Genomic DNA, 43,366 nt, shown 5'->3' with positions numbered 1-43,366 from the left:
CGCCATCCCTGGGTGGTGGCCTTCGGCTTCGGTCTGCTGCACGGCTTCGGCTTCGCCAGCGGACTGTCCACGGTGGGCATGCCCCGCGCCGAGATCCCCCTGGCGCTCCTGATGTTCAATGTTGGCGTGGAACTGGGGCAGCTGGCGTTCGTGGCGCTGATCCTGCTGTGCCACCGGGCCGCCCGCACGCTGGAATTCCGCTGGCCGCGGCCGGCGGAACTGGCACCGGCGTATCTGATCGGCACGCTGGGCGCCTACTGGGCCATTCAGCGCACGGTGATGATGCTGTGATACTGCACGTTCCTGTCGGCAAAGACGGATATCCTGCGCCTCTTAATCGGCTGCCGCCGCGTCACAGCAGCGCCACGGCCTTGATCTGAATCCAGACCTGTTGCCCGGGCGCCAGGCCCAGCTGATCCGCTGAGCGGCGGGTGACACGGGCAATCACCGGGCTGCCGTCCACGGCGAGCTGCACGAGGGACAAGGCCGGGTGGGCGTCGTCGCCGAGGGAGATCACCTCGGCGGGCAGGGTGTTCAGAATGCTGGTGCCCGCCTTCGGCTCGTGGGCAATGCTCACGTCCCGGGCGAGGATGCGGACGCGGGCATGGTCGCCGAGGCTGGCACCGGTGTCGCGCACCCAGAGGCTGGTGTCGCCGCAGGCCACCCGCAGCAGATGCCAGCGCGCGTCACGCTCGGCGACGTGGCCATCCAGCACCACGCCGGCGTCCTCGCCCAGGCGGATGGGCAGATCGAGGCGCGCCAGGGTGTCGTTGAGCGGACCGCTCGCCAGCACGCGGCCCGCCTCCATCACCACCAGATGGTCCGCCAGGCGCGCCACCTCGTCCGGGGCATGGCTGACGTAGAGCACCGGGATCTGCAGTTCGTTGTGCAGGCGCTCCAGGTAGGGCAGGATCTCCTGCTTGCGCGCCAGGTCCAGCGCCGCCAGCGGCTCGTCCATCAGCAGCAGCTTCGGGCTCACCGCCAGCGCCCGGGCCATGCCGACGCGCTGGCGCTCGCCGCCGGAGAGGGCCGCGGGGCGGCGCTTCAGCAGGTGGCCGATGCCCAGCAGGTCGATGGCCTGCTCCAGGTCGAACTGGACGGCGCGGCGATCGGCGTTGCGGCTGCGTTTTTGTCCGTAGCGCAGGTTGCCGAGCACCGTCAGATGCGCAAACAGGCTCGGCTCCTGGAAGACGTAACCGATGGGCCGACGATGCGTCGGCACCCAGCGGCTCGCATCCTGCCAGACATCGCCGTTGACGCTGAGCCGCCCGGTGGCCGCCTGCTCCAGCCCGGCGATGCAGCGCAGCAGCGTGGTCTTGCCGGAGCCCGAATGGCCGAATAGTGCCGTGACGCCGCGGGCGGGGATCTGCTCGTCCACGTCCAGCGAAAAGCCCGGCCATTGGAGGCGCAAGCTGACGCAAATCACCGGTTCAGCCCCTCTTGCCATCGGGCCGCCCGGCGTAGAGCGCCAACAGCACCACAAAGGAAAACACCAGCAGCACCGCGGACAGCCGGTGGGCGTCGGCGTACTCCAGCGCCTCCACATAGTCGTAGATCTGCACCGAGGCGACGCGGGTCTCGCCGGGGATGTTGCCGCCGATCATCAGCACCACGCCGAACTCCCCCACGGTGTGCGCGAAGCTCAGGATACCGGCGGTGACAAAGCCCGGCAGGGCCAGCGGCAGCGCCACCGTGAAGAAACGGTCCAGCGGCGAGGCGCGCAGTGTGGCGGCGGCTTCCAGCGGGCGCTCGCCGATGGCCTCGAAGGCGTTTTGCACCGGCTGCACCATAAACGGCAGGGAGTAGAGCACCGAGCCCACCACCAGCCCCCAGAAGGTGAAGGGCAGGAGCCCGATGCCCAGCGTCTGCGTGAGCCAGCCCACGGGGCCGTTCGGGCCCATGGTCACCAGCAGATAGAAGCCCAGCACCGACGGCGGCAGCACCAGCGGCAGCGCCACCACGGCGCGCACCGGTCCCTTCCAGCGTGAGCGCGTGCGCGCCAGCCACCACGCGATGGGCGTGCCGACGAGAAACAGGATGACCGTCGTCACCGCCGCCAGGCGTAGGGTCAGGGCGATGGCCTCGAGATCGGTGGGAGAGAGCAGGGGCATGGATCGGTGTCACGCTCAAGGGTTGGCTGTGGGAGTGGCATCCCCGCCTCGATCACGGGCGCCTGATGCGGGGTGTTTGCGGGGTGTTCGGTGCGGGATATTCGGTGCGGGGGTGCGTGATCGCGAAGCGCTGTCTGCGCGCGTCCCACGATACGCTGCACACCGAGCACGTCGGCCTCAGTCCGTCGCATAGCCAAAGCTCCGGATCACCCCCTGCGCCTGGTCCCCTCTCAGATAGTCGAACAACGCCGTCACCGCCGGATCGTCCTTACCGCGCGTGAGGATCACGGCGTCCTGGCGGATGGGCTCGTGCAGCTCGCCGGGCACGATCCAGCCGGAGCCCTTGGTGATCTCGCCGCCTGCCATGACCTGCGACAGGGCCACGAAGCCGATGTCGGCATTGCCGGTGTCTACGAATTGATAGGTTTGTGCGATGTTCTCACCCATCACGAGCTTGGGCGTGATGGCGGCCGTCAGATCGAGTGCCTCGAGGGTCTGCATCGATGCCTCGCCATAGGGCGCCAGCTTGGGGTTGGCGATGGAGAGCTTGTTGAAGGTGCCGGAGGCGAGCAGCGCCGGGCCGTCCTGCACCGTATCGGCCTGCGCCGACCAGAGCACCAGGGCGCCGATGGCGTAGGTGAAGCGTGAGCCGTCTACGGCGGCGCCGTCTTCCTCCAACAGCTCGGGTCGCCGCTGGTCCGCGGCCAGCAGCGCCTCGAAGGGCGCGCCGTTCGTGATCTGGGCATAGAGCTTGCCGGTGGAGCCGTAAGAGGCCTTCACGGTATGCCCGGTGTCGGCTTCGAACAGGTCGATGATGGCCTTCATGGGGGCGGCGAAGTTGGCGGCGACGGCGATTTGTGCCTCGCCGGCGGCGGCACTGCCCACGCCGCCGGTGGCGAGGATGCCGGCGGTGAGGATGAGCGGGCGGATGTTTGACATGGCGGGCTCCGAACTGAGGCTTGCGAAGAAGACGGCGACTGCGCGCACCGTCACCCGTCAGGCGCGCATGATCGGGCGACGGATATCACGCAGTCCACGCTGCCCCGGGGTATGCAGGCCGCATGCCGGATCGGCGTGGCGCCGCCCGGGTCCGCCGCGAAACACTTTGCGTCTTCGCAGGGCCGATTCTGCCCGGCGCCCCGACCTCGGCACGGCCCTTCAAACTTGACGCCGCAGGCGGCAAACTGCAGCCCATGCGCACCACCGCTCTTTTCTTCGCTTATCTATTCTGCTGCCTGGTGCTGGCGGCGGCCACGGCTCCGCCGCTGATGGAGACGGGCCTCATCGACGAGCCGCCGCGACGGGTGATGGGGCGCCTCGCCCAACTGTACATCCTCCTGGGGCTCTGGCCGTTTCTGAAGCTGCTGCGACTGGACAACAGGGCGGCGCTGGGTTTTGGTATCCCGCGCCGGCGCTTCCTGCGGGACGTGGCGCTCGGCTGGATGCTGGGCGTGGCGATCCTGGCGCTGCTGGTGTGGGCGCTGCTGGCCCTGCGGGTGCGCGTGCCGGATGTGCCAGCCGACGGCCTGCTCTGGTACATGATCGAGAAGGCCATCGCGGCGCTGATCGGCGGGCTGCTCATCGGGCTGCTGGAAGAGCTGTTCTTCCGCGGCGCCCTGTATGGCGCCATCCGCAGGCGCGGCGGTATCCGCGCCGCGGTGGTGTGGTCAGCGCTGCTCTATGCGCTGCTGCATTTCATGAAGCCCCACGATCTGCCCGCGGGGGTCGCCTTCGACTGGGCCGGCAGCTGGGCCATGTTCGCAGGTGTATTCACCGGTCTCGCCGATTGGCGCCACCTCGACTCCATGCTGGCGCTTTTTCTGGTCGGCGTGTTCCTTGCCCTGGTGCGCGAGCGCAGCGGCCATATCGCCTGGGGGATCGGTCTGCATGCGGGCTGGGTGTTCGTGATCCAGCTCTCGCGCCGGCTCAGCGACGGTAACGAGGCCGCCGCCTTCGCTTATCTCACCGGCGACTACGACGGCGTCATCGGCCTGCTGGCGGCGGCCTGGATCGGCGTACTGGCGCTCGCCTTCTGGGGGATCACCGGTCTCTGGCGGCGCCGGGCTGTGCCGACGGCCTGGACGGGCGCCGCGGCGAGGGGCCGCCGGTCCACAAGCCGGGCCTGAGTGGCAGCCCACCGTTGGGGCATCATCGCGGCGACGGCGAGTCCGCGGAGCGGCTGGCAGCGTCACCTTGCGCGGCGCCGGAACGCAGGATGTGAGCCGCGGGCCGGGCAGCCAGGGCCGGACGACGGGCCCGCCGGGGGCCGGGAGTACGCGCCGCGGGCTGTGAAAGTGCCAGGTGGCCCAGTGCGCGCCGATGCCCCGCGTCACTGCTCGGGCAAGGATCTCCGTGGGGTGTCACCTGGATGCCTATTCGATGACGCCGAAGCGGCGCAGTAGCTGCGCCATGATGGGGTCGTCGATGTCGTCGGCGGTGGGCACCCGGGGCCTGGGGGCGTCTTCATCGGGCGCACCCGCGGGGCCCAGCGGCGCGCCACGCTCCAATAACAGTTTGGCGATGTTGACGTTGCCGTTCTGCACCGCCAGCGCCAACGGCGTCTGTCCGTCCGCGCCGACGCCGTCGAGCGCCACGCCCCGCGCCAACAGCAGGTCCAGGGTGTCACGGTCCAGGGCCCCGCGTTGGACGAGTGGGTACAGCAGGGGCTGGAGGTCGTCCTTGGCGCCGCGCTGCAACAACAGCTCGGCTGCCTGGACCCGGCCGTGTGCGAGCGCCGTCATCAGGGCGGTGTCGCCGTCCGGCCCCGTGGCCATGGGATCGGCGCCGTGCTTGAGCAGTTCTTTGGCGATGGCGACCTTGCCGTCGCGCACAGCAATGTTGAGCGGCGGCTGGCCGCCGGGGCCGCGCTGGTTGGGGTCGGTGCCCCAGTATAAGTGGCGCTTCACCTGCACCAGGTCGGCGCTCTGCACGGCGTGGTGGAAGTTGCCGCTCGGCTTTGGTGGTGCGTCGCAGCCTTGCAGCAGTAGCAGGCAGCCGAGTAAGGTGCCAAGACGCAGTAGGCTTTGCATGACAGACGGAAACACTCCTGACAGATTTGCAGCGTCGGCGGCCGCGGCGGGTGCTCACAAGGCGTCACCGCGGTGGTCGCTGGCACCGTAGCGCCCGGCGTCGGCGCCGGCAAGTCGCTCCGGCGGGTGCCGGCGGCCAGCGGTGGGGTGTTGCGGCCGATGCGTCCAGCCACCGGCCCCTGTGCCCGCGAATGACGTCGGCCGACGTCGACGACCCCCCAGGCTCTGACACACCTCCATGCTCGGGAAGTTCCTCCTCACCGCCGCCATCATCGTGCTGGCCTTCTATGCCATCCGTCAGCGCGCCGGCTCCACGGCGCAGCGGCGCGATGACGCCCATGCCGCAGGCGCGGCGGTGAGCGGCGGTCAGACCGGCCTATTCTCGCGCCGGAACCTGATCCAAACGGCCGCCGGCGTGGTGGTGGTGACCATGATCGCCGGCAGTGCCCTGGCGTTGCTGCAGGGCTGGGAGCGCGCCCGAGACGTGGTGACGGTGGAGGTGTCGAACCCCATCACAGGTGCGGTGGAACGCTTTGAGGCCAAACGCTCGGATGTGGGGGATCGGAGCATCCGCACCCTCGATGGTCGGCGCATCCGCGTCTCAGAGGTCGAGCGCATCATTATCCACGAGGACCGCTGAGGGCATCGGCCGGCGCCTGTTGCCGGCGCGTTGTGCCCGCGGTTGCGCCGCGACCGGGGCGCGGCTTGTGTCGTGGGCTCCGGAGGCGAGCCGATCGCTCGGGCCTCGTTCTGATGGGTCCGCGCTGCGTTGTGCGCCGCCCGTGTCTTCGGGCGGGTCTGCTGCGTCAGTCCGCGGCCGGGCCCAGGTTGCAGGCCACTGACAAGCGCAGCCCGCAGCCGCGGTGCGGCTCCACCCAGTGCACTAGGCTCGGCGGGAAGAGCAGCAGCAGCCCGGGTGCGGGTGTCACGCGGATCCGGAAGGGGCCGTCGGCGAAACAGATGTCGCCGCTGTCGGCGGGGGCCGCGACATAGTAGACGCCGGAGAGGTGCTCATCGTTCTCGGCATGATCATGGCGGCTGGTGCTGCTGCCGGGGCCCATGGCGTTGAGCCAGAAGCCGCAGCGAAGCCGCGGGCAGTCAGGGCCGAGCCGGGTGCGGGCGGCGGCGGTGGCGAAGTCGAGCACCGCGTCCAGTCCCGGCAGTCGCGTGCGCGCCAGGTATAAGTTCTCGAAGCGCCCGTTGATGAAATGACTACGGTGGGCGAAGTCCTGCTCGCTCAGGGTTTCGAAGGCCGCCGCCAGCGGGCCGTTGACGGCGTGCGCATGCCCGTACCAGTGCGCCGAGATGGGCGCGATCTGCCGGGCGGCCTGCGCCGCGCCCGCCGGCGGCGCGGCGGTTTCGTCAAGGGTCATCGCGGCTCGGGTGACGCCGCTGTCGCAGGCGTGTATGACGTGGTCTCCGGCAGGGCGCCGAAGCGGCGCTCGTGCTCGCTGCGGCTGCGGGTGACGCAATCCTCGATGGAGACGCCCAGGAACCAGTTGCCGGTCAGGCCAAGGCGCCCGCCCGCCAGCGCCCGATCCAGCGCCGTTACTTGGTCGCCATGACCCTTGCGCAGCGCCGGCAGCCGGTTGCGCACGCAGGCCGCTGCGCGCACGCGCTCGGGCTGCGCGTCCAGCGCCCGGCAGGCGGCGGCGATGCGGGCCTGCTCGTCGAGCCGGTCGCCGGGGAAGTGGAAGGCGAAGCCGCGCAGCTGCGGGTGCGTCAGGAAGTCACGCGACACGGCTGACAGGAACTCGCCGTCGACGCTGATGAAGCCGGCGAGGGCATCCACGCCGAGATCGGCCTTGTCGAGCACCAGCAGCTGGCTGTCGATCTCCGCCATGCCGATGCCGGCGACGATGGCCGCCGCTTCGGCCGCGGCATCGGTCAGCAGGGTGGCCGCCACGTCCGGCGCCACCGCCAGCGTCAGCCAATCCGCGCGATGGCGGGTGCCATCGGCGCAGGTCACCGCATAGCCATCGGCATCGCGCTCGATGGCCGTTGCAATGGCGTTGGTGGTGAGCTGTACCCCCGGCGTTTCGGCGATGGCCCGTGGGATCTCGCCCAGCCCCTCGGGCATGGTGAAGCTGCGCAGCACGTCTTTGCGCCGCGGCTTTTTGCGGAACAGGGCCTCGGCCGGAAAGTCGTCCGGCGGCTGGCAGATGACGGAGCGAAAGGCGGGGCCGAAGAGGTCGCGATAGTTCTTTGCGCCGAGCCCCGTGCCGTAGTACTCGCGCACGCTGGCGCCGGTCTTGTCCGCACCGAACAGCTTCGGCAGCGAGCGCAGCAGCTCGAAGGGATGCAGGGCGGAGACGATGGATTTGCGCCGACCACCCCGCCAGAGCTTGTAGCTCTGCTTGGCCTTGGCGGTGGCGCGCTCCAGGATGCCGAGTTGCTCCATGATGCCGAGCAGATTGCCGTAGCTGTTGAAGCAGCTGTGGCTGCCGGCCTCCACCCAGTAACCACCCAGCGCCGGGAAGCTGTGCGTGTGCATGCAGCCGCCGGGGCGGGCATCGGCTTCGAGCACATGCACGGTCTGGCCGCCGCGGGCGGCGTAGTGGGCGGCGCTGAGACCGCTGATACCGGCACCGATGACGATGTGGCTGGGTTGCTGGCTCATGGATGCATTCGAGACGGCGTGGGAATCATGGGGGCCGGGGCCCCGGATTGGGGCCCGGATTGGGAGGCTGCCCACCCGCCGGACCGCGGGGGCGGGCGGGCAGTGCGGCTTACAGCGGCTTCGACAACGTGAAGGCGCCGCGGATATCACCCACCGAGTAGCCGCGCGCCTGGTCTTCGGGATAGGCCTTGTCCAGCGCTGCGGCCAAGTCCGGCGGCAGGTCCTTGCCATGACAGGCGAGGCAGACCTGCTGTGTCGGAATGGCCTGCATGTAGCGGTACACTTTGCCCCCGTCGGTCTCGACCACCGAAGCGTAGCTCATGCCTTTGGGGGACTCGCCATTCGCCTTGCGGGACTCGAACTGCTCCAGCACGGTCTGTTCCCACGCATCCGGTGTATTCAACGCTGCATTGCGGGTTTTGAGGCTGGTGCGGCCCACGTCCCAACCCGTCTGCTCCGACAGTTGGGCGGCGATGGCGGGTGCCTTCTCTTCGCACACCCACACGGCATTGACCGGGCCACCGGACTTGATCGCCCCCTTGAGCTCGCCCTGCAGGGTGGTGGCGAACGTCTTGATGATCCCTCGGGCCTGATCGGCATCGTCCTGGGTCGTAGCCATGGCATACATGGACGTGGCGCCGGCGGCGGCGAGTGCCAGCGCGGAACCGGCGAGCAGGGACTTGGTCATGGTGCAAATCTCCGTAAGGTTAGCTCAGGACTGGGGATGCGTCGGCTGAGGCAGCGGGCTCGCGCCGGCCACAGTCGCAGGCAAAGTATTGTCCCGCGCGAGGCGGTTGCAACCGCACATGGCCCCGGACTCTGCCCGCTGGAGGTGGTCTCGGCCATGGCAAACCGCAACCGGCATCGAGTGCCCACGCCTGCGCATTGTGCGGCCGCCGGCCGCCGCTGTATTTGATCTATGCCCGTCGCATCCGGGTTTTCGGTTTGTGCGCATCGGTGGCCGCTGTGTCCGTGCGCGCTTCGCCCGCAGTGTTCCGGGTGCTATGGTTGGGTGCCTCCCGGAAGCGAGCGTACGGCGCTCCACCGATTCGCCGTGTCCGTGCCGGCATCAATACCGAGGCCCCATCGCCATGCCCGTCATCACCCACATTGCTGATCTCAAGCGCCTCTACCGCCGGCGCGTGCCGCGGATGTTCTATGACTACGCCGAGTCCGGTAGCTGGACCGAGCAGACCTTCCGCGACAACACCAGCGATTTCGCCGACATGCGCCTGCACCAGCGCGTCGCCGTGGATATCGACGAGCGCAGCACGGCTACGCACATGGTGGGTCAGCCGGTGGCCATGCCCGTGGCGCTGGCGCCGGTGGGGCTCACGGGCATGCAGCACGCCGACGGCGAGATTCTGGCGGCGCGGGCCGCCGAGCAATTCGGTGTGCCCTTTACCCTGTCCACCATGTCCATCTGCTCCATCGAGGATGTGGCGGCGGCGGTGAGCGCGCCCTTCTGGTTTCAGCTCTACGTCATGCGCGACGAGGCCTTCATGGAGCGCCTCATCGCGCGCGCCGCCGCCGCCCGCTGCTCCGCCCTGGTCCTGACCCTGGACCTGCAGGTCATCGGCCAGCGCCATAAGGACCTGAAAAATGGCCTCTCGGCGCCGCCGAAGCTCACCCTGCCGGTGCTGGCGGATCTGGCGCTGCGCTGGCGTTGGGGCCTCGGCATGCTGCGCACGCCGCGACGGGGCTTCGGCAACATCGTCGGCCATGTGGAGGGCGTCAGCGACGTGTCGAACCTGATGGCCTGGGTGGGCGAGCAATTCGACCCCACCCTGGACTGGGCCAAAGTCCGGCGCATCCGCGAGCTCTGGTCAGGACCGTTGATCCTGAAGGGGATCATGGCTCCGGAAGACGCCAGGCTCGCCCGCGATGCGGGGGCGGATGCCATCGTCGTCTCCAACCACGGCGGTCGCCAGCTCGATGGCGCCCTGAGTGCGATCCGCATGCTGCCGGCCATTCTCGACGCCGTGGGCGATACGCTGGAGGTGCACCTCGATAGCGGCATACGCTCCGGGCAGGATGTGCTCAAGGCCCTCGCCCTGGGCGCCGCCGGCACCTACATCGGCCGTGCCTACATCTACGGCCTGGGCGCCCTGGGGCAGGCCGGTGTCTCCCGGGCGCTCGAGATCATCCACAAGGAGCTGGACGTCACCATGGGCTTCTGCGGCGAGCGCGACGTCGCCGGTCTCGGCCGGCACAATCTGCTATTGCCCGCCGACTTCGCCTCCCGTTGGGCGTGATGCCGGGCCAGCCCGGCGGCGCTCGAGTGGCGTGCCGCCGCGTTGGGCCCCGGCGCGGGCGGCTACGCTAGGCTCCTGGCCATGGCGGGCGGTGCGGTGCATGGGTCCGGGGGTGACTGGGCCGCCACCGCAGCGCGCTCAGTCCGGCCAGACCCGTCCCGGGCTGCGGTAGGGGTCAGCGTCCGTTCGCTCGCCCGGATAGGCGGCGGGCTGCGGGCGTCGGGTGGTGAACGGGGTAGGGGGTGCGGCGGTGGTCGCACCGCGTCCTGCCCGACCGGATGCCGCTGTCACTTTGCGCCGGGCCGGCGGCTTTCTCCCAGGCGTCCTGTCGGCTGCTGCGCGTTGCTTCGGTGCCGTTTTGGCCGTCGCCTTGGGTGCCGTGGTCTTGCGAGCGGGTGCAGCGGCCGCCGTCGGCGTCGCGGCGGGCGCTGGGACAGGCGCCGGCGACCGCCGGGCTGACGCGCCGACGGACTTTGGGCGAGACTCGGGGGCGGGCGCCGGCGTATCCCCGGTGGTCTCGTCGCCGGCCTTCGCCTTGCGGATGGAGTCGAGCAGGCGCTGGCCCGTGCGGTTGCTGTCAGCCATGGTCGAGGAGCTCCGTCAGCAGTTGTCGTATTTCGTCGGCGGCCTCGCGGCCGCGCTTGCCGGCCTGGAAGACGCTGCGGCCCTCCAGTGCGCAATGGCGGTGAATGGAGCGCCGGCGGATGCCGACGGCGGCCACCGGCAGATCCAGCTCACGGGCCGCGTCCGGCATGAGCCGCGAGAGCATGGTGCGGGGCTCGAGCTGGCTCATGACGATCAGCGCCCTGAGCCCCGGGTTTGCCGGGCGCAGCTGCTCGATGACCTTTGCGATATGGGTGGTGGCCCAGAGATCCATGGGCGAGGGCTGCACGGGCACCAGCGCGTGCCGGGCCAGGCGCAGGGCCTGCTCCGCCTGGGGTGCCTTGATGGACGGCGGGCAATCGATGACGACGTAATCGTTGCTTTCGCGCAGTGCCTGCACGGTCTTCGCCAGCCCCATGGCGGCGGCCACCACGCCGGGGAGGCCATTGTCCTCGGCACCGGTGAGCCGCCATTGATAGGCGGATTGCTGCGGGTCGGCGTCGACCATGATCACCGTCTCGCCGCGCTGGGCAAGCCCGGCGGCCAGGTTCAGTGCCAGTGTGGTCTTGCCGGTGCCGCCCTTGTTGCCGACGACGGCGATGACGCTCATGACACCGGCGCTGGCGCTGGTTGCTGGATGGGCATGGAACCTGTGCGCTCCCGCATCGAAGCCTGACAGGGAGGATACGCCCGGGCGCCGTGGGGTCAAGCGGCTTCGCAGCGCTCCCGGTCGCCCGGCCGCCGCGTGCCGGCGGTAGCCACCGCCTCCAGCCGGATCAGGCCGGCGGTGATGGCGACGCCGAGTGGGGTCGAGCGGGTTGGGGCGGACAGGGCGCGGGAGGCCAGCCGGACGCGGGGCCAGAGATGGCGCCTGCGCTCAGGCGGGCAGGTCGGGCCCGAGGAAGGGCCGCAGGCGCTGCAGCATGGCCTTGTGCACCTTGAGGCCGCCGGCGACCACGTTGCAGGTCTCGAAATGGCGCTCGCCGCCGGCGAGGTCGGTCACCATGCCGCCGGCCTCGGTCACCAGCAGGGCGCCGGCGGCGAAGTCCCAGGGCTTGAGGCCAAGCTCCCAGAAGCCGTCGAGGCGGCCCGCGGCCACGTAGGCGAAATCCAGCGCCGCCGAGCCCGGCCGGCGCACGCCGGCGCTGTCCTCGATGATGGCCTCCAGCATGGGCAGATAGGTGCGCAGCCAGGCCTGGTCGCCGAAGGGGATGCCGGTGCCGATGAGGGCCCCCTCCATGCTGCGGCGCTGGGAGACGCGGATCTTGCGGTCGTTGAGCAGGGCGCCGCTGCCGCGCTCGGCGGTGAACAGCTCTTCGTGCAGCGGGTCGTACACCACACCGAGTTGCATGCGCCCGCGCTGCCTGAGCCCGATGGAGATGGCCCACTGCGGGAAGCCGTGGAGGTAGTTGGTGGTGCCGTCCAGGGGGTCGATGACCCATTGGAATTCTTCGCCGGTGGCGCGTCCTTTGCCGGCGGCGTGGCTGCCGCTCTCTTCGGCGAGGATGGCGTGGTCGGGGAACTTCTCCCGCAGCACCTCGATGATGGCCGCCTCCGCGGCGCGGTCCACGTCGGACACGAAGTCGTTGCGGCCCTTGCTTTGGATCTTGAGGGCATCCGCGCGCTCGTAGAAGCGCATGGTGATGCGGGCGGCGGCGCGTGCGGCGCGCACGGCGATGTTGAGCATGGGTGACATACCGCCACCATAGCGCAAGCGGCGGCTCGATTAGAAGCTGCTGATGCACTTTCCCCTGCGCCGGGTCAGGCAACCGGAACCGGTGCAGCGCTGCTGCCGTGGTAGCTGCAACCGATGAGCGGATCGCAGCGCGGACCGCCTTGCCCTAAGCTGTCGGTTTTCTGATGGTTGACGAAGGAGACGGGATTGGTCAGCGACGAATCAGCGGACACTGCGGCGGCGGCCGCCCGGCACGCCCAACGTCTGGCCCGCATCCGCTTCGTGCTGGTGGAGACCAGCCTTTCGGGCAACATCGGCGCCACGGCGCGGGCCATGAAGAACATGGGCCTTGCGCGCCTGGCCCTGGTGCGGCCAAAGCTCGGCGCCCGCTTCGCCGATGCCGATGCGCTGGCCCGCGCCTCCGGCGCCGATGATCTGCTGGCGGCGGCGAGCGTGCACAGCGACCTGGCGGATGCCCTCGCCGGCTGCCGGCTGGTGCTGGGCTCCAGCGCGCGGGCGCGGGCGCTGGCGTGGCCGGAGCTGGATGCCGCCGGCTGTGGCGCGCGGTTGGTGGCGGAGGCGGCCCACGGCGACGTGGCGCTGGTGCTCGGGCGCGAGAGCACGGGCCTGAGCAACGATGAGCTGGCGTGCTGTCACTATTTGGTGCGCATCCCCACCAACCCGGACTTCAGCTCGCTGAATATCGCCGCCGCGGCGCAGGTGTTCGCCTATGAGATCCGCCGCCATCTGCTCGCGGCGGCGTCCGTCGACGCCGCGGCATGCGCGGCAACACCGGTACCAACGCCGACGCCGACGCCGATGCTGGCGGATGAGCGCCCGGATCTCGCCACCGCGGAGGCGATGGAAGGCTTCCACGAGCACCTGCTGCAGACCCTGATCGCCATCGGCTATGCCGACGCGGATCAGTGCCGCACCCTCTCGCGACGCCTGCGCCGGCTCTTCCACCGCGCGCGCCCGGACCGCACCGAGCTCAATATCCTGCGGGGGGTGTTGGCGAAGATGGCCGGGCGGCCTGGTGGGGCCCAAGGTCGGGGCCGACGCACGAGCATCGACTGAGCGCCCGCAAACGCCAACAACGACGGCCGATGCCGCGCAGCCGCTGGCGTCTTCCGGCGGGACTTCCGGCGTCGCCGCCGACCGGCCTCTCCCTGGTGGCGGTCGGTCGTCAGGCGAAGGTGATGTGCCGGTTCAGCGGATACTCGCGGATGCGCTCGCCGGTGGCGGCGAAGATGGCGTTGGCCAGCGCCGGCTTGGACGGCGGCGTGCCCGGCTCACCGACGCCGGTGGGGGCGTCGCCGCTTTGCAGGATGCGCACCCGAATGTCCGGCATCCGGGCCAGCCGCAGGGCGTCGTAGTCGTGGAAGTTGGACTGCTGGACGCGGCCGTCCTTGAAGGTGATCGCCTCCATGATGGCGGCGGACAGGCCGTAGACGATGCCCGACTGCAGCTGCGCTTCGATGATGGCGGGGTCCAGCGCCAGGCCCACGTCGGCGACGCAGTGCACCCGCTCGACGCGGATGCCGTCGTCGCCGTCGCTGACCTCCACCACCTGCGCCACGGTGCTGCCGAAGGCGTGGGTCATGGCGAGCCCGCGCCCGCGGCGGCGGCCGTCGGCGGTCGGCAGCGGCGTGTCCCAGCCGCAGAGCGCCCGCAGGGCCTCGAGCACCGCCTGCGCAAAGGGATAGTCCCGGGTCAGCGCGAGCCGCATGTCCATTGGGTCCACGCCGCCGGCGGCCGCGAGCTCATCGAGGAAGCACTCGTGGAAGAATCCGTTGTAGGACGCGCCGACGCTGCGCCAGTAGCCAAGCGGCACCGGCGAGTCCGGCGCATAGCCCACCACGCGGTAGTTGGGGATGCGGTAGGGCTGCATGGCCGCACCCTCGGTGATGAGCTTGTCCGGCCCCATGGCCGGCAGGCCGGCCCGCGCCGAGAAGGAGCGGATCACCGACGGCGAGGCGATTTGCAACAACGCCGTCTCCGGCAGGCCGTCGCGGCCCGGCACCCCGATGCAGCGGGCCACCGCCGCGGGCCGGTAGACGTCGTGGCGGATGTCCGCCTCGCGGGTCCAGGTGAGCTTCACCGGCGTGCCGGGCAGGGCCGCCGCCACCGCCGCGGCCTGCAGGGCGAAGTCCACCTCCGCCCGCCGGCCGAAGCCGCCGCCGAGGTATTGCACCCGCACGTCCACCTGCGCCGGCGCCAGGCCCGCCTGTTCGGCGGCGAGGTCCCGCAGCAGGGTCGGCGCCTGGTGGCCGCACCAGAGCGTGAGCCGATCCGTCTCCCGCAGCGCCACCGCCGCCGGCGGCTCGAGTGTGGTGTGGGCCAGGAAGGGGGCGCGGTATTCGGCTTCGATCACCGTTCTGGCCTCGGCGCGGGCGATGCGCAGTGCGCGCTCCACATCGCCATCGTCCCGGGGTGTGGCATCCGCCGCCAGGGTGTCGATGGCATCTGCCATGGCGTCCAGCATCGCCGCGCTGTCGCCGAGGACGTCCGGCGCCGGCCGCCAATCGATGTCCAGCGCCGCGGCGGCCCGGAAGGCCCGCCAGCTGTTGTCGGCCACCACGGCCAGCGCATCCCCGTGCGCCGGCCCGAGATCCACCACCCGCACCACGCCGCGCATGCGCTCGGCCCGGCGGGCGTCGAAGCCGGCGCGGTGCCCGCCGAGGTAGGGGTTGGCGACGACCGTGGCATAACGCATGCCCGGCAGTTGTACATCGATGCCGAAGCGGGCGCTGCCGGTGCACTTGGCCGCCATGTCCACCCGCGGCAGGCTGTGCCCGAGCAGCCGCCACTGTGCGCGTGGCTTGAGCGGCGGATCGGCGGGTGGCTCGAGGGCGGCGGCGTCGACGGCGAGGGCGGTGTAGGGCAGGCGTTCGCCGCTGGCCGGGTCGAGGACGGCGCCCTGGTGGGCCTGCAGCGCGGCGGCATCCCGTCCCCAGCGCGCCGCCGCGGCCGCGATGAGCACCAGCCGCGCCGCCGCGCCCGCTTTGCGCATTTTCACGAAGGCGTCCGCGGTGCTGGTGGAGCCGCCGGTGATCTGGAGGCCGAGCAGCTTGCCGGCGGTGCCGGCGACGCCGCGCAGGCCTGCGGCGAGCCAGCCGTGGTCCCAGCTGGGGTAGGGCACCGCCGCCGCCAGCACGGCGGCGTTGAAATAGGCGGCCGCCGCCGGGCCATGCAGCGTGCGCACGGCCTCCCAGGGCAGTTCCAGCTCTTCCGCCACCAGCGCGGCGAGGGTGGTCTGCACGCCCTGGCCCATCTCCGCCCGCGGCGTGACGATGGCGACACCGTCGGCGTCGATGACCAGGTAGGGGTTCAAGGTCACCGCGGGCCCGGCGTCGCCCTGGGCAACCGCATCGCGGAGTGGATTCGGATGCGGCTTGCGCACCTGATAGACCCCAAAGGCGACACCGCCGGCGATGGCCACCGAGCCGATCATGAAGGCCCGGCGCGTGAGTGTGCCCGCCTGACCTGTGCGCGGACCGCTCATGTCCGGTCACCCGTTGCGGCGCCCAGGGCCGCGGCGGCGCGGGCGATGGCGATGCGCACCCGTGCATAGGTGCCGCAGCGGCAGAGATTGGTCATGGCGGCGTCGATCTGCGCCGGTGTGGGCGCAGGATGCTCTGCCAGCAGGCAAACGGCGGCGATGATCTGCCCCGACTGGCAGTAGCCGCACTGGGCGACCTGGGTGTCGATCCAGGCCTGCTGCACCGGGTGTGGCGCGGCTGCGGTGCCGAGCCCCTCGATGGTGGTGACGGCGCCTGTCACGGCACTCACCGGCAGGGTGCAGCTGCGCACCGGGGCGCCCGCCATGCGCACGGTGCAGGCGCCGCATTGACCAATACCGCAGCCATACTTGGTGCCGGTGAGGCCGAGCTCATCGCGCAGCACCCAGAGCAGCGGCATGTCCGGCTCCAGTGGCAGGCTGTGGCGCTGGCCGTTGACGGTGAGCGCGATCCGGGCTGGTTGCATCTGGCCGATCCTCCGGGTGGGGGTTTGTAGCGTGACCGCCGCCGGTGCTTACCTGATTGGCACGCCAAAAGGTCGACGGTGGAATAGCGATGTGCGCCGACCGGCATCGACGCGATGGGGTTGATGGCGCGCATGGCCGCAACGGATCGGCGTCCACGGCGGGCGGCGGTAATTGACAGGTACCGGGTATCATGAAACCGTCCGCCGAACAACGTTTCCCGACCAATCGCCGCTTTCGGTCACGGATGACCATGAGAAGTCGGCACTTGCCTGGATAGGAGCTCCCCATGCGTGTCCTTGTTACCGGTGGTGCCGGCTACATCGGCAGCCACACCTGCGTCGAGCTGCTCGCCGCCGGACACGATGTCGTCGTCGTCGACAATTTCTGCAACAGCAAGCCGGCGGCGCTGGAGCGGGTGCAGGCGCTGACCGGGCGCTCGCTGGCGGCCGTGCAAGCGGATCTGCGGGATGCGCCGGCGCTGGCGACACTGTTCAGCGACTTCGCGTTCGATGCCGTGATCCATTTCGCCGGCCTCAAGGCCGTCGGCGAATCCACGCAGATCCCCCTCGCGTACTACGACAACAACATCCATGGCACGCTCTGCCTGTGCCAGGCCATGGCCGCCGCCGGCGTGAAGCGCTTGGTATTCAGCTCCTCGGCGACGGTCTATGGCGATCCGGCATCGGTGCCCATCCGCGAGGACTTCGCGCTTGCGGCCACCAACCCCTATGGCCGCACCAAGCTGATGATCGAGGAGATTCTGCGTGACCTGCACGGCGCCGATGCCGCCTGGGACATCGCCCTGCTGCGTTATTTCAACCCCGTCGGCGCACATCCCAGCGGGCGCATCGGCGAGAATCCCAATGGTCTGCCTAACAATCTCATGCCCTTCATCGCCCAGGTGGCCGCGGGGAAGTTGCCGCAGCTGAAGGTCTTCGGCGACGACTATCCGACCCCCGACGGCACCGGCGTACGCGACTACATCCACGTGGTGGACCTCGCCCGCGGCCATCTCGCGGCCCTGAAGCGGCTGATGGCGGGGCCGGGCGTGGTGACCTACAACCTCGGCACCGGACGCGGCTACAGCGTGCTGGAGGCGGTGCGCGCCTTCGCCGATGCGGCCCAGCGCGAGATTCCCTATCGCCTGGTCGGGCGCCGCCCCGGCGACATCGCCGCCTGTTACGCCGACCCTGCGCTGGCCGCTGCTGAGCTGGGCTGGCGAGCCGAGCTGGGGCTCGAGGCCATGGTGGCGGACCATTGGCGTTGGCAGCGCGAGAACCCCGACGGCTACGCCTGAGGGCGACCACCCCGCCGCCACCCGGCCGGCGAGCACCGAAACCCCGGATGCGACGGGCATGACGGACGACAGCACAGCGGCAACGCCCGCCTGTCATAGCGTCCGCCCGAGTCCGCTGCCACGGGCCGACACGCTCGTCGTCCGTTAGGCCCTGGCGTGCGCCTTTCGTCCTGACGGTGGCGCCGGCGCCATCGCGGTCTCAACCTGCTGACCCCACCGATTCCCGACGGTGGTGAAACCAACGCCCGGGTCGACCGGTCTCAGCGTGGGCTGAGCCATGACAAGGTGACCCCATGCTGATCAAGCGACCAAATGACATACCGGCGTCCGAGATCACGCCGCAATCGGTGTATCTGCGCAGGCGGGAGCTCCTGCGGGCGGCGATGGCGGGCGTCGGTGCCGCAGTCGGCGGTGCGGCGCTGCTCTCGGCACCCGCAGCTCGCGCCGGCGCACCCATCGCCGATGTTCGCCCGAGCCGTTTTTCCACCGACGAGACACCCACCGAGCGCGAGCTCATCACCAGCTACAACAATTTCTACGAGCTCGGCACCGATAAGGGCGACCCCAAACGCAATGCCGCGCAGCTCCAGACCCGGCCCTGGCAAGTCGTCGTGGAAGGCGCCTGCGAGGCGCCCGGCGTCATCGGCATCGAGGACATCCTGCGCGACTTCCCACAGGAGGAGCGCATCTACCGGCTGCGCTGTGTGGAGGCCTGGGCCATGGTAGTGCCCTGGGTCGGCTTCCCGCTGGCGGCGCTGCTCAAGCGCTTCAAGCCCACATCGCAGGCGAAGTATGTCGCCTTCGAGACCCTCTACGACCCCAAGATGTTGCCGGGTCAGCGGCGCAGGGTGCTGGACTGGCCCTACCGCGAGGGGCTGCGGATGGACGAAGCCATGCACCCGCTCACCATGCTGGCCACAGGTCTCTACGGCGAGCTCCTGCCGAGCCAGAACGGTGCGCCGTTGCGGTTGGTCGTCCCCTGGAAGTACGGTTTCAAGAGCATCAAATCCATCGTGCGCATAACCTTCACCGAGGACGAGCCGCCCGCCACCTGGAACAGGATGCAGCCCAACGAATATGGCTTCTACGCCAACGTCAATCCGGACGTGGACCACCCGCGCTGGAGCCAGAAGAGCCACCGCATGATCGGCGAGGGGCTATTCGCCCGTAAGCGTCCCACGCTCAAGTTCAACGGCTATGGCGAGCAGGTGGCAGCGTTGTATGCGGGCATGGATTTGGCGAAGTTCTACTGACCATGGCCGCCACGCGCCCGCGGGTCGACTGGCTCGTCCCGACCCTCAAGCCCGTGCTCTTCGCCGCTTGCCTGCTGCCCCTGTTGCTGCTGGTATGGCGGCTGGTGGACGGCACCATCGGCCCGAATCCGGTCGAGGTCATCACCCATGACACCGGCGACTGGGCGCTGCGGCTGCTGCTGGCGACACTCGCCGTGACGCCGCTGCGCAGGCTGACGGGCTGGCGCTGGCTGGTGCGGCTGCGGCGCATGCTCGGGCTGTTCGCCTTCTGCTACGCCATGCTCCATTTCACCACCTATCTGTGGCTGGATCAGTTCTTCGACTGGCAGGCGATCCTCGCCGATATCGCCAAGCGGCCCTACATCACCGTGGGCTTCGCGGCGCTGTTGCTGATGCTGCCGCTGGCGGTGACCTCCACCAAGGGCTGGCAGCGTCGTCTGGGCGCGCGCTGGAAACAGTTGCACCGGCTCGTCTACGCCATCGGCGTGCTGGCGGTGCTGCACTACCTATGGCTGGTGAAGGCGGACCTGCTCGAGCCTGCCATCTACGCCGGCGTGCTGGCGGCTCTGCTCGCCGCGCGAATGCCCTGCGGCGACTGGTGGCGACGGTGCTGTCGGCGACGCTTGGTGGGTGCCGGGCGGCAGGACGTGTCGGCGGTGCGCTGAGGCGTGTCGGGCGGGCCGGCGGCGCACACCGAGCGACCGCCACCCAGCCGGTTACAGGTGCAGCCCCATCGGCGAGGAGTCGCTGCGCGCGCAGCTCAGTCCCAGCGCGCGGCGGCGGCGGCGTCGCTGTGGCGGGCCTCGACCCAGTGCTCGCCCTGGTCCGTTGCTTCCTTTTTCCAGAAGGGGGCCCGGGTCTTGAGGTAATCCATCAGGTATTCACAGCCGCGAAAGGCCTCGCCGCGGTGGGCGGCGGTCACGGCCACGAGCACGATGGGCTGCGTCGGCAGAATACGTCCGACCCGATGGACGACACGCACCATCTGGAGGCCGAAGCGCTCGGCCGCCGCCTCGGCGATTTCCCTCAGCGCCGATTCCGTCATGCCCGGATAGTGCTCCAGCGTCATGGCCGTCACCCTGCGCTCGACATTGAAGTCGCGCATGAGCCCAACGAATGCGGCCAGCGCGCCGGCGGCCGCGTCGCCGACGAGGTCGGCCTGCAGCGCCCAGGGATCGAAGGGCTCGGAGACGACGCGGATATCGATGGCGTTCATGTGTGATCTGCGATGGCAGGAGCGTTGCGGTTGGGCCTGGAACTGCTATCTGTTAACGGTGTGGGCTCGAGCTTGGCGCTGCAAGCGTCGAGCGTCGCGGATGGCGCGCAGCGCCCGGCCCTGCCAATAGCGGCGTCCGTCGTGGCGCAGTGTCAACCAGCGACGCTGCCGCCGACACTTGTTCGTCGGCGGCGTCGCCGCCATGCTCCGCCAAGCAACATGGCCCAGGCTCGGCCCATTGTGCGACGCTTCGACGCAGGGCGCGGCGACATGCCTCCCGGGCGCCTGATACGTCGATGCGGTCGGGCGCCAATGTCATTGGGCAGCAGCGCCACGACGGGGCCGATCCACCTTGGCATTCCGCCGGCGGGCGCCGCCAAACGGTGCGGCGATGAATGCGCGCCAACCGCAATGCCCAATGCCAGGGGCCCACGGCCGAGCCCGTCACCCAATCACGCAGGAGCACGAGACCGCCAATGGCTCCGCAGCGCTACTCACCCCTGTACTGGCCGCGCCGCTTGCTGGACTGGCTGTGCGCGGGGCGCGCCGACTACCGTGAGTTCCAGGCACGGAAGGCGACCCGCGTCTACAAGGCCAACCAGAGCACGTGTCTGATCATCTGGCTCATCGCCGCCGGGCTGCTCCTACTTTGCGGCGCCACGGGCTGTCTGCTGACCTTCGGACTCGTGGCAACATTGCTGTGCTTCAGTATGCTCGACCCGGAATGACCGCACCGCCGACACCGCCGCCGGTCTCCGCGCGGGGCCGAGGGGATCATGCCGGTGCTCATCCCGGCGTAACGAGTCCGGCGCCATGACGTCCGCGTCCCTGGGCCAAGCCCCCCAGAGCTTCGGCCTGCGCGCCGCGACACTTTTGGTGGTGGCCAACATGATCGGCACCGGCGTGTTCACGACCCTCGGCCTCCAGGCCGAAGGCGTGCAGGATGGCGCCGCTCTGCTGCTGCTCTGGCTGCTGGGCGGGCTGGTGGCGGCCTGTGGCGCCCTGGTGTACGCCGAGCTGGCGGCCGCGCTGCCGCGCTCCGGCGGCGAGTACATCTATCTCAGTCGCAGCTTTGGCCTCAGCCTCGGTCTCATCGCCGGCTGGGTCTCTGCCACGGTGGGCTTCGCTGCCCCCGTGGCGCTGGCGGCCATGGCGTTCGCGCAGTACGCAGCCACCGTGCTGCCGGTGGCGCCGACGCCGACAGCCGTTGTCGCCGTCATTGCCATCGCTGCCCTCCACGCCTTCGATGTCAGGCTCGGCACACGCTTTCAGGTGCTGATGACGCTGCTGAAAGTGGTGGCCGTACTGTTTTTCTGCGCCGCTGGCCTGCTGCTGCCCGCGGCGCCCGATGCATTGGTGCCGCTGCCGAATGCCGATACCGCCGCCGCCGTTTTATCGCCGGCCTTTGCGCTGTCATTGGTTTATGTCTCCTACGCGTACTCGGGCTGGAATGCAGCCACCTATGTGGCCGCGGAGGTGCGCTCACCCCAGCGCCTGGTGCCACGTGCCCTGCTGCTCGGCACGGCCCTGGTGACGCTGATGTATCTGCTGCTGAACTGGGTGTTTCTGCGCAGCGTGCCGCTGGAGGCATTGGCGGGCACCGTGGAGGTGGGCGCACTTTCCGCACGCTGGCTGTTCGGCGAGGGTGGCGGACGGCTTATGAGCGCCATGCTGGCGCTGCTCCTGCTCTCCACCATGAGCGCCATGCTCCTGGCGGGGCCGCGGGTGTTCGAAGCGATGGCAGTCGATTGTCCGGCGATGGGTCTTTTCGGTGCGCGCAACCGCCGCGGTGCACCAACACGGGCGGTGCTGTTCTCCCTGGCCCTGGCGCTGGGACTCATCGTCACCGGTACCTTCGCCGCAGTGCTGGCGTTTGCGGGATTCACGCTGATGCTCTCCTCGCTGCTGACCGTGCTCGGCGCCCTGCGGCTGCGGCGAACCGAGCCGATGCTGCCGCGGCCGTTCCGTATCCCCTGGTATCCTTGGCCGCCGCTGATCTATCTTTGCCTGACGACGGCGGCACTGCTGGTGGTTGCCTGGAGCAGCCCGCTGCCGGTTGTGCTGGGACTGAGTGCGCTGGGTGCCTGGTGGTGGTGGCTCGAGCGTCGACCCGGGTGACGAGCGGTCACAGCTACCGACCGGCGGCCTACAAGGCCAGTCCGAGCATGGAATTGAACCCTTGCGAGGGGGCCTGTCTAAGCGCAAAGTTCCCTGTGATGTGGCGCAGGCCGCGTCACTCCCGGCCGCACTGCACTGTTTGGGTGCGCTGCGCGGTGCGCGCAGCACCAAAAAGTGACATGCTCGCCGGTACGATGCCCGCAGTCGCGGGTCGCGGATACGGCCACTGCTTGGCGCAGACCTTGCAGTCCAACCTTGGCGTTGCAATCTAACCAAAGGTGCCGCTGCGGATCGCCCGCCGCCCGCGTCCGGACAGACAACCTAACCAGAGGTGTGCTGAATGTCGATCTTCGAGCGCTACCAGGCCCGCTACGAATCCTCTCGCGAAGAGGATATGAGCCTGCAGGAATATTTGGATCTGTGTAAAAGTGATCCGATGGCCTATGCCGGTGCGGCGGAGCGTTTGCTTGCGGCGATCGGCGAGCCTGAGCTGATAGATACCCACAACGATCCGCGCTTGAGCCGGATCTTTCAGAACAAGGTCATCAAGCGCTACCCCGCCTTCGCAGACTTCTTCGGCATGGAGGAGTCCATCGACCAGCTCGTGTCGTACCTGAAGCATGCCGCCCAGGGACTCGAAGAGCGCAAGCAGATCCTCTACCTGCTCGGCCCCGTCGGCGGCGGTAAATCCTCTCTGGCGGAAAAGCTGAAGGAGCTGATGGAGAAGATTCCCTTCTACGCCATCAAGGACTCTCCGGTCTTCGAGTCCCCGCTCAGCCTGTTCTCGCCCGAGGAAGACGGCCCGATCCTGGAGGAGGATTACGGCATCCCCTCGCGCTGCCTGCGCACCATCATGTCGCCCTGGGCGGTGAAACGCCTGCAGGAATACAACGGCGACATCACCAAGTTCCGGGTCGTCAAGCTCTACCCCAGTATCCTGGAGCAAGTCGCCGTCGCCAAGACCGAGCCCGGTGACGAAAACAACCAGGACATCTCCGCTCTGGTCGGCAAGGTGGATATCCGCCAGCTGGAGCACTACGCCCAGAACGACGCCGACGCCTACAGCTACTCCGGCGCCCTGTGCCGCGCCAACCAGGGGCTGATGGAATTCGTCGAGATGTTCAAGGCGCCCATCAAGGTGCTGCACCCCCTGCTGACAGCCACCCAGGAAGGCAACTACAACGCCACCGAGGGCCTGTCCGCGCTGCCCTTCCAGGGCATCATTCTGGCCCACAGCAACGAGTCGGAATGGCAGTCCTTCCGCAACAACAAGAACAACGAAGCCTTCCTCGACCGCGTCTTCATCGTCAAGGTGCCCTACTGCCTGCGGGTCACCGAAGAAAAGCAGATCTACGACAAGCTGCTGCGCCACAGCACCCTGAGCCAGGCCCCCTGTGCGCCGGGCACCCTCGAGATGATGTCGCAATTCTCGGTGCTGACGCGCCTGAAAGAGCCCGAGAACTCCAGCATCTTCTCGAAGATGCGTGTCTATGACGGCGAGAACCTCAAGGACACCGATCCCAAGGCCAAATCGGTCCAGGAATACCGCGACTACGCTGGCGTCGACGAGGGCATGTCCGGCATCTCGACGCGGTTTGCGTTCAAGATCCTCTCCCAGGTGTTCAACTTCGATCACACCGAGGTCGCCGCGAACCCCGTTCACCTGCTGTACGTGCTCGAGCGTCAGATCGTGCGCGAGCATCTGCCGCCGGAAGTGCAGGATCGCTACCTGGCCTTCCTCAAACAGTACCTGGCCCCGCGCTACGCCGAGTTCATCGGCAAGGAGCTACAGACGGCGTATCTGGAATCCTATGCCGAGTACGGTCAGAACATCTTCGATCGCTACGTCACCTACGCCGACTACTGGATTCAGGATCAGGAGTACCGCGATCCGGATACGGGCGAGATGATGAACCGCGGTGCGCTCAACGAAGAACTGGAGAAGATCGAGAAGCCCGCGGGCATCTCCAACCCCAAGGACTTCCGCAACGAGATCGTCAACTTCGTGCTCCGCGCCCGCGCCAACAACAACGGCGCCAATCCGCGCTGGACCAGCTACGAGAAGCTGCGCGTGGTCATCGAGAAGAAGATGTTCTCCAACACCGAAGAGCTGCTGCCGGTGATTTCCTTCAACGCCAAGGCCTCCGCCGACGACAAGAAAAAGCACGAGCAGTTCGTCGACCGCATGGTGGAGAAGGGCTACACGCCCAAGCAGGTGCGCTTGCTGTCCGAGTGGTATCTACGGGTCAGGAAGTCGCAGTAACACGATCGGCGCGAGTGACGAGTGACGCGGGCCAGGCAACGGCCCGCCCGCCCCGGCCAACCACAGCCGCTGCGCTCACGTCGTAGCATCAGTTCGTTGCAGGCATTCCCCGAGCGATTTCACCTGAATCTATGTCCCACTTCATCGACCGACGCCTCAACGCCAAGAACAAGAGCACCGTCAATCGGCAGCGGTTCCTGAAGCGTTACAAGAGTCAGCTCAAGCGGGCTGTGTCGGATGCGGTCAACCGCCGCAGCATCACCGACATCGATGGCGGTGAGCAGGTGGGCATCCCATCCAAGGATATCTCCGAGCCCATTTTTCACCATGGCCAGGGCGGCACCCGCGACATGGTGCATCCGGGCAACAAAGAGTTCGAGGCCGGCGACCGGGTGCAGCGGCCCGAGGGCGGCTCCGGCTCGGGCTCCGGGCAGGGGCGCGCCGGTAAAGGCGGCAAGGGCGAGGACGACTTCGTCTTCGAGCTCTCCCGGGAGGAGTTTCTGGACCTGCTGTTCGACGACCTGGAACTGCCCAACCTGGTCCGCAACCAGCTCATGGGCACGACGGAGTTCAAAACCGTCCGCGCCGGCTATACCACCGAGGGCGCACCGAGCAACATCGATGTCGTACGCTCGCTGAAGGGCGCCATCGCCCGGCGCACGGCGCTCGGGGCGCCACACCGCGGGCGCATCCGCGAGCTGGAAGCGGAGGTGGAGCAACTCCTCGACGATGGTGTCGCGGAAGACGACAGCCGAGTGGTTGAGCTGCGTGCGCAGATCGACCGCCTCAAGACCCGGCTCGCGGCGCTGCCCTTCATCGACACCTTCGATCTTCGCTACCAGTCCTTCACCAAGCAGCCAGAGCCCACCAGCAAGGCGGTCATGCTCTGCATCATGGATGTGTCCGGTTCCATGGACCAGGTGCGCAAGAATCTGGCCAAACGCTTCTTCATCCTGCTGTACCTGTTCCTGCAGCGGAACTACGACAAAATCGATGTCGTGTTCATTCGCCACCATACCATCGCCCAGGAGGTGGACGAGCAGGAGTTCTTCTACTCCCGCGAGACCGGCGGCACCGTCGTCTCGAGCGCCTTGAATCTGGCCCACGACGTGATTTCCGAGCGCTACGATTCCGGTAGCTGGAATATCTACGCGGCGCAGGCCTCCGACGGCGACAATTGGGACTCGGACTCCTCCATCTGTCGCGATCTGCTCATCAACCGGCTCATGCCGCTGATGCGCTACTATGCCTATGTCGAGATTACGCCGCGTCAGCATCAAAGCCTTTGGTACGCTTATCAGGACGTCAAGGCTGCGCATCCGCACTTTGCGATGGAAGAAATCGGTGGCGCCGACGACATCTACCCAGTATTCCGTGAGCTCTTCAAGCGCCAGGACGCATGATCGTCAGGCGCCGAGCGCCCCGTGCCTAATGCCGGAGCACGGGATGGAGACCTGAACGGCTTTGCACCGTGCTCGCCAGCGCGCATCACGCGCTGCTGTGCGAGGTCTGAGCGGGCTTTCGCCTCTGACACGTCAACGGCAACCATCATCCACGCCATGGCAGACAAACTCATTTCCGACTCGTCCGAGTGGAGCTTTCCGCTCCTCAAGCGCTTCGACAAAGAGATCGCGCGCATCGCCCACGACGAGTTCGGCCTGGATACCTACGCCAACCAGGTGGAGGTCATCTCCTCCGAGCAGATGATCGATGCCTATTCCAGCGTCGGCCTGCCCATCAACTACAATCACTGGTCCTTTGGCAAACAGTTCGTCTCCACCGAGCAGACCTATCGCCGCGGCCAAATGGGGCTGGCGTACGAGATCGTCATCAATTCCGATCCCTGTATCGCCTATCTCATGGAAGAGAATACACTGCCGATGCAGGCGTTGGTGATTGCCCATGCGAGCTATGGCCATAACAGCTTTTTCAAGGGCAACTATCTCTTCCGGGCCTGGACCAGTGCCGACGCTATCATCGACTACCTGGTGTTCGCGCGCAATTACATCGCCGAGTGCGAAGAACGCTACGGCCAGGAGGAGGTCGAGCTGCTGCTGGACTCCTGTCATGCGCTGATGAACTACGGCGTCGACCGCTACAAGCGCCCGTCGCCCTTGTCCATGGCCGAAGAAAAGCGTCGGCAGGCGGAGCGCGAGGCCTACCTGCAGTCCCAGGTGAACGACCTCTGGCGGACACTCCCCGTGGAGCACGCCAGGGATGGCCGTGCCCGCCGCGAGCAACGCTTCCCCGATGAGCCCCAGGAAAATCTGCTCTATTTCATCGAGAAGAACGCGCCGTTGCTGGAGCCCTGGCAGCGCGAGGTGGTGCGCATCGTGCGCAAGATCGGCCAGTACTTCTATCCCCAGCGCCAGACCCAGGTCATGAACGAGGGCTGGGCCACGTTCTGGCACTACACCCTGCTGAACCGGCTCTACGATCAGGGCATGGTGACGGACGGCTTCATGATGGAAGTGCTGCAGTCCCACACCAATGTCGTCTACCAGCCGGATTTCGACTCACCCTACTACTCCGGCATCAACCCCTATGCGCTGGGCTTCGCCATGATGCGCGACATCCGGCGCATTTGCGAGGCGCCCACCGACGAAGACCGCTATTGGTTCCCGGACATCGCCGGCGGCGATTGGCTGAAGGTGCTCGACTTCGCCATGCGGAACTTCAAGGACGAAAGCTTCATCGCACAGTATTTGTCGCCCAAGCTGATGCGCGACTTCCATCTGTTTCAGGTGTGCGACGATGACCGCGAGGACACCCTCGAGATTACCGCGATCCACGAAGAAGCCGGTTATCGCCAATTGCGTCAGTCCCTCGCGGAGCAATACAACCTTGGTAACCGCGAGCCGAACATCCAGGTGTACGATGTCGACCTGCGCGGCGACCGCTCCATGACCCTGCGGCACTTCCGCCACAATCGCCGCCCGCTCGGCGACTCACTGGACGAGATGATGCTGCACGTCCGCCGGTTGTGGGGCTTTGACGTGCGCCTCGAAGCCGTGGACGAAGAAGGCCGGGTGCAACTGCTCAGCAATGCCTGAGCGGCCACCGCCTTCGCACCCGCTGCGCGAGCGCCCGCGGTGCACCGACAGCCCCGGGCGCACCTACCATCCACTACCCCCCCTCGCACCGCGCAGACACTGAAGATCCCGGCCTGGGGGGCTTAGACGCGATCGACCGCGTGGTGCGCCGCAGCACGACCCGTCGGGTGCACCCCGACGGGCGCGCGGAATGAGTCACCAAGCGGCGCATGCTGTTGCCACCGTCATCCCTGTCGTTGGAGAACACCATGCTGCCCGCAACCGATCTGTTCCTGCTGATGCTCGGGCTGAGCCTGCTGTATGCCGTGCTTGCGGCGCTGAGCGTCGTCCTTGAGTCCATCCCCATGTTCCTGCGCCGCCCGAGGCGGGTGCGGCCGCGAACGGCGCACCGGGTGCGCCGGCGCTTCCACCGCCCCCGGCGTCGGCCCGGCGCCATCAGTCCCTCCGCCGGGCGCCGCCGACGGGTCGCCGGCGGCTGACGACGGCCGCATAATGGTGCCTCCCCTGAGCCGCATCAGATCAGTGCCGCCGCATGCCCGGTCCCTTCGCAGCCGCCATCACGAGCCTTTTCCCACTGTGGGCCCTGCTGGCGTCGGTGCTCGCCTATCTGCGGCCCGATTGGCTGACGCCGCTGGCGCCTGCCATCGTGGCGCTGCTGGGTCTCGTCATGTTTGGCATGGGCGTCACCCTGAGCTGGCGTCAGTTCGCGGCGGTGTGGCGGCGGCCACAGCAGGTGGGGCTCGGCATGGCGCTGCAGTTTGGCGTCATGCCCCTGGGGGCCTGGGTCATCGGCACCGGTCTGGGGTTGTCGCCGGCCCTGATCGCCGGGCTGGTGCTGGTGGGGGCGAGCCCCGGCGGCACGGCCTCGAACGTGGTGTGCTATCTCGCGCGCGGTGATGTCGCCCTGTCCATCTCGCTGACCACCGCCTCCACGCTGTTCGCCGTCGTCGCCACGCCGCTGCTGACCTGGCTCTATGTGGGCGCGCAGGTGCCGGTGCCGGTGTGGGATATGCTGCTGTCGGTGGCCAAGATCGTCCTGCTGCCGGTGACGCTCGGCGTGGCCGTCAATCACTGGCTGGGCGCGCGCATCGCGCCGGTGAAAGACATCTTCCCGCTCCTCTCCATGGCGGCCATTGTGCTGATCATTGCGATCATCGTGGCCTTGAACGTGGACAACATCGCCGCCGCCGGCTGGGTCATCGGCTTTGCGGTGGTCCTGCACAACGCGGTGGGTCTTGCGGCCGGCTATGGCCTGGGTTGGCTTGTGACACGGGACCTGCGCAGTGCACGCACCCTAGCCATCGAGGTGGGCATGCAGAACTCGGGTCTGGCGGTGGCGCTGGCCGTGCAGTATTTCTCTGCGGCCGCCGCCATCCCGGGAGCGCTGTTCTCCGTTTGGCATAACCTGTCGGGCTCGGCACTGGCGGCGCTGTGGTCGCGCCGTCCGCCACCACCCGCAGACGCAGCCCAGACGGACTGATTCCTTACGCTTTACGGGTTTGCAGCCGCACGTTTTGCCTAAATCATGGTACCGAAGCCGGCGCCGCCGGCGCCAACAGCGAGGCACGACCGATGGATTACAGCACCTTCAAGAGCCTGCAGATTCTGTTGTTCTGGGGCTCGGCGATCGCGTTTTGTATTTGGCAGTTGCGCGCGGTGCGGCGCCTGCGCCGGCAGCGGGTGACGGTGAAGCAAGCGCCGGGCGTGCGCCGTAGCGCCCACGTGCGACCCGGCGATCAGCGCTGAGGCCTGTCTGTACCCCGCCGCTGCTGTCCGTCGGCGGTGGGCTGGCTGCGACTGAGCACCGAGGCGGGGTAAAAGACCGCTGCCTGCTAGCGCCGTTGGGGTGTGCCTGTAGGCAACGGTGGTGGGCAGCGGTTTTGTGCGTCGCCGGCGTCGAGTGGTCGATCGCCAGACCAAAATGGTGCCGAGGAGAGGACTTGAACCTCCACCTGGTTTCCCAGACATGGACCTGAACCATGCGCGTCTACCAATTCCGCCACCTCGGCGAGCGGCGAACGGCCAGACAGTACGTGCCAGCCGTCAAGCCTCCGAATGATAGTGAGACAGGCACCCCCTGTCAACGCTACACTAGGTCGCTTTAAGGAGAGCGGCGGAGATCACGTGGCACGACGCAAATCGGCCCAGTCGGTGAAGGGGCAGGACCCACATCGCCAGCGCGAGGCCAAGAAGTACGACAATCCCATCCCCAGTCGCGAGTTCATCCTCGAGACGCTCACCGCACATGCCGCGCCCATGGGCTTCCAGGAGGTGGCCGACGCCCTCGGCTTGCACGCGGAACAGGACCTGACGGCCTTAGACCGCCGCCTCGGCGCCATGGTCAGGGACGGCCAACTGGTGCGCAACCGCCGCGACGCCTACTGCCTGGTCAACAAGCGCGATCTGGTCGCCGGGCGCATCATCGCCCACCCCGACGGCTTCGGCTTCGTCAAGCCCGATGAGGGCGGCGACGACCTGTATCTGTACCCCAAAGAGATGCGCACCGTCTTCCACGGTGACCGCGTGGTCGCCCGGGTCACCGGCCGCGACCGCCGCGGACGCCTCGAGGGCGCCGTCGTCGAGATCCTGGAGCGCAGCACCCGCAGCGTCGTCGGACGCCTGTATTCCGAGAGCGGCGTCGGCCTGGTGGTGCCCGACAACAAGCGCATGACCCACGACATCATCATCCCCAGCGATCGCCTGTTGCAGGCGCAGCAGGGACAGATCGTCGTCGCGGAGATCACCGACCAGCCCACCAAGCGCACCCCCCCCATCGGCCGCATCGTCGAGGTGGTGGGCGACCACATGGGCCCGGGCATGGAGACGGACATCGCCATCCGCGCCCACGACCTGCCGGTGGAGTGGCCGCAAGCCGTCACCGAGGCGATCGCCACCCTCGGCGAGGAGGTGCCGGAGGCGGCCAAGGCCGGGCGCACCGACCTGCGCGAGCTGCCCCTGGTCACCATCGACGGCGCCGACGCCCGCGACTTCGACGATGCCGTCTACTGCGAGCGCAAGCCCAAGGGCTGGAAGCTCTTGGTCTGTATCGCCGACGTCTCCGCCTATGTGTCCCCCGACAGCCCGTTGGATCAGGAGGCCGTCAAGCGTGGCAACTCGGTGTACTTCCCGGATCGGGTCATCCCCATGCTGCCGGAGGTGCTGTCCAATGGTCTGTGCTCCATCAACCCGAGCGTCGATCGGCTGTGCATGGCCTGCGAGCTCTATGTGAATCGCGAGGGTCGGGTGACCCGCTCGCGGTTCTTCGAGGCGGTAATGCGCTCTCATGCGCGCCTCACCTACGATGAGGTGGCGGCCCTGCTGGACGATGCGGAGCCCGATCCCGTCCTGGCCGAACGGCACGATGCGGTCCTGCCCCATCTGCAGGAGCTGTACGCGTTGTTCGAGGCCCTGCATGGCGCACGTGCCGTTCGCGGCGCCATCGACTTCGACACCACCGAGACCAAGTTCGTCTTCAATGAGTCGCGGCGCATCGCCCGCATCGAGCCGGTGCAGCGCAACGACGCCCACCGCATCATCGAAGAGTGCATGCTCGCCGCCAATGTGGCCGCGGCCCGGCTGTTCGAGCGCAAGAAGATGCCGGCGCTGTATCGCATCCACGAGACGCCGAGCCAGGACAAGCTCTCCGATCTTCGCGAATTCCTCGGCGAGCTGGGCTTGAATCTGCCCGGCGGCGACAAGCCCACCGCGCAGGATTATGCGACGCTGCTGGCGTCGGTGAAGGGCCGCGCGGATGCGCATCTCATCCAGACCGTGCTGCTGCGGTCCATGCAGCAGGCCATGTACAGCTCCGACAACGTCGGCCACTTTGGCCTCGCCTACGAGGCCTACACCCATTTCACCTCGCCCATCCGGCGCTACCCGGATCTGATCGTCCACCGCATCATCAAGCACATCCTCGCCGGCGGCACGGCGGCGGATCTGGAGTACTCCAAGCCCGAGCTACAGCAGGTGGCCGACGTCTGCTCCGGCACCGAGCGCCGCGCCGACGATGCCACCCGCGACGCCGAAAGCTGGCTCAAGTGCGAATACATGCGCGACAAGCTCGGCGAGGAATTCGACGGCACCATCACCAGTGTGCAGGGCTTTGGCATCTTCGTGGAGCTGGACGAGGTCTTCATCGACGGCCTGGTGCACATCACCGCGCTGGACAACGACTACTACCACTTCGACCCCGTCGGCCACCGCCTAACCGGCGAGCGCACCGGTCAGGTCTACCGCCTGGGCGACCGCCTGCGGGTGCAGGTGGCCGCCGTCAACCTGGACGAGCGCAAAATCGACTTCGTGCTGGCCAAATCCGTGCAACAGTCTGCGCAGAAGTCAGGTAGGCAGGCCGCCAAGGGACCCGGCAAGAAGCGCTCGCGCCCGCCGCGGCGCAACCGCAAGACGGCCGCCTCCTGATCCGCGGCGCGGCGGGCGCAGCACGCCCGCCGCCAGCCCGAAGGCCCGAGTCCACTCGTGAGTCCCAGCCGTGAGTTCCAGCCAGCCCAGCGGCGCCAGCCCCACCATCGGCATCAATAGTGCCCGCAGCGCGCTCAAATTCGGCGCCGAGCAGGTGGCCGAGCTCTGGCTGGACCGCCGCCGCCGCGACCAGCGCCTCGCCGAGCTGGCGGGCTTGGCGCGCGACGCCGGCGTCCGCGTGCGCCAGCTGGATCGGCAGGCCCTGGACGCCGCCGCCGGGGGAGGCAACCACCAGGGTGTCATCGCCTGGGTGACCGGACCCGCCGCACGCCCCGCGCAGGACCTGGATGCACTGCTGGCCGGGCTCGAGCATCCGCCGCTGCTGCTGATCCTGGACGGCGTCACCGACCCCCACAACCTCGGCGCCTGCCTGCGCAGCGCCGACGCCGCCGGCGCCGACGCCGTCATTGCGCCCAGGGACAAGGCGGCGGGCCTGACGCCGGCGGCGGTCAAGGTTGCGAGCGGTGCGGCGGAGTCCGTGCCCTTCATCCAGGTGACCAACCTGGCCCGCGTGCTGGAGCAGCTCAAGGCCGCCGGCGTCTGGCTCATGGGCACCGCCGAAGATGCGCCGGCGAGCCTGTACCAGACGGATCTCACCGGCCCGCTGGGGCTCGTCCTGGGCGGCGAGGGCAGTGGCATGCGGCGGCTCACACGCGCGCACTGCGACGTGCTGCTGCATATTCCCATGCGCGGACGGGTGGAGAGCCTCAACGTCTCCGTCGCCGCCGGTGTGTGCCTGTACGAAGCTCTGCGCCAGCGGGGTGGTCAGGACCGGGAGCCCAGGACCCAGACCCTACGACCTGGGAAACTTGCGGCGCAACCGAGGGGATGAGGATACCGCAGGGCGCCCTTGCCGACGGCGGCGGTTGCACCCATTGCAAATCCGCGTCGAATGCACGGGAGTGCGCCGTTATACTGGTGCGTTATGCAGCCCACGCCGTCCGCGGCGGCGAATGCGTAGCCGCCGGCGCCGCCGCGCGCAGCCGGTCACGCCCCGCATGTGCGTTTGAGTCATTTCCCAAACAACGAGGTTCGATCCCATGGATCACGGCACTACCATTACACAATTCATCAGCGAGGAGCAGCACAAGGCGCCCGGCGCCACCGGCGAGTTCACGGCGCTGCTGAACGACATCGTCACCGCCTGCAAGATGATCAGCAACCAGGTGAACCACGGCGCGCTGGTGGGCGCACTCGGCAGCGCCGGCAGCGAGAACGTGCAGGGCGAGACGCAGAAAAAGCTGGACGTGCTCTCCAACGAGATGTTCATCCAGTGCAACGAGTGGGCGGGCCACCTCGCCGCCATGGCGTCCGAGGAAATGGACGATGTCTACCAGATCCCGGCGCAGTATCCGCGCGGCAAGTACCTGATCACCTTCGACCCCCTCGACGGCTCCTCCAACATCGACGTCAACGTCTCCGTGGGCACCATCTTCAGCATCCTGCGCTGCCCGGGCGGTGTGGACAAGCCCACGGTGCGCGACTTCCTCCAGGCCGGTACCCAGCAGGTGGCCGCGGGCTACGCGCTCTACGGCCCCTCGACCATGATGGTGCTCACCACCGGCAAGGGCGTGAACGGCTTCACGCTGGACCAGAACATCGGCGAGTTCATCCTCACCCACCCGGACATGACCATCCCCGCGGACACGGCGGAGTTCGCCATCAACGCCTCCAACGGCCGCTTTTGGGAACCACCCATCAAGCGCTATGTGGACGAGTGCCTGGCCGGCAAGGACGGCCCCCGCGACAAGGACTTCAACATGCGCTGGATCGCGTCCATGGTCGCCGAGGTGCACCGCATCCTCACCCGCGGCGGCGTGTTCATGTACCCCATGGATTCGAAGATGGCCGCCAAGGGCCAGGGCGGCAAGCTGCGCCTGCTCTACGAGGCCAACCCCATGAGCTTCGTCGTCGAGCAGGCGGGTGGCGGCTCCATCACCGGCCGTGAGCGCATCATGGACATGCAGCCGCAGGAACTGCACCAGCGCGTGCCCGTCATCCTGGGCTCGCGCAACGAGGTGGAGCGCATCCAGGGCTACCATACCGAGGACTGACGCCGCCGCGCCGGCGGCGCGCCGGGCGCTCGGGGCCTGCGCCGGATCCGCAGCGCCCCGCGGCAACCGCGGCTCGTAGGCCGCACGCAGCACGCATGGTTCTCCTTTCGCGACACACGCAGCCATCATGTCCAACACCAATGCACAGACCGCCGTCGTGCTGCTCTCCGGCGGCCTCGACTCGGCGACGGCACTGGCGATGGCGCGTGCCGAAGGGTTGCGCTGTCATGCCCTCAGCATCGACTACGGCCAGCGCCACCGGGCGGAGCTGGACGCGGCGCAGGCCGTGGCGCGCCAGCTCGGTGCCGCCGCCCACACCACCGTCCCCCTCGACCTGCGGCCCATCGGCGGCTCAGCGCTCACCGACGCCGGCATCGCCGTGCCGGAGACACCCACAGACGGCATCCCCGTCACCTATGTGCCGGCGCGCAACACCCTGCTGCTGGCCCTCGCCCTGGGGCTCGCCGAGGTCACCAGCGCCAGCCGCATCGTCGTCGGCGTCAACGCGCTGGACTACTCCGGTTACCCCGACTGCCGCCCCGCCTTCATCGACGCCTTCCAGCAGCTCGCCCGGGTCGCCACCAAGGCCGGCATCGAAGGCCACGCCCCCCGCATCGACGCCCCCCTCATCAACCTCAGCAAAGCCGAGATCATCCGACGCGGCAGCGCGCTCGGCGTCGACTACAGCATCACGGTTTCGTGCTACCAGGCGGACACGCAGGGACGCGCCTGCGGGCGCTGTGACTCGTGCCGACTGCGCGCCGAAGGCTTCCGCGCCGCCGGGCTGCCAGATCCCACGCGCTACGTCTGAGCCGAGCCGGCGCGTACCGCTCCCCCCTCACGACCCAGCGCATGACCCAACGCATGATCCAGCGCACGAGCGCAACAGCCGAGCCCATCGACGGGCGTCTGAGTCGCCCGCGCCTGCAAGACCGCAAGGCCCAGGGTGAGCGCCTATAAACGAGCGCCGAAACATGTATCTGAGGCATCCTTCGAGAAACTGTCCTGGGAGTTTCTCGTGTCTGCCAGCATCCTTGAGCATTTTGCCTGAGGGCAATTTTGCATACCGTCCTCAGAGAGATGGCGAGCTCACCGTCACGCGACTGTATCAGCGGAATGGGCAGGTGCGCCTAGTCAGATTTAGGTCTATTGGTCGGTCCTTGCCTAGTGTCACTAGTCTTCTAGGCGGTCGACCGTTCGTCCACTCAATGAATCAGCAAACAGGATGACTGTGATTGCTCTCTGGCCTTGGGCGCTGCTTCTCATTCTGGTGCTCTCCAGCCTCATCCCACTTGGCGTCCATCTAGGGTATCGCGCGCCACGGATGCCTATCACGGACTCGCCAGCCAAGCATGGGCTGGACTTCACATCCATCCAGATTCCAACGGTCCGCGGCAGGAACCTCTCGGGCTGGTTCCTACCATCGCCAGGCGCCTCAAAAACCCTACTGATCCTGCATGGCTGGGGCAGCAATGCGGAGCAGATGCTGCCGCTGGCGAAACCCTTGCACGGCACAGACTGGAATCTCTTGCTGTTCAACGCACGCAACCACGGCAATAGTGATGGTGACAGCTTTTCATCGTTGCCGCGCTTCGCCGAAGATCTGGGCTGCGCCATCAACTGGCTACAATCACAGCACCCGAACAGCGCCAAGCAAATCGCTGTGCTCGGCCATTCAGTGGGTGGTGGCGCGGCCTTGTTCGAGGCGACCCGCAATCCTCGGATCGGTGCGGTCATCGCCATCGGTACCTTCGCAGATCCTGATGAGCTGACCGAACGCTCGCTGAAACCTTTGCACCTGCCGCGCTTTGTCGTCATTCTGACCAAGCGGTATGTTGAATGGGTCATCGGCCACCGATTCGCCGAGATCGCGCCCATCAGCACCATTCGGCGCGTGCATTGCCCTGTCCTACTGATTCACGGCACCGCCGATCGCGCTGTACCCATCAGCGATGCCCGACGCGTTGCTGCCGCTGGGGACAGCTCAAGCGTTAGTCTCTATGAGGTTCAAGGGGCCGATCATGATTCGGTAGATCTGATCGAAGCGCACGCCGCTGTGATGATAGGGTTTCTGCGCCGGTGAGACTCAGCCTAACGAGCATGCTGGCAGTTCCCGCGACCAGGTCGTCGGGCGGCCGGGTGATGCGATCTTCGCCCAGGTCTGAACGACTGAACAGCACGGCAAACGGCACTCAAACGGCTACAATGAACGATCGCAGATCGGACCAGCGCAACAATGCCAACCGGGCCGCTCCCTTCATCCTACACGACGACCGGGCTCCACCATGACCAACCATCACGAGCAAGACGACCACCGCCAGAAAGTCCGTAGCGCCTATGCCAAAGTGGCCCACGCCGAGAGTGCCGGCGATTGTTGTGGTGTCGAATCGAGCTGCTGCGGGGTCTCCGATGATCAGGCCATCAACACCCTGATCTCGACCCGGCTGGGCTACAGCACAGCGCAACTGACCAGCGTCCCCGGTGGTGCCGATATGGGATTGGGCTGCGGCAATCCCGGTGCCATCGCCTCACTCAAACCTGGGGAGGTGGTTGTCGATCTGGGCGCCGGCGGCGGTTTCGACTGCTTCCTCGCAGCCCAGGAGGTCGGCGAGCACGGTCGCGTCATCGGCATCGACATGACCCCGGATATGCTGAGCAAGGCCCGCCAGAACGCCGCCCGTGGCCAGTACACCAATGTTGAGTTCCGACTCGGTGAAATCGAATACCTGCCGCTGGCCGATGCCAGCGCGGATGTCATCCTTTCCAACTGCGTCATCAACCTCTCGCCGGACAAGCCACAGGTCTTCCGCGAGGCCTTTCGGGTGCTGAAACCCGGCGGACGCCTGGCCATCTCCGATGTGGTCGCCACGGTGGAGTTACCCGAGGCAATGCGGCAGGACGAACAACTCATCGCCGGTTGCATGGGCAACGCCTCGCTGATCGAGGAACTTGAGCAGATGATCACAGCCGCCGGCTTTTCCGGAGTGCGCATCGCACCCAAGGATGAGTCCCGCGCGTTTATTCGCGACTGGGCACCGGGTCGAGGCGTCGAAGACTATGTTGTTTCGGCGACCATCGAAGCGGTCAAGGCCATTCCTGCAGCCATTGCCAGCGAAGATCAAAAAATGGCTTAGCTCATCAATCAGGTAACATCCGGGCTGATTAGACGATAACCCGATTTCAAGGACAACCGATGATCAGCCTTGGCGCATACACAGAACTAAAAATATTCTCTGCCGTCGCGATTCTGGCAGCCGCTTTCATCGGCGGATCGATTCCATTGTTACGCGGTGAGCGGGCTCGCACTGCCGGAGGGTTCCCACTGGGCCGGGCGTTTGCTGCGGGTGTGTTTTTGGCGCTTGCGCTGCTCATCATGTTGCCCGCTGGAACACACTGGATGGGCGTGGCCTTCGGTCGGCTGGATTTTCCCATCGCAAGCCTCTTGGCAATATTCGCATTTTTGGCGCTCTTGGAACTCGAGCACTTGTCTGCGCACGCGCGCCACGCCATGGATGGATCAGATCCAACGCGCACAGACCCTTCAATCGGCCCGCCGCCGTCGCCAGCGATCCTGCCTATGCTCATGACGCTGCTCATTGGCATTCCGTCTTTCTTTCTGGGTGTCGCGCTCGGCATCTCCACCGATCTTTTCGCCATCCTCATGATTCTGCTGGCCGTCTTGGCGCACAAGGGCACGGCGGGCTTCGCCCTGGCCTTGCAAATGGCACGCAGCACACTGCCGAATGGCAGCGCCTGGATGTTGCTCAGCGTCTTCGCCTTCGCAACCCCTGCCGGAATCCTGGTTGGGGGTGATCTGGCCCTGCTACTGAGCGACCACGCACTCGCGGTGGTCAAGGCCGGTACCCTGTCTATCGCCGCTGGCCTGTTTTTATACCTGAGTACGCTCCACGAGATGCGGCATGCACCCTTGGTAACCGTCTGCGCGGGCTTACCAGGCTTTTTGCTTTTCCTCGCTGGCTTCTTGATTACTGCTGCAGTCCGGGTTGGTATCGGCCTGGGACAGGCCCACCATTTCTAATCGCCTTACAGCGCATGGGGCCGCTACGGTCAGAGAATGCCCTGACCTGCAGCGCCAAGCGCCAGCCAGACTGTCGGTACCTATGACGTGAATTCCGACCAAGACAACACCACTGAATTCCGGCCAGAGTATCGCCACAATCCGCAACACTTCCACCTGAAACCTTTTGTGGCTGTTGCCGGCACGGCATCGGGCAGGCTGTTTGCCGGTGTCGATGTGATGATACGATTTTTGAACCAGTCCGTTTAACTTGCCATCCATGCGCGCGCGTTCCCAACCTCAGGCTGCATCCACATCAGAGCCGGTCAGAGCGCCGGCGGACCGGTCCACCACGATACAAGCCGATTGATGCCACAGCGCTGAGAATGACGATCGAAGACCTCGTACAAACGGGCCAGCGACATTCGTGACTGGGATCGAGGCGGCCTTATTGGCCTCCGCCAAGGAAAAGTGTTCATCGCCTTCGTGCAACGCCCGGCGGATAGCGGAGACTGCGGCGCACCTGGTCGATCACGTCATCCCGCCGCTGCCGGTGCGCCAGTGGATCCTCTCGGTGCCCAAACGGCTGCGCTGGCCTAGTTGAGATCAGGCGGAGCGCGAGCCGCGGGCGCTCAGCGCCGTGCTGCACCTCCTGCTGCGCGTCATCGAGGCCCATCTGCGCCAGGGCAGCGACACCAGCGCGCAGGCCCGCTTCGGGGCGGTGCCCTTCATCCACCGTTTCGGCGCCTCCCGCAACCACCATGCCGCAAAGCTCAAGCGGGTTCCCAGTGGGCGAACGCTACGCTATACTTGGAAATTCTGCGGCGTGTCTCCACCCAACCCAGCGAGATCGCGCAGAGCCACCCCACAACGCGCCCTTAGCTCAGTTGGTAGAGCATCTGACTTTTAATCAGGTGGTCGATGGTTCGAGTCCATCAGGGCGCACCAAATAAAATCAAGGGCTTATGGGATTCCGTGGCCCTTTTTCTTTGCCCGCCAAAAAGCCTGTGCCACGGATATGCCACGGGTCAGCGGTGACGGCCCACGGGCACCAGAACCCCACTGCGCGGGCGGCTCCAGGGCAGTGCCGACGTGGTGCGGTGCGGCGGGCACCGGGGCTTGGGAAATTTCGCCACAGTGGCGTTTTTTCCAAGCCAGGCAACCACCTAGCGAAATACGCTGTTTTGGACCAACCGGTGATCGAGGTCTCGACTTTGATCAGCAGGAGGGAGCAGCGTTCACGCGCCTCGGTGGGCGAGTGCTCCCACCATGCCTGCAAGCCGTCGACGATGAAGTCGCTGGTCTTGGCGGAGCTGCCGACGTGCAGATACAGCTCGCGGCTGTCTTCGTTGACGGCGCCGAAGAGCGTGTACTTCTCCCGGCAGCCCATGTCGTGGTCGGCCGCCTTGTGCCCGCCCCGCGTCATGCCGCCGCGCGAGTACCGACCCATGTTGACGGTGGCCTGGCAGTCGATGCTCACACGCGTGACGCTCGGGTCGTTGCCGGCGTCGTCCTTGCAGCGGAGGTTGGCGAAGATGGCGTCGGTTAGCGGAATTTTTTTTGGGGCTTGGCCTTGAGCACCGGGCGCAGCCGGTAGCCGTTGCGGTTGAGGATGTCGGCCATGGTGCGCGCGGCCAGCACCACGGTGTCGGCAAACCCCGGGTCCTTGAGCGCACGCCTGGCGCGGGCGGCGGTTCACGCGCCCCATCTTCGAGACCGCAAGCTTGACATCTTCGATGTGCTCGGCACTCAGGTTGCTGACCGGGGGGCTGCTGGAATCCGAGATTATGGGCTTTAGATCGATATCTGAGAAACTACGCGAAGTATCTTCCATATCGGCATATTCCAAATCGACAAATCACCTAAGGGCTCAAGAAACTGCCTCAGATCAAATTCCCTCGGTTGTGTCAAGATGTAGCATCTCTTACACTGACGACTCAAGATGCGCAAGGCTAAGGTACAGTCGCGTCAAAGCAGGGGTTACTGCAGATGGAGCAGACGACCAACGTCACAGGCCAACGACGGAACCGGAACCGACCAATCGGTTGGCCTCGGTCATTAGTCTCGTCTTCCGGCATCGTCAACCAAGGCTTCGCACCGTCCGCTTCCTCTGATCCATCTCATGTTGCCGTACTGACGTCCGTGCGTGACTTCACGCCGTCAGGGCTTTCTCGCCCACCGCTCCTTCAACGCCATCTCTCGTGTTCGTCCCCACCCGTTCTCAAAGCGGTGCGAGTGGCGTCATGTCACTGTTTTCGTACACTTACGGTTTCGCATACCAACATCGATCGACACCCTGGGCTCGCTGATGTTCTTCAGTGTGGTGAAAGGCCCAACTTGTCATCGCTCCGTGACCACCATATTCAGGGCGTCATGCTTTACGCCATCAGCACTTCCGCATGCCTGTTACACCGTAAGCACTCAATCCTAAACTCATAGGAGACTACTATGACTGTAAAAAATCGTTTATTTTATTTCGTGGGTTTAATTCTGATATCGCTGCTTTCTTTTTCATTCACACCTGTTTCCGCGGAGAGTCAATATATAGTAAAAGAGGGCGACTCCCTGTCTAAAATAGCAGAGCAAATTTATGGTAAGCCAGAGGCGTGGATTACAATCTACCAAGCAAATCGAAATCGCATTAAGGACGATGGAAACTTTGTTAAGGTGGGAGCTAAACTTAAAATACCTGAGATGGCAGATGAGGATATAGCGAATCAGGTCGCTCGTACTGAAGCAGTCCAGGACAAAGCTGAAGAGGTTTTTCTCGTTACAGGTGATAACTATGCTCCGTTTAGCGGCGAAGACTTGCCGCAGAAGGGGATGTTTACCGAAATCGTTGATATTATATTCAAACGTATGGGTTATAACCCAACCATTCAGTTTATGGATTGGCAGGATGGATTTGACATGACGTATAAAAGGGGAGTTTTCTCGGCGACCTTCCCGTACCTAAAAAACAATGAACGGTTGCGGCAGTTTTACTATTCAGAGCCAATTTTCGAAACCATGATATTCGCGTATCGTGATGTTAATTCGCCATTTCAGTATAGCCACGAGGAAGATCTTAAAGGACGTAAGGTTTGCAGACCAGAGGGGTATTATACCCACGATCTGGAGCGCTTCGTAAAGGCTGATGTGATTGAATTAGTGCGGCCCGAGGATATTGATGAGTGCTTCGATTTCTTGGTCGAGGGGAAAGTGGACTTCGTTAGCGTCAATGAGATGACGGGAAATCAGCAGGTTGTCGAAAAAGGATTGAGGGATAGAGTGGAGCCTTCCGATAAAATAATGAGTGTCGAAGGCTTATATGTCATTTTTCCGAAATCAACGGCGAACGGTCGCGTGCTGCAATACAAGTTTAATCAAGAGCTAGAGAAGATGAAGCAAAGTGGTGAACTTAATGGCATAATCCAGCGGCACGTGAATCATTACTATGACTCCTTAACCAGCGGCAGTCCTGATAGCAAACAAAGCGAGTCCTCATCCCAGCCTAAGGTCCCAGAGGAACAAGTGAATGCTGAGGCTACTATGCCGACTGGATCACCGATCCGCAGCGGTAGCGAATTTTAAGCGAGACGAGTGTTGCCCCTGAAGTGACGGAAGTTACGAAATGAAGAGCGTACTGAATTTCATCGTCGTGCTAGCTTTGCTTGCCGGGGGCACATATTACTTTGCCCCAGGGCTATGGGCAAAGTTAAATGAAATCTACCGTGAAAATGCAGGGTGGACAGAGCAGGCGAAAAAAGACCGTCCGATTGCGTATCTAGAGTATGTAATCAAGAACGCAGAGCGCGAATATGGCAGCATCGACGAATATGCGCTGAATTATAATCACGCGATCACAGCGCTAAGGGCTCAGCGTGATGATAGCCGGATTATTGTCAATCATGATAATCAGCTGCTTGATGAGATGAAGGCGCTTTATAAAACGGTTGAAAACGGGGAAACTGATTGGCCGGTTCAGTTCCGTGATGCGGCGTACACCGAGGGGCAGTTTAAACAACAGATTCAGGTCCTGTTAAATGAAAGAGAGACGCACGAAGATATTGCGAAGAGGCTGAATCAAGAGGTCGGCCAGATGCATAACCGTTTATCAGAACTTAAAGTTGCAAAGGCCGATTACAAGGCGAAGCTTGCTGAGATGCGAGCGAATTTGGCGATAGCTAGGGCAACAAAGGGTACGCGCGCGATTGATGATATTATTAAGAACGCTGATCGAGTGATGGTTTTTGTGGACAAAACATCATCTGCCTTTTCGTCGCCGGTGCGTACAGCGTCGGAAATAAACGCGGCGGCTGAACAAAGTGAGGGTGTTTCGAATTCGGATGTATCGTCGTTTCTCAGCCAGTAGTCGGGCGCTGTTTTGAGATCTGTTAGTGGCTCCGCATTTTTCGCCGAAGTACAGGCGTCTGGTACTTCGCAGGTCCTTGCGGTGGCGGGGGCGGCGTCGATTGGCGCTTTTTATTTGGTTTGGACGGGATGCGCTATTTCCACTTCTGCGCGCCGAGCATGTGGATCATCTTCATTATCGAAATCTTGGCAACGTTTTGGGAGAGCTTCCGCTCTTTGACGTTCTTCCGCTTCACAGCGTAACCCACGGTGTGGTAACCAATTTGCGGAAAGTCTTCGGAAAAACGTTGGTTAATTTCGCTTGCAGGGTGGTTTCGGTTTTATGGCTAATCCTGTTTTGGTATTTACCGCTGTCACTAATACTTTAGCGGCGCTTTGGCCAAGGTTCGAATGAGTAGTCATCATAAAGCGGCGATCCATTTGCCCCATCTCTTTGCACATAAATGGCTCTTCGGGATCTCAGTAGGGTAAAATATCCTGTAGTAACAGCCAGTTAGACCGACGAGGAGATCAAGATGAGCGCGAACAACGAGTTGGAGGTCACGGCGATGTCCGTCCCAGCCACACCCCTGGAAGATGAGCTTCTCGCGACCTTGCGCACGCTGCCGGCGGCGCGGCAACGCGAGGTATTGGATTTCGCGGCCTTTATCAAGCAGCGTGCTCCGGCGCGGGCGGATGAGCCGCGCCCGTTTGGCCTTTGCGCCGGCGATTTCGAGGTTCCGGAGGATTTCGATGCCCCGCTGCCCGACGACGTGCTGCGCACCTTCGAGCAATGAGGCTATTGCTCGACACCCACGTCTTCCTGTGGCATCTCAACGGCTCGAAGGCGCTGCCGGCTGACCTCCGAGCGGCGATTCAGGACCCGGCGAACGCCGTGTTCCTGAGCCCGGTCTCGATCTGGGAGCCCTCAGTGCCAGGATAAGTGTCGTCTGCCCCTGTTACGATTCTTAAGAATCTTTGAGGGCGAGAGGAGCACATCAT

Annotated in this window: 40 protein-coding genes and 2 tRNA genes; 28 read left to right on the top strand and 14 right to left on the bottom strand. The window is 65.9% G+C overall.

Going from position 1 to position 43,366, the window contains the following annotated elements:
- Positions 1-291: HupE/UreJ family protein (locus QZ588_RS11340; protein WP_295542788.1), on the top strand; the 291-nt coding region annotated here is incomplete at its 5' end.
- 61 nt (positions 292-352) lie between these two features.
- Here the strand turns inward: QZ588_RS11340 and modC are convergent.
- From modC to modA, 3 genes are all read right to left on the bottom strand, one after another.
- On the bottom strand, positions 353-1,447 hold the full coding sequence (modC, locus tag QZ588_RS11335; protein ID WP_295542786.1) for a molybdenum ABC transporter ATP-binding protein: 1,095 nt from the start codon (positions 1,445-1,447) through the stop codon (positions 353-355).
- Complete coding sequence (gene modB, locus QZ588_RS11330) at positions 1,431-2,111, bottom strand: molybdate ABC transporter permease subunit (protein WP_295542785.1); 681 nt, start codon at positions 2,109-2,111, stop codon at positions 1,431-1,433. The genes modC and modB overlap by 17 nt, the downstream gene beginning before the upstream one ends.
- A 177-nt stretch (positions 2,112-2,288) precedes the next feature.
- Entirely contained in the window at positions 2,289-3,050 is a 762-nt protein-coding gene (modA, locus tag QZ588_RS11325; RefSeq protein ID WP_295542783.1) for a molybdate ABC transporter substrate-binding protein, read from the bottom strand.
- 254 nt (positions 3,051-3,304) lie between these two features.
- On the opposite strand from modA, the gene QZ588_RS11320 reads away from it, so the two are divergent.
- Positions 3,305-4,237 (top strand): CPBP family intramembrane glutamic endopeptidase, encoded by a 933-nt coding sequence (locus QZ588_RS11320; RefSeq protein WP_295542781.1) that lies wholly within the window; start codon positions 3,305-3,307, stop codon positions 4,235-4,237.
- Positions 4,238-4,483: 246 nt separating this feature from the next.
- Here the strand turns inward: QZ588_RS11320 and QZ588_RS11315 are convergent, their stop codons facing one another.
- The gene (locus tag QZ588_RS11315; protein WP_295542779.1) at positions 4,484-5,140 is read right to left on the bottom strand and encodes an ankyrin repeat domain-containing protein; all 657 of its coding nucleotides are present in this window, start codon (positions 5,138-5,140) and stop codon (positions 4,484-4,486) included.
- 238 nt (positions 5,141-5,378) lie between these two features.
- Between QZ588_RS11315 and QZ588_RS11310 the strand changes: the two genes are divergently transcribed.
- Positions 5,379-5,780: a hypothetical protein gene (locus QZ588_RS11310; protein WP_295542778.1), complete on the top strand. Its 402-nt coding sequence runs from the start codon at positions 5,379-5,381 to the stop codon at positions 5,778-5,780.
- Between the two features lie 166 nt (positions 5,781-5,946).
- Here the strand turns inward: QZ588_RS11310 and QZ588_RS11305 are convergent, their stop codons facing one another.
- The 3 genes from QZ588_RS11305 to QZ588_RS11295 all read right to left on the bottom strand — a co-directional run bounded on the left by QZ588_RS11305 (position 5,947) and on the right by QZ588_RS11295 (position 8,448).
- Complete coding sequence (locus QZ588_RS11305; protein ID WP_295542776.1) at positions 5,947-6,513, bottom strand: putative 2OG-Fe(II) oxygenase; 567 nt, start codon at positions 6,511-6,513, stop codon at positions 5,947-5,949.
- The gene (locus QZ588_RS11300) at positions 6,510-7,760 is read right to left on the bottom strand and encodes an FAD-dependent oxidoreductase (RefSeq protein WP_295542774.1); all 1,251 of its coding nucleotides are present in this window, start codon (positions 7,758-7,760) and stop codon (positions 6,510-6,512) included. Before QZ588_RS11300 ends, QZ588_RS11305 begins: the two co-directional genes overlap by 4 nt.
- Positions 7,761-7,869: 109 nt before the next feature.
- Complete coding sequence (locus tag QZ588_RS11295) at positions 7,870-8,448, bottom strand: DUF3365 domain-containing protein (RefSeq protein ID WP_295542772.1); 579 nt, start codon at positions 8,446-8,448, stop codon at positions 7,870-7,872.
- A gap of 403 nt (positions 8,449-8,851) precedes the next feature.
- Between QZ588_RS11295 and QZ588_RS11290 the strand changes: the two genes are divergently transcribed.
- The gene (locus tag QZ588_RS11290) at positions 8,852-10,015 is read left to right on the top strand and encodes an alpha-hydroxy acid oxidase (RefSeq protein WP_295542770.1); all 1,164 of its coding nucleotides are present in this window, start codon (positions 8,852-8,854) and stop codon (positions 10,013-10,015) included.
- A 577-nt stretch (positions 10,016-10,592) separates the two neighbouring features.
- Here the strand turns inward: QZ588_RS11290 and parA are convergent.
- Complete coding sequence (gene parA / locus QZ588_RS11285) at positions 10,593-11,228, bottom strand: ParA family partition ATPase (RefSeq protein WP_295542768.1); 636 nt, start codon at positions 11,226-11,228, stop codon at positions 10,593-10,595.
- Between the two features lie 267 nt (positions 11,229-11,495).
- Positions 11,496-12,314: an inositol monophosphatase family protein gene (locus QZ588_RS11280; RefSeq protein WP_295542767.1), complete on the bottom strand. Its 819-nt coding sequence runs from the start codon at positions 12,312-12,314 to the stop codon at positions 11,496-11,498.
- 186 nt (positions 12,315-12,500) lie between these two features.
- On the opposite strand from QZ588_RS11280, the gene QZ588_RS11275 reads away from it, so the two are divergent.
- Positions 12,501-13,370 (top strand): RNA methyltransferase, encoded by an 870-nt coding sequence (locus tag QZ588_RS11275; protein WP_295542765.1) that lies wholly within the window; start codon positions 12,501-12,503, stop codon positions 13,368-13,370.
- Positions 13,371-13,479: 109 nt separating this feature from the next.
- On the opposite strand, the gene QZ588_RS11270 is transcribed toward QZ588_RS11275, so the two are convergent.
- Positions 13,480-15,798 (bottom strand): molybdopterin cofactor-binding domain-containing protein, encoded by a 2,319-nt coding sequence (locus QZ588_RS11270; RefSeq protein WP_295542764.1) that lies wholly within the window; start codon positions 15,796-15,798, stop codon positions 13,480-13,482.
- Positions 15,795-16,280, bottom strand: a complete 486-nt coding sequence (locus tag QZ588_RS11265) for a (2Fe-2S)-binding protein (RefSeq protein ID WP_295542762.1) — start codon at positions 16,278-16,280, stop codon at positions 15,795-15,797. Before QZ588_RS11265 ends, QZ588_RS11270 begins: the two co-directional genes overlap by 4 nt.
- Positions 16,281-16,567: 287 nt before the next feature.
- Between QZ588_RS11265 and galE the strand changes: the two genes are divergently transcribed.
- The 3 genes from galE (at position 16,568) to QZ588_RS11250 (ending at position 19,496) form a co-directional block, all read left to right on the top strand.
- Positions 16,568-17,578, top strand: coding sequence for a UDP-glucose 4-epimerase GalE (galE, locus tag QZ588_RS11260; RefSeq protein ID WP_295542760.1), 1,011 nt, complete (start codon positions 16,568-16,570; stop codon positions 17,576-17,578).
- Positions 17,579-17,871: 293 nt separating this feature from the next.
- Positions 17,872-18,831 carry a protein-methionine-sulfoxide reductase catalytic subunit MsrP gene (gene msrP / locus QZ588_RS11255; protein ID WP_295542758.1) on the top strand — a complete coding sequence of 320 codons (960 nt, stop codon included), beginning with the start codon at positions 17,872-17,874 and terminating at the stop codon, positions 18,829-18,831.
- Between the two features lie 2 nt (positions 18,832-18,833).
- A complete protein-coding gene (locus QZ588_RS11250; RefSeq protein ID WP_295542756.1) occupies positions 18,834-19,496 on the top strand; it encodes a sulfite oxidase heme-binding subunit YedZ in 663 nt (220 codons plus the stop codon).
- A gap of 95 nt (positions 19,497-19,591) precedes the next feature.
- Here the strand turns inward: QZ588_RS11250 and QZ588_RS11245 are convergent, their stop codons facing one another.
- A complete protein-coding gene (locus QZ588_RS11245) occupies positions 19,592-20,047 on the bottom strand; it encodes a molybdenum cofactor biosynthesis protein MoaE (protein WP_295542754.1) in 456 nt (151 codons plus the stop codon).
- A 476-nt stretch (positions 20,048-20,523) separates the two neighbouring features.
- Between QZ588_RS11245 and QZ588_RS11240 the strand changes: the two genes are divergently transcribed.
- The 8 genes from QZ588_RS11240 (at position 20,524) to QZ588_RS11205 (ending at position 29,227) form a co-directional block, all read left to right on the top strand.
- A complete protein-coding gene (locus tag QZ588_RS11240; RefSeq protein WP_295542752.1) occupies positions 20,524-20,775 on the top strand; it encodes a hypothetical protein in 252 nt (83 codons plus the stop codon).
- Between the two features lie 85 nt (positions 20,776-20,860).
- Positions 20,861-22,165, top strand: a complete 1,305-nt coding sequence (locus tag QZ588_RS11235; protein ID WP_295542750.1) for an APC family permease — start codon at positions 20,861-20,863, stop codon at positions 22,163-22,165.
- 340 nt (positions 22,166-22,505) lie between these two features.
- Positions 22,506-24,428, top strand: coding sequence for a PrkA family serine protein kinase (locus QZ588_RS11230; RefSeq protein WP_295542748.1), 1,923 nt, complete (start codon positions 22,506-22,508; stop codon positions 24,426-24,428).
- Between the two features lie 131 nt (positions 24,429-24,559).
- Positions 24,560-25,831: a YeaH/YhbH family protein gene (locus tag QZ588_RS11225; RefSeq protein ID WP_295542746.1), complete on the top strand. Its 1,272-nt coding sequence runs from the start codon at positions 24,560-24,562 to the stop codon at positions 25,829-25,831.
- Between the two features lie 156 nt (positions 25,832-25,987).
- Positions 25,988-27,481: a SpoVR family protein gene (locus QZ588_RS11220; protein ID WP_295542744.1), complete on the top strand. Its 1,494-nt coding sequence runs from the start codon at positions 25,988-25,990 to the stop codon at positions 27,479-27,481.
- A gap of 248 nt (positions 27,482-27,729) precedes the next feature.
- The gene (locus QZ588_RS11215) at positions 27,730-27,960 is read left to right on the top strand and encodes a hypothetical protein (protein WP_295542742.1); all 231 of its coding nucleotides are present in this window, start codon (positions 27,730-27,732) and stop codon (positions 27,958-27,960) included.
- A gap of 53 nt (positions 27,961-28,013) precedes the next feature.
- Positions 28,014-28,961: a bile acid:sodium symporter family protein gene (locus tag QZ588_RS11210; RefSeq protein WP_295542740.1), complete on the top strand. Its 948-nt coding sequence runs from the start codon at positions 28,014-28,016 to the stop codon at positions 28,959-28,961.
- A 92-nt stretch (positions 28,962-29,053) separates the two neighbouring features.
- A complete protein-coding gene (locus QZ588_RS11205; RefSeq protein ID WP_295542738.1) occupies positions 29,054-29,227 on the top strand; it encodes a hypothetical protein in 174 nt (57 codons plus the stop codon).
- A gap of 176 nt (positions 29,228-29,403) precedes the next feature.
- On the opposite strand, the gene QZ588_RS11200 is transcribed toward QZ588_RS11205, so the two are convergent.
- A tRNA-Leu gene (locus QZ588_RS11200) sits at positions 29,404-29,490 on the bottom strand.
- Between the two features lie 115 nt (positions 29,491-29,605).
- On the opposite strand from QZ588_RS11200, the gene rnr reads away from it, so the two are divergent.
- The 9 genes from rnr to QZ588_RS11155 all read left to right on the top strand — a co-directional run bounded on the left by rnr (position 29,606) and on the right by QZ588_RS11155 (position 38,980).
- The gene (rnr, locus tag QZ588_RS11195) at positions 29,606-31,900 is read left to right on the top strand and encodes a ribonuclease R (protein ID WP_295542736.1); all 2,295 of its coding nucleotides are present in this window, start codon (positions 29,606-29,608) and stop codon (positions 31,898-31,900) included.
- A gap of 70 nt (positions 31,901-31,970) precedes the next feature.
- On the top strand, positions 31,971-32,792 hold the full coding sequence (gene rlmB, locus QZ588_RS11190) for a 23S rRNA (guanosine(2251)-2'-O)-methyltransferase RlmB (protein ID WP_295542734.1): 822 nt from the start codon (positions 31,971-31,973) through the stop codon (positions 32,790-32,792).
- A 208-nt stretch (positions 32,793-33,000) separates the two neighbouring features.
- Positions 33,001-34,014, top strand: a complete 1,014-nt coding sequence (locus tag QZ588_RS11185) for a class 1 fructose-bisphosphatase (protein ID WP_295542732.1) — start codon at positions 33,001-33,003, stop codon at positions 34,012-34,014.
- A gap of 127 nt (positions 34,015-34,141) precedes the next feature.
- Positions 34,142-34,825, top strand: coding sequence for a 7-cyano-7-deazaguanine synthase QueC (queC, locus tag QZ588_RS11180; RefSeq protein WP_295542730.1), 684 nt, complete (start codon positions 34,142-34,144; stop codon positions 34,823-34,825).
- A 414-nt stretch (positions 34,826-35,239) separates the two neighbouring features.
- Positions 35,240-36,097 carry an alpha/beta fold hydrolase gene (locus QZ588_RS11175; protein ID WP_295542728.1) on the top strand — a complete coding sequence of 286 codons (858 nt, stop codon included), beginning with the start codon at positions 35,240-35,242 and terminating at the stop codon, positions 36,095-36,097.
- A 202-nt stretch (positions 36,098-36,299) separates the two neighbouring features.
- A complete protein-coding gene (locus tag QZ588_RS11170; RefSeq protein WP_295542726.1) occupies positions 36,300-37,148 on the top strand; it encodes an arsenite methyltransferase in 849 nt (282 codons plus the stop codon).
- A 59-nt stretch (positions 37,149-37,207) separates the two neighbouring features.
- The gene (locus tag QZ588_RS11165; RefSeq protein WP_295542724.1) at positions 37,208-38,053 is read left to right on the top strand and encodes a ZIP family metal transporter; all 846 of its coding nucleotides are present in this window, start codon (positions 37,208-37,210) and stop codon (positions 38,051-38,053) included.
- Positions 38,054-38,140: 87 nt separating this feature from the next.
- Positions 38,141-38,302 (top strand): hypothetical protein, encoded by a 162-nt coding sequence (locus QZ588_RS11160; protein ID WP_295542722.1) that lies wholly within the window; start codon positions 38,141-38,143, stop codon positions 38,300-38,302.
- Between the two features lie 602 nt (positions 38,303-38,904).
- Positions 38,905-38,980, top strand: a tRNA-Lys gene (locus QZ588_RS11155).
- A gap of 7 nt (positions 38,981-38,987) precedes the next feature.
- On the opposite strand, the gene QZ588_RS11150 is transcribed toward QZ588_RS11155, so the two are convergent.
- Positions 38,988-39,881, bottom strand: a complete 894-nt coding sequence (locus QZ588_RS11150) for a hypothetical protein (protein ID WP_295542721.1) — start codon at positions 39,879-39,881, stop codon at positions 38,988-38,990.
- Between the two features lie 599 nt (positions 39,882-40,480).
- Here QZ588_RS11150 and QZ588_RS11145 point away from each other — a divergent pair.
- The 3 genes from QZ588_RS11145 to QZ588_RS11135 all read left to right on the top strand — a co-directional run bounded on the left by QZ588_RS11145 (position 40,481) and on the right by QZ588_RS11135 (position 43,161).
- Positions 40,481-41,605 (top strand): transporter substrate-binding domain-containing protein, encoded by a 1,125-nt coding sequence (locus tag QZ588_RS11145; protein WP_295542719.1) that lies wholly within the window; start codon positions 40,481-40,483, stop codon positions 41,603-41,605.
- Positions 41,606-41,645: 40 nt separating this feature from the next.
- Complete coding sequence (locus QZ588_RS11140) at positions 41,646-42,386, top strand: hypothetical protein (RefSeq protein WP_295542716.1); 741 nt, start codon at positions 41,646-41,648, stop codon at positions 42,384-42,386.
- Between the two features lie 514 nt (positions 42,387-42,900).
- Positions 42,901-43,161, top strand: coding sequence for a DUF2281 domain-containing protein (locus QZ588_RS11135; protein WP_295542714.1), 261 nt, complete (start codon positions 42,901-42,903; stop codon positions 43,159-43,161).
- The last annotated feature ends 205 nt before the right edge of the window (positions 43,162-43,366 follow it).

Source organism: uncultured Thiohalocapsa sp., assembly GCF_913062725.1.
Lineage (GTDB): Bacteria > Pseudomonadota > Gammaproteobacteria > Chromatiales > Chromatiaceae > Thiohalocapsa.
This window is presented reverse-complemented; position numbering and strand designations above follow the sequence as displayed.

Excerpts from the sequence above, each read along its gene's own strand:
- modC (WP_295542786.1), bottom strand. The coding sequence starts at position 1,447 with ATGGCAAGAGGGGCTGAACCGGTGATTTGCGTCAGCTTGCGCCTCCAA.
- modB (WP_295542785.1), bottom strand. The coding sequence starts at position 2,111 with ATGCCCCTGCTCTCTCCCACCGATCTCGAGGCCATCGCCCTGACCCTA.
- modA (WP_295542783.1), bottom strand. The coding sequence starts at position 3,050 with ATGTCAAACATCCGCCCGCTCATCCTCACCGCCGGCATCCTCGCCACC.
- QZ588_RS11320 (WP_295542781.1), top strand. The coding sequence starts at position 3,305 with ATGCGCACCACCGCTCTTTTCTTCGCTTATCTATTCTGCTGCCTGGTG.
- QZ588_RS11315 (WP_295542779.1), bottom strand. The coding sequence starts at position 5,140 with ATGCAAAGCCTACTGCGTCTTGGCACCTTACTCGGCTGCCTGCTACTG.
- QZ588_RS11310 (WP_295542778.1), top strand. The coding sequence starts at position 5,379 with ATGCTCGGGAAGTTCCTCCTCACCGCCGCCATCATCGTGCTGGCCTTC.
- QZ588_RS11305 (WP_295542776.1), bottom strand. The coding sequence starts at position 6,513 with ATGACCCTTGACGAAACCGCCGCGCCGCCGGCGGGCGCGGCGCAGGCC.
- QZ588_RS11300 (WP_295542774.1), bottom strand. The coding sequence starts at position 7,760 with ATGAGCCAGCAACCCAGCCACATCGTCATCGGTGCCGGTATCAGCGGT.
- QZ588_RS11295 (WP_295542772.1), bottom strand. The coding sequence starts at position 8,448 with ATGACCAAGTCCCTGCTCGCCGGTTCCGCGCTGGCACTCGCCGCCGCC.
- QZ588_RS11290 (WP_295542770.1), top strand. The coding sequence starts at position 8,852 with ATGCCCGTCATCACCCACATTGCTGATCTCAAGCGCCTCTACCGCCGG.
- parA (WP_295542768.1), bottom strand. The coding sequence starts at position 11,228 with ATGAGCGTCATCGCCGTCGTCGGCAACAAGGGCGGCACCGGCAAGACC.
- QZ588_RS11280 (WP_295542767.1), bottom strand. The coding sequence starts at position 12,314 with ATGTCACCCATGCTCAACATCGCCGTGCGCGCCGCACGCGCCGCCGCC.
- QZ588_RS11270 (WP_295542764.1), bottom strand. The coding sequence starts at position 15,798 with ATGAGCGGTCCGCGCACAGGTCAGGCGGGCACACTCACGCGCCGGGCC.
- QZ588_RS11265 (WP_295542762.1), bottom strand. The coding sequence starts at position 16,280 with ATGCAACCAGCCCGGATCGCGCTCACCGTCAACGGCCAGCGCCACAGC.
- galE (WP_295542760.1), top strand. The coding sequence starts at position 16,568 with ATGCGTGTCCTTGTTACCGGTGGTGCCGGCTACATCGGCAGCCACACC.
- msrP (WP_295542758.1), top strand. The coding sequence starts at position 17,872 with ATGCTGATCAAGCGACCAAATGACATACCGGCGTCCGAGATCACGCCG.
- QZ588_RS11250 (WP_295542756.1), top strand. The coding sequence starts at position 18,834 with ATGGCCGCCACGCGCCCGCGGGTCGACTGGCTCGTCCCGACCCTCAAG.
- QZ588_RS11245 (WP_295542754.1), bottom strand. The coding sequence starts at position 20,047 with ATGAACGCCATCGATATCCGCGTCGTCTCCGAGCCCTTCGATCCCTGG.
- QZ588_RS11240 (WP_295542752.1), top strand. The coding sequence starts at position 20,524 with ATGGCTCCGCAGCGCTACTCACCCCTGTACTGGCCGCGCCGCTTGCTG.
- QZ588_RS11235 (WP_295542750.1), top strand. The coding sequence starts at position 20,861 with ATGACGTCCGCGTCCCTGGGCCAAGCCCCCCAGAGCTTCGGCCTGCGC.
- QZ588_RS11230 (WP_295542748.1), top strand. The coding sequence starts at position 22,506 with ATGTCGATCTTCGAGCGCTACCAGGCCCGCTACGAATCCTCTCGCGAA.
- QZ588_RS11225 (WP_295542746.1), top strand. The coding sequence starts at position 24,560 with ATGTCCCACTTCATCGACCGACGCCTCAACGCCAAGAACAAGAGCACC.
- QZ588_RS11220 (WP_295542744.1), top strand. The coding sequence starts at position 25,988 with ATGGCAGACAAACTCATTTCCGACTCGTCCGAGTGGAGCTTTCCGCTC.
- QZ588_RS11215 (WP_295542742.1), top strand. The coding sequence starts at position 27,730 with ATGCTGCCCGCAACCGATCTGTTCCTGCTGATGCTCGGGCTGAGCCTG.
- QZ588_RS11210 (WP_295542740.1), top strand. The coding sequence starts at position 28,014 with ATGCCCGGTCCCTTCGCAGCCGCCATCACGAGCCTTTTCCCACTGTGG.
- QZ588_RS11205 (WP_295542738.1), top strand. The coding sequence starts at position 29,054 with ATGGATTACAGCACCTTCAAGAGCCTGCAGATTCTGTTGTTCTGGGGC.
- QZ588_RS11185 (WP_295542732.1), top strand. The coding sequence starts at position 33,001 with ATGGATCACGGCACTACCATTACACAATTCATCAGCGAGGAGCAGCAC.
- queC (WP_295542730.1), top strand. The coding sequence starts at position 34,142 with ATGTCCAACACCAATGCACAGACCGCCGTCGTGCTGCTCTCCGGCGGC.
- QZ588_RS11175 (WP_295542728.1), top strand. The coding sequence starts at position 35,240 with ATGACTGTGATTGCTCTCTGGCCTTGGGCGCTGCTTCTCATTCTGGTG.
- QZ588_RS11170 (WP_295542726.1), top strand. The coding sequence starts at position 36,300 with ATGACCAACCATCACGAGCAAGACGACCACCGCCAGAAAGTCCGTAGC.
- QZ588_RS11165 (WP_295542724.1), top strand. The coding sequence starts at position 37,208 with ATGATCAGCCTTGGCGCATACACAGAACTAAAAATATTCTCTGCCGTC.
- QZ588_RS11145 (WP_295542719.1), top strand. The coding sequence starts at position 40,481 with ATGACTGTAAAAAATCGTTTATTTTATTTCGTGGGTTTAATTCTGATA.
- QZ588_RS11140 (WP_295542716.1), top strand. The coding sequence starts at position 41,646 with ATGAAGAGCGTACTGAATTTCATCGTCGTGCTAGCTTTGCTTGCCGGG.
- QZ588_RS11135 (WP_295542714.1), top strand. The coding sequence starts at position 42,901 with ATGAGCGCGAACAACGAGTTGGAGGTCACGGCGATGTCCGTCCCAGCC.